This window comes from Sphingomonas fucosidasi (assembly GCF_036663855.1).
Taxonomy (GTDB): domain Bacteria; phylum Pseudomonadota; class Alphaproteobacteria; order Sphingomonadales; family Sphingomonadaceae; genus Sphingomonas; species Sphingomonas faeni_B.
Window position 1 is genome coordinate 57,672 of record NZ_JAXOJR010000013.1, and the last position, 42,976, is coordinate 100,647.

Below are 42,976 nucleotides of genomic sequence, written 5' to 3' on the forward strand. Positions count from 1 at the left end.
TGTCACGATCACGCGCCGGCTTGTTTTGTCAGGCATCGTCAGGTTCGCGGGGGTCTGCGGTATCGTTTGCGCATTGACGAGCGCGCTTTTCACCAGGTCGCAGTTCACGATATTTTTGAAGATGTCGCGCTCGTACACGGATCGGTGCAGCCAATCGTCTTCCAAGCTGCTGGTGAGCGCGAGGAAACTACGATTGACCATGACATAGCGGAGGCTGCGCAAGCTGCAGACGATGGCAGGAGCCGGGTTCGACTCGATGGTGCATTCAATGCGGGTGGTGCGATCAGGCGCGGTCCACACGGTTTCCGTAAGGGCGTGGCGGGGTCGCGTGAAGATATCCAGGCAGTCGTTCGTCATTGTCGTTCCTCGTCGCGACGAAGATACGGTTCATTTGTTCGATAGATGAAATGACAAATTCGTCATTAAAGGACTGACCCATTTTGATACTGGAAGTACGTACAGCTCCCGCACATGTTGGACAGATTACGATGTAGGTCATGGTTGCTTACTCAATGCCAATCCGATTGAGTCAGGTGCATATCTCATTCGAAATGGGCGTGAGCAATGGGTAAGCTTGCTGCTCTGACATCGGATGCAGAAAGAATTTGTTTTTCTGTTGTGCAACACAAACTACTTCAGCAGTTCGGTATGAATGAATGATAATATGTTATGGGTCGGACAGCGGTTGATTGTAAGGCAAATTTAACAAGGAGATTGTGCCGGTATAACACGGTGCGAAAGCCGGTAGTATTTTTGCGATCGAGCTAGTTATTCTGTTCCTGCGCCTGCCGGCTATTTGCCTATGCTGTCGGTTTCGCGCGAGGATGACTCATCGTGACCCGGGTCGTCGCAACGGCGCCGAGGATCATCAACGCACCGCCGAGATACAGGATGTTGCGCGGCTCGCCGGCCAGCAGCGAGTGGTAGAACAACGGCACGGTCAGGCTCTCGATGATCATCGGGATGACGATGAACATGTTGAAGATGCCCATGTAGACGCCGTTGCGCTCGGGCGGGATCATGTCGATCAGCATGATGTACGGGTTGCCCATCATGCTCGCCCAGCCGATGCCGATGCCCAGCATCGCCACGAACAATGCCGCCTCGGTGCGAAGGCCCGGGATCGCCAGCATCGCCACGCCCGAGGCGAGCAGGCACGCGGCGTGTGCGCTCTTGGCTCCCCAGCGGCGTGCCAGCGGGACCAGTGCGATCGCCGCGACGAACGCGACGGCGTTGTAGAACGCGCCGAGCTGGCCGACCGTCAGCACGGTATCGCGGAACGCTTCGCTCTTGGCATCGGTCGCGCCGTGCAGCGACCGCGCGACGGCGAAAGTGATGAACTGCCAATAGGCGAACATCGCATACCATTGGCACAGCATCGCCAGCGCCAGCTGCCGCATCGGCCGCGGCATCTCGACCAGCGCGGTCTTGAGGTCGCGCAGCGTGCCGCCCAGCGTCAGCGGCTCCTTCGCCAGCCGCGCCTGCTCTTCGGCGGGCAGCGGCAGTTCGGGGACGCGGACGACCGACCAGATGATCGTCGCGAGCGACAGCACCGCACCGATCAGGAACGCGATCCGCGTAATGTCTGGGATCCCGTTGCCGTCCACGGCGTCCTTGTTGAAGCCGATCCACACGAGCAGCGACGGCGCCAGATACGAGAGCGTCTGCGCAAGGCCGGTGAACGCCGACTGCGTCAGGAACCCGGCGGCGCGCTGATCGTCGGGCAGGCGGTCGCCGACATAGGCGCGGTACGGCTCCATCGTCACGTTATTGGCCGCGTCGAGAACCCACAACAGGCTGGCGGCGACCCACAGGGTCGGGCTGTACGGCATCGCCAGCAGGCACAGGCTGCACAGCACCGCGCCGATCAGGAAATAGGGGGTGCGGCGGCCGATCCGGGTCGAGGTCCGATCGCTCATCGCACCGATCAGCGGCTGGATCAGCAGGCCGGTCATCGGCCCGGCGAGCCACAGCAGCGGCAGGCTCGCCTCGTCCGCGCCGAGATAGCCGTAGATCGGCGCCATGTTGGCCTGTTGCAGCCCGAACGAGAATTGCAGCCCGAGGAAGCCGAGGTTCATCTCGATGAGGCGCATCAGCGAGAGACGGGGCTTGGTCATGAGGCCGAGGTTCATTGTCATGCCCCTTGTACGCGATGGTCCGGCGCGAACCGATCGATCCTCCCCCGCCAGGGGGAGGTGGCTGGCCCTTGCCAGACGGAGGGGGAGGAAAGAGCAACCGTTGTTGCGCGTCGTCCCCCTCCGTCACCTTCGGCGACGCCTCCCCCTTGCGGGGGAGGATTGCGAAAATGCACGCTCACGCTGCGGGACCTACCCAGACGACACCCCAGGGTTCGACGACAAGCGTGCCCCTGCAAAGCTGTTCGGACAAGCGATCCTGCCAGCCGGCCAAACCTTCGACCGAAACGGGAGCATCCGAGAAGTTCAGGAACACCCGGTCGCTGCCACAGCCGATCCCGAGCAGCGCGGGCGAGCCCGTCGCGATCGCCACCGGCGACCCCGCACCGCCACTCGCGATCCGCGCCGCCCGCAGCGCCTCAAGATCGCCACCGATCCGCCGCGCGGCAGGACCATCGAGCGCCGTCCAATCCATTTCCGGCCTGTGCAGCCAGCGCCCTTCATGCGCGCGCTCCGGATCGCTCAGATAACTCGTATCGTTCAGCAGCCCCGCCTCGTCGCCCATGTAGGTCGTCGCCAGCCCGCCACTCGCGATCGACAGCGCATTGAGCAGCGCGATCCGCCGAAACGCCATCTCGCGCGCATCGTCGTCCGCCGCCGCTTCGAGCCCCGCGAGCGACGCCATCGTCCCGTTCGAGCCATGCAGCACCGAGCCGTCCGACTGGAACGGCGCGCCACGAGCCCAGCTGCCGTCGCCGCCTTCGAGAAACCGCGCCGCGACCTTCAATCGCGCGACCGGGTCCGGGTCGATCCCGGCAAGATCGCCGATCACCGCGCCCCAGCCGATATCGTCGTGACACCGCGCATAGCTCAGCCAGTTGGCGCCGCGCGGCAGGCCGCCGCTCGCCTCTACGATCGCGTGGGGCAGGGTGGCGGACTGCTCGGCCAACGCGACCCAGCCCGCCACCATCAGCGAATTATTGTAGACCAGATGGCATTCGGGCTCGAACCCGCCATCCCAGTCGCTGCCCTCGTCGGCCCCGAAATACGGCGGCACGAGCGCGGTCGGGACGATCGCCTCCGCCTTCAGCAACGTCGCCGGCGCGACGATTTCGAGCGCAGCCCTGAGCGCGCGGACGATGAAATGCGCCTTCGGACGGTTGCGGCAATCGGTGCCGAGCTGTTTCCACAGGAACGCGATCGAATCGAGCCGGAACGCCTCGAAACCGTGGTTCGCCAGCCGCAGCATCGTGTCGACGATCGCCAGCATCACCTCGGGATTCGACCAGTTCAGATCCCATTGGAACGGATAGAAGGTCGTCCAGACCTGCCCGCCCATCGCCGGCACATCGGTGAAGTTGCCCGGCGCCGTGGTCGGGAACACCTCGGGTAATGCGGTCTCGTACGCCTGAGCCTCGTCCTCGCTCAGCACGTGATAGAAAGCGCGATAATGCGGATCGCCGGCGAGCGCCGCCTTAGCCCAGGCGTGATCATCCGCCGTATGGTTGAGCGCAAGATCGACGCACAGGCTGATCCGCCCCTCGCGCAGCCGCGCGGCAAGCCGCTCGACATCGCCCATCGTCCCCAGCCGCGGCTCGATCGCGAGATAATCCGCGACCGCGAAACCGCCGTCGCTGTCGCCCTCGCGCGCCTTCAGCAGCGCGAGCAAATGAAGATAGCGGACCCCGAGCGATTCGAGATGGTCGACCCGGTCGATCAGCCCGCCGACCGTGCCGGCGAACCGGTCGACATAGGTCGAATAGCCCAGCATGTCGGGCGCGACGAACCAGTCGGGGTCGGCCAGCCGCGCTTCGTCCAGCGCGGCCATCGCGTCCGGCCGTTCGCTCGCCCGGTCGCGGAGGATCGTCTCCATCCGCGGCCAGAGCGCCGCCAGCCGATCGCTGCCGTACAGCCGTTCGAGCTGGCGTTTGAGTAGGGGGGCGAGCGCTTCCAGACGGTGCTCGGTGGAGGTCCCAGTCGAAGATTTGGTCACGCTCACCCGCCCGATCAGAAGCCGACGCGGACCGCGGCGGAGATCGTCCGGCCGGTGATCGATCGCGCGCGGACGATGCCGTTGGTCGGGATCGCGCCTTCCTCGGCTTCGGTGATGCCCTTCACGTCGAACAGATTGTTGCCGTTGACCGACAGCGTGACGTTCTCCGCCGGGCGTACCGAGACGAACGCGTTGACCTGCGTATAGCCGGGCATCTTCAGCACATTGTTGTCCTGCGCGAAGCTGTCGGTGGTGCCGATCACGTTCGCGCCGACGGTCAGCCGGCCGACATCGACCTGCGGGGTCGCCTGGAAGATGAACTTGGCCTGGCGGCGCGGGCGATTGCCCTCGATCGCGGGGTTGAGCACATCCTTGGTGATCTCCGCATCGGTGTACGTCCCGCCCGCCGACAGCGAGAACGGTCCGCGTGCGATCCGGCCCTCGAGCTCGACGCCCTTCGCCTCATATTCGCGGTTGAAGAAGCGCTGCGTCGTCGCCTCGAAATTCTGCTCCTCGGTGCGTGCCCAGAAACCGGTGGCGTAGAGCGAGAGGCCGTTCTGGCGGAACTTGAACCCGCCTTCGAGCTGGCGGACGAAATCGACCGCGGCGCCTTCGTCGGTCAGCCCGCCCGTGGTCGTGTTGATCGACGGACCGAACAACAGGCGATCGGCATTGGCGCGTCCGCCGCGGCTGTAGCGGGCGAACACCGCGGTGCTGTCGGTCAGGCGATAGTTCGCGCCGCCCGAATAGGACAGGTAATCGTAATTATAGTTGAGCGGCGACCGGACGTTGGGGATCACCGCGACCTGGCGCTCGGCGGCCGAGATCACGCCGTCGCCGTTGATGTCGAAGCTCGTGATGCCGCTGCCGAAGCCCGCCCCCAGATCGGCGCCGGCGACGCTGCCGCGCGCGCGACCGAAATCGTAGCGCAGCGAGCCGTCGATGTTGAAGCGGCCGATCTCCAGACCGAGCTGCGCGAACGGGGCGTAGGTCGTGTAGTCGAGATCGTACGACCGGCGGCAGCAATTGCCGAAGCCGCTCGCCGAATAGCCGGGGACGCCGTTCTGCGTGACCGGCACGCCCGCTGCGGTGCGGATGTCGACCAGTTCCGAACGGCCGTCATCGGCGACGGTCTGGACGAACGAGTTCCACAGCCAGTCGCTCTTGATGTCCTGGCGCGAGGCATAGAAGCCGCCGGTGATCGCCAGCGTGCCCGATCCTAGCGGGACGGACCCGTTGAGGCGGATATCGTTGGTGATGTTGTTGAGGCTCTTCAGGTCGACGTCGAACAGGACGACGTTCGCGAGCAGGCCGTTGCCGTTGAGCGAGGCCGGGTTGGCGATCCGCTGGCCGTTCTGCGATCCGCTGGCGTAGAACAGCTGTGCGCCGGCGCCGCCGAGGCCGTTGGCGATCGTCTGCGCAGAATCCACGGCGGACGGGAAGGGCGAGGTGAAACCGCCCGAGATATCCGAATAGCGGAACCGCTCGACGATGTTCCAGCCGTCCGCGACGGGGATCTGCGTCTCGAGACCAGCCGAGTACACGACGGGGTGCTGGCCGTCGCGGATCGAGCGCGTGACGAGATTGTTGTTGCCGTCGAGCGTCTGGACGGTGCGGATGTCGGCGCTGTGCAGCGTGCCGTTGTTGATCGAGAAATTGGTGATGTTGCTGTAGGTCGGGTCGCTGTTCGTGCCGCTCACCTGGACCGGGTTCGGCAGATAGCCGATTGCGCGGTCGTCGAGATACTTGCCGTACAGCCGGACATAGCCGCCATTGCCGAACGACTTGGTGATGTTCGCCTTGAACTGGCCGCCCTTCACGCCGTCGTAACCGACCTGCCGCTGGCCGTCGCCGATCCGGTAGAAACCGCCGAAATGATAGGTCAGCGTGTCGGACAGCTTGCCGCCCTGGTCGAAATCGACGCGGAATTCGCGGTAGTCGAGCCCGCTGGTCAGCTGGAACGCGCCGCCTTCCTGCTCGCCGGTCTTCGAGATGAAGTTGATGACGCCGCCGGGCGAGTTCGACGCGAAGGTCGAGGCCGAGCCGCCACGGACCGACTCGATCGTCCGGACGTTGAAATCGGCGCGCAGGAAATTGTCCGCATTGCCGAAGGTGATGTCGCCGAACTCGAGGATCGGCAGGCCGTCTTCCTGCAACTGGAGGAACTTCGAGCCGCCCGATGCGACCGGCAGGCCGCGGACCGAGATGTTCGCGTTGCCGTCGCCGCCCGACGCCTCGACGCGGATGCCGGGGAGGTTGCGGAGGAGCTCGCCCGAGGTGCGGGGTGCGAGTTGGATTAGCGCGTCCGAATTGATCGAGCTGGTGGTGATCGAGGTGTTCAGCCGGTTGGTGCCGCGCGCGACCGCGGTCACGACGATGTCGTCCTGCGGTGCGTCAGCCGGAGCGCCGGCAGGGGCGGCAGCCGGACCGACCTGCGGATCGGCGGTCTGCGCCAAAGCCATGGTTGTGAACGAAGCGGCGGCGATACCAGCCAGCAAAACGTGACGTACTTTCATGCGATCCTCCCTGCGGGCCGGCTTTCTGTGAAGCCGAGAATCGCCTCCTACAATTCCTGCAATCGATTGCAACAAGTTTTCACAATCGATTGCAGGATTTATCCGGACTGTCGCGGAATCAACACAGGTGGCACGATCGCGGACTCGGCCGGCTCCCCGACGATCCGCTTCAGCAGGCGGTCGACCATCAGTTCGGCACCGATCGCCAGGTCCTGGCGGATCGTCGTCAGCGAGGGCGAGGTATGCGCGGCAAGCGTCACGTCGTCATAGCCGACCACCGCGGTCGTGCCGGGAATGTCGATCCCGGCCTCGGCCAGCGCACGCAGCACGCTCATCGCGGCAACGTCCGATGCGGCGAAGATCGCATCGGGAACGGCACCACGCGCGAGATGCTCCGCCACCGCGGCATGAACCGCTTCGGGCATCATCGGCGTCGCCAGCACGTCATGCGGCACGCCTGCGTCGCGCGCCGCTGCGGCGAACCCGGCGAGCCGGTCCGCGAATTCGGGCGGGGCAGGGTCGCCGACGAACAGGAGCCGCTGCCGGCCCTGCGCGATCAGGTGCTCCGCCGCCATCCGACCGCCCGCGACATTGTCCGATCCGATCGTCAGATGATGCTGGCCCGCGCGATGCGCGCCCCACACGACCAGCGGACGATAGCGTTGCGCGACCCGCTCGATCACGCCGAACTGGTCCGACTGCCCGACCAGCAACAGCCCGTCGATCCGCCCACTGTCGACCACGCGCTCCAGCCAGTCGTCGGCATCGGGAATGACCCGCGACAACAGGATGTCATAGCCGCGCTCGACCAGCAGATCGGCGAGGAACCCGAGCAGCGACAGGAAGAACGGGTCGGTCAGGTGCTGCGTCTTCGCGTGGCCGAGCGGCAGGACCAAGCCGATCGCGCCGGTGCTCTTCAGCCGCAGGTTGCGCGCGAGCTGGTTGGGCCGCACGTCATGCTCGCGCGCCAGCGCTCGGATGCGCTCGCGGGTCCCTGTATTGACGGAAGGATGCCCAGCCAAGGCGCGCGAAACCGTCGCAGTCGAAACACCCGCAAGAGCGGCTAGGTCGGCGAGTTTCATTGTTTGGGAATCCACGTCGATACAGTTGATGGGCACCTCGTACGGTCAGCGCCCGAATGCCGCAATTGCGAGAGACATGGCGCGCGTCGTGCCTGACGGTCGATTTGTCACTGAAGGCTGGCGGGCCGTAGAAGATTGCAGAGTAATCGGTGTACCGAGCGTTGCGCGCTGTCGATCGGTCGCGCCGGATCGTGAAGTCGAAGAGAAATTTGCCGTCCGGCGAGCGTTCGGCTGCAAAGTGGCCGCAAGCGACGTTTGTCGACCGCGCCAAGGCGAAAACTTTCGCTATCCGTTCGAGATACCACATGGTTCGCGTATCTCTCAATCGTGGCAGAGATGAATGAGCGCCTGAATTTGGGAGGCGGGCAACAACCGGCCGGCAAACGACGACCGTTTCTTTGATCCGCGGTGTAATGTCGGAAGGACCGATGACGTCGGATGGACGGATGACGTCGAAGGCGCCGTGCTGCTGGCGAACGCGCTGCCGCGGCATAGGACAACCGGCATATTGGGCGTGCTGACGGTCGCAAGTGCCGGAGAAACCCTTCGTTTAAACTTTCGCCGCTAAGCAGGCGTCATGCCGACGTTCTCTTCAGCGCCCACGACGGCACGGTCCGATCACCGCCAGAATGCCTTGGCTGGCGCCGTGCGGGGTTGTCGCCGCCACCTGCTGTTCGCGGCGCTGTCCTCGGGGCTGGTCAACATCCTTTACCTCGCGCCGTCGATTTTCATGCTGCAGGTCTATGACCGCGTCGTGCCGACGCGCGGTGGCGCGACGCTGTTGCTGCTGACGTTGATCCTGGTGCTCGCGCTGGTCGTGTTCGCGATCCTCGATGCGGTCCGAATGCGGTTGCTGTTGCGCGCGAGCATGCGGCTCGAGCGTCGGGCGGCGCCCGGCATATTGCTGCGGATTCTCGGCACTGACGGCGCGACGATCGGGCAGCGCAGCCAGGCTATGCGCGATTTCGATACGGTGCGGGGTACGCTGACCGGGCCCACGATCATCGCGCTGTTCGATGCGCCCTGGGCACCGATCTATATCGGCATCGCGTTTCTGCTTCACCCTTGGATCGGCGTGCTGGCGCTGCTCAGCGCGCTGCTGCTCGGCGGGATCGCGATCCTCAGCGACAAGGTGACCGCCGGTGCTGCCCGCGACACGCACGCGCGCGCCGTGCTGGCGGCGCGCGAACAGGACGTGTCGATTCACGGATCGGAAGTCGCCCGCGTCATGGGGATGCGCAATGCGCTGATCACCCGGCACCTGCTGGAGCGCGCCGAACTCGTCCGCCGCCAGTCCGCACTTGCCGGTACATCGGGGCAGTTTCTCGCGGTCACCAAGTTCCTGCGCCTTTTGCTCCAATCGCTCGCGCTGGCGCTCGGGGCTCTGCTGGCGATTCGGCAGGATATTTCGGGCGGTGCGATCTTCGCTGCCTCGCTGTTGCTCGGGCGTGCGCTGCAGCCTGTCGAACAGATCCTCGGCGCGATGAAGCCGCTCGCCGCTGCGCGCAACGCGTACCGCGATCTCGATGCGTTCTGTGCGATGCCGGGGCCGTCGATCGATGCGACGACGCTCCCCGCGCCGATCGGTCGGATCGACGTCCGCGGCGTTACCGTGCGCGCGGAAGGCAGCGACCGTGCGCTGCTGACGGACATCAGTTTCGCGGTCGCGCCGGGCGAGATCGTCGCGCTGGTCGGTCCAAGCGGTGCGGGCAAGTCGACCTTGCTGCGCGTGCTGTCGGGGGCGCTGTCGCCGGATACGGGCGAGGTCCGGATCGACGGTGCGAACCTGTCGGACTGGAACCGCGAGCAACTTGGCCGCCACGTCGGCTATATGCCGCAATCGCCGTCGCTGTTCCCGACCTCGGTCCACACCAACATCTCGCGGTTCCAGTCGGTATTGGCGGGCGAGAGCGAACAGCTTGACGCGGCGGTGGTCGAGGCGGCGCAGGCGGCGGGCGCACATGAGGTGATCCTCGGCCTGCCGCAGGGCTATGCGACGATGCTCGGCATGGCGGACGGATCGGGGCTGTCGGCCGGGCAGAACCAGTCGGTCGCGTTGGCGCGCGCGTTGTTCGGCACGCCGAGGATCCTGTTCCTCGACGAGCCCAATGCGCATCTCGACAGCGATGGCGAAGCGCGGCTGGTGACGACGCTGGCAGCACTGCGCGCGCGCGGGGCGACCGTGATCGTGTCGACGCATCGGACCGGGCTGCTTCAGGCGGTCGACAAGATCATGGTGCTGCGTGGTGGCACGGTCCAGCTGTTCGACGAACGGGCGAAGGTGGTGCGTCCTGCCAACGTCGCGCCCGCGGCTGCGACCGGAGGCGCACGATGATTCCCGCCGAACTGGCCAGCCCGGGACCCGCCGCGGGCGGCGCAAGCCTTGCCGATCGCCTGCGCCTCGATGATTCTCCGCGTCATGCAATTCTCATCGGTGGGCTGGTCGCGATCCTGTTCTTCGTGGTCGGGCTCGGCTGGGCGGCGTTCGCGCGGCTCGATGCAGCGGCAGCGGGTGAGGGGCAGGTGGTCGTCGCCGGCAATCGCCAGACCGTCCAGCACCGTGAGGGCGGGATCGTCGCGGCGATGGCGGTCCGCGACGGCCAGCACGTCCGCGCCGGGGAAATCCTGTTCCGGCTCGAAGGCGCGGAAGTCACCGCGAGCGAGCGCGCGCTCGCCGCCAGTGTCATCGACCTCCAGGCGCAACGCGCGCGGCTCGAAGCGGACGTCCGCGGCGGCGCGATCGTCTGGCCCGCCGAGTTTGCGTCCGCGCAGGGAGATGATCTGCGCCTCATCGAGCGGGCGAAGTCGCTCCAGATCGCACAACGCACGGCGCGTTCGGCAGCGCTCGCCGCCAACGGTGCGGTGTTCCGCCAGCAGGCGGCGACCGTCGCGCAACAGACGGCCGGCTTCAACGCACAGGCTCAGGCAACCGCCCGCCAGCGCGCATCGCTCCGCCAACAGCTCGAGAGCACACGTGCACTTGCCGACCAGGGCTATGTCTCGCGCAATACCGTGCGGGCGATCGAGCGCTCGATCCAGCAGCTCGAGGGGACCGATGCGGACTATGTCTCGCGCTCGGCGGCGGCACGCGAGCAGATCGGCCAGACGCAGGCGGAGGGTGTCCAGACTCGCCGCAAATATGTCGAGGACAGCGCGACGCTGCTCCGCGACACGCAGTTCCAGTTGAACGAGGTGATACCTAAATTCGCCGCCGCGCGCGAACAGCTGGCGCGCACGATCATCCGTGCGCCGGTGACGGGCCGTGTGGTTGGCCTGCGCGTCTTCTCCGTGGGGGGCGTGATTCAGCCGGGTCAGGCGATCCTCGACATCGTCCCCGACGCCGCGCCTTTGGTGGTCCGCGCGAACTTCTCGCCAGGCGACATCGACGGCGTGTTCGCTGGTCGCGAAGCCGAGGTGAAGTTCCTGTCGCTGCACGAACGCGACCTGCCGATCCTGCTCGGTACGGTCCGGACAGTGTCCGCGGATTCGCTCCGTGACGAGCAGACCGGCCACAGCTATTTCAGCGCCGAGATCACCGTGCCGCGCGACCAGATCGCCAAGATCGAGGCGGTGCGCGGCCGCGATACCGGAATCCGCGCGGGCGTGCCGGTCACCGTCCTCGTCAAGCTGCGCTCGCGTACCGCCCTCGATTATCTCCTCGATCCGTTGACCGAGGCTTTTTCACGGTCTCTTCATGAACGCTGATATTCTTCGCCTCGCTGCTGCGGTGGTGCTGTCGCCGACCGCCGCAGCGGTTGCGCAGACGGCCCCGGAAGCGCAGTCCGCGGCGCCCGAAACGCTGGGTCAGGCGATTGCCGACGCCTATCGCAGCAATCCGTCGCTGGAGGGGCAACGCGCGCAGCTTCGCGCGCTGGACGAGCAGATCGTCCAGGCGGGGGCGGCGTATAGACTGACCGCGGGCGTCACCATGACGCTGCAATACCAGTCGCAGGACCAGCGCGGTGTGCTCGGCGATTTCGATACGGCGCGGGGCCGCACGGTCGGCGCATCGCTGACCGCCTCGCAGATCCTGCTCAACGGCGGGCGCACTGCGGCGCAGGTGTCCGCAGCGGAGGCGACCGTGCTGGCGGGACGCGAACGGCTGCGCGAAGCGGAAAACGCGATCCTGCTCGAAGTCGTCGATGCGTTCGTGTCGGTGCGGCGCGACCAGGCACTGGTGGCGATCCAGCAGCGCTCGCTCGACTCCTACGGACGGCAGGTCACGCAGGCGATCGCGCGTGAACGCGGTGGCGACCTGACCCGTACCGACATCGCGCAGGCACAGGCCCAACGCGAGATCATCCGCGCGCAACTGGCGCAGGCGACCGTTAACCTTCAGGCGAGCCGGGGGCGGTTCGCGGCCGTGGTCGGGCGTAATCCGGGCACGTTGCTCGTGCCGCCGACGCTACCCGGCCTGCCGCACTCGCTCGATGCGGCATTCGCGGTGGTCGAGAAGGAGAGCCCGAGCCTGTGGCAGGCGATCCTGGCGACCAAGGCGGGCGACGCGAGGATCGCTGCACAACGCGCCGAGCGCGCGCCGATCGTCGCGCTGTCGGGCAGCTATGGCTATGCGAGTCCGTATTCCTATCGCCTGCGCGATGCCGGGGCGCAGGCGACCGGCGGGGTCACGCTGACGATGCCGCTGCTGACCGGCGGCGTGATCGGATCGCGCGTCCGCGCCGCAGTCGCCGAACGCCAGCAGCTCGGGTTCGAGGTCGAGACGGCGCGGCGTGCCGCACTTGCCAACGCACAGAACGCCTGGAACCAGGCGGTCGCCGGCGGCGAGCAGATGGCGGCGGGTCGCCTCGCGACCGAGGCGGCGGAGTCGGCGCTAACCGGCGTCCAGCGTGGCTTCGCCGAGGGGTTTCGCTCCAATTTCGAGGTGCTGGATTCGGAGCAGCGGCTGCTGACCGCGCAACTCGTCTTCGTCAACGCGACATACGGCGCCTATGCGGCGGAAGCGCGCCTGCTCGCGACGCTTGGACGCCTTGAAGCGGCAGCGATCGACCACGCTGTGCCGAGCTATGATCCTGCGCAGAACACGCAGCGCGTGCGGGCAAGGACGTTCGGGCCGTTCGATCCGGTCCTCGCACCGATCGACCGCGCGCAGGTTCCGAGTGCCGCGGCCCGACCTGCACCGCAGCTTGCGCCCGCGACCGACGCCAGGATCAGGCCGGCGCTGTTACAGGCGTTGCCCGGACCGGTCGGCACGGCCTTGCCGATCGAAAGCCCGCCGGTGCTGGCCGGACCAGCGGCGAGCGACCTGACCGATATGGTGGTGACCGGCGGGACCTGAGCTGGCGGTCATGTCGCCAAGCCAACGCACCTACCGCGCGATCAACGACTCGTAGAGATCGGCATAGGCGCCGATGATCGTGTCGTGATCATAATCGCGCCGTACGCGCTCGCGCATCGTCTCGCCCATGGCCGATCGCATCGCCGGATCGCCGGCGATCGCCAGGATCCCCGCGGCCGTCGCGGCCGGATTGACCAGCGGCGTGATGATACCGCCATGCCCCGCGTCCGCGCCGCCGCGCCCTTCGATCATCTCGCGGCAGCTGCCGACATCGGGTGCCACCACCGGGATTCCGCACGCGCCGCCCTCCAGGATCACCAGCGGCTGCGCTTCCGACAGGCTGGTGAGCACGAGCAGGTCGATCTTGGCCATCCAGTCCTCGATCCGCACGCGCCCGGCAAAGCGGAAGACCGACGACAATTCCAGGTCCTCGACCAGTCGCGTGCATTCGGCGGCATATTCGGGATCCTCGTCCTCGGGGCCGAGCACGACGAAGCGGATGTCGGGACGTTCGGCATGTGCGATCGCGGCGGCGCGAATGAACGTCTTGACGTCCTTGATAGGGACCACCCGGCCAAGCAGGGCGACCAGCGGATGCGCTATATCGCGCTGGTCCGGCAGGGCCGCGAAACGCTTCGAATCGATGCCGTTCGGAATCACGCGGACGCGGTCGGCGGTTGCCCCCAGCCGGCGCTGGACCGCCGTATTCTCGCCGTACAATGCGACGATCGGATCGCAGCTGTCGTAGCAGGCGGTGGCATAGCTGGTGAACGCGCGCACCCACAGGTCGCGCAGGTCGCGGACGCTGCGTTCCAGTTCCAGCCCGGTGTCGACCTGGTCGCCGATCCAGTCCGCCATCATCACTTCGATCTGACGTTCAAGCAGGTAGATTCCGTGCTCGGTGATGAACGCCGGGCGCCCGGTCTGGCGCGCGGCGCGGGCGGCGAGCAGGCCGGCGAAACCGGTCGAGATCGTGTGGTACGCTTTCGCCCGCGGCAACGGCGTTGTCAGGACTGCGAGCAGCCCGCCGAGCAGCACCCGCATCGCCCAGAAATAATGATGGAACGACGCCTTGGGCAACATCGCCTGGTAATGGCGCTTGAGCCGCGCAAACACTGCGGGATGCGACAGGATATCGCCGGGCGCGAGCGGCCGGGCGTTGCGGCCGATCACGTCGATCAGCGTCGCAAGCCGGTCCGCGCCACCGATCGCGACGAACGCGACGAGTGCGTCGGCGATCGGCACCGCGATCCGGTCGGGAATCGCGCGGGGTATGGCAGGCTCGGGGGCCAAGCCGATCTCGACCACCGCGACGACGTTCGGCGGCGGCGTAAGCTGGAACGGGAGGACTCCGGCGCCCGGCTTGATCGCGGCAATCACGAACCGGACGTCGGGCAGGTGGGTCATCAGATCCTGCAACCAGCCGGATACGCCGCCAATCACATAGGGATAGGCGCCCTCGACGATCAGGCAGATGTCGGCGTCGGGGATGTCCGGCGACACCGGGCGGGACCGTTCGGGCAGTGCCGAAGGCTGGATCATGCCGCCGCTCCCGTCAGCCACCAGGCGGCCAGCGTCGTCGCACCGCGATGTGTCGGTTCCATTGCAGCATCGTTCCGCTGCGACGCAGCCTCGATCGCCGTCGCCATCCGGTCGATCGCCGCGTAATCGCCTGCGGCCCACCGTGCTTCCATCAGCAACGCATCGCGCGTTCCAGAGCGAGGATCGTCCGTCCTGGAGGGGACTGCGGCCACCATCGTCGCAACCGCGTCCTCGCGAAGGTGAAGACGCTGCGAATCGGACAACAGCACATCCGAGCGGGCATGGTCCCCGAGGAGCCTCGCCAGTTCCGTCGCGGCGTCCGGGTCGGTGCCATCGGCAATCCGCGCCGACAGCCGCGCGCGTGCCAGCACCAGGTTCTCCGCGACCCGCGCCGATGCCGCCGCCGCCAGTGCACGGATCGTCTGGTCGCCATCGGTCAATGCCAGCGCGATGAGCGGCGACAGAGCCGGCTCGAACGATCGCACCACGGTTTCCAGCGCACGCCGCCGCTCGGCCACCGCACCGTGACGCATGATCGTGACCAGTGAACTCAGCGTATCCGGCGTCGCATGATGAACCCGCCCGTCGAGCATCCGAGCCACCGCCAGGCGCGCGCCACGCTGCGCGGAACGCCCGGCGACCGGACCGAACATCTCGTCGTCGCTGCGCAGCCGGCTGAGTCGAGACGGGCCTCCGAACAGCACCGCGACGAGCAGCCCCGGCGGCCCCAGCACGCCGAGCATCGCCGCCGCAAAGTTGGTTGCCGCACCGCTGTGAAGCCACAGGGTAAACCCAAGCACGCTGAACACGACATGCGCGGCAAGCCCCCACCCGGCCGCAATGTCGGACATCCAGCATGCCGTCAGCACCAGCGTCTCGAGAACCGAAAGCGCGACGAGACGCCGCGTCATGCGACCAGCCCGGCGGATCTCACCGGTCGCTGCGTCACGTGCGCCCTATCGGCCAGCAGCGGCGTCAACCACGTGACGATCTCGGCGAGTTCGGCGGTACGGCTGGCGTTCAACGTGTCGAACGGCAATGCGTGGAGGACCAGGCAACCAACGACTTCGCCGGTCTTGCGATCGGGCAACGCGATCGCGGCGACGCCGATACCGTCGAGCACCTGACGGTCGCTGCGCCTGGCGACGTGCAATATCCCGGGTTGGCGTTGGGCCCGCTCCATCAGCGCCGCCGGCAGCGTGTCGCGGCGCCCTGCGGTGACTGGCCCGCGGATCCACGCGCGTGCTTCGTTGCCGGTAACCCGGTAGCAGGTGAAGTCTGGAGTCCGCGCGGCGAGGGCGATCAGTTCGCCGATCGCGGCACGTCGTGCGGTCGGGTCCTGCGAACACAGCCGCGTTGCCGTATCGATCGCATGGCCGACGGTATGCGCCTCGGTCGCGATCTGAACCTGCAACTGGCGGTTGGTCTGCGACAATGTGGCGAACGCTTCGGTCAGGCGAGCCAGGTTGCGTGTCGCGACACGACCGCGCTTTTCCAGCCGATCGTGCCGTCCGGTCCGCGCGATCGTCACTTCTCCGATCACGCCGGCAACGACGAACCACATCAGCGGCTGCAGCGACAGGTGAAACAGATGGTCGAGGTAATCGCGCTCGCCCGGGTCGTCGTGAACATGCGTGAGCCACAGTGCCGATGCGATGGCGGCGGCGAGGACACCGGGGCCGGTGCCATAGGCGAGCGACAGGATCAGCACCGGCAGCCAATACGGGTTGGGCTGGACGCGCGCGAAGCCGGTTCCGCCCGTCAGCCACAAGTCGAGCGCGATCAGCGCGGCAAAGGCGATCGCCATCTCCGCGGCAAGGCACGCGGGGCGGCGCCACCGGGTCCGCCACTTGGGCGCCTGGTCGTCGTGCGTCACTGCGTATTCCCAAGGCTGCGCGTCAGCAGCGCCCGTGCGTAAAGCTGGCGGCCGGCAAAACCGGGACGTGCGATCGAGGTGATGCCGCCGCTGCCCTCGACCCGCCACGCGACCGCGATCGGGGCCGCGATGCCAAGGCTGGCGGTTGGGCCGTCGCCGCCGAACCGGTCGACGGTCCAGCCGGCCAGCGCGGTCATCTGCACCGTGCCGAGCGCACCGCTGACCAGCCCCTGGACGGTATGGTTCTCCCGCGTGGCGAGCGGAATGAAGGCGAGGTCGCCAACGCCCATCTGCATCCGCTGGACATATTCCGCCTCGAACCGATAGGTCAGGCCGAGTGCGGGAAACTGGCGTCGGATCAGGTAATCCAGCCCTCCGTTCGCGACGATGGTGTCGCTAGCGCCGCGGCTGCCGGCAAGTCCGTAACGGTTCGCGCCGACATCCGCCTGCGCGGCCAGCCCCGGTGTCAGGCGATAGGTGACGCCGATCAACGCGCGCGAGAGATACCCGCCTGCCAGGACCTGCGCCGGGGTCGAGTAATCCGGCATGTGCCGGGTCAGCGTCACGCGGAACTGTGCGTCGGCGGACCCCGCGACGGCCTTCGCACCGCCCCCGGTAACGCCGTTGTCGAGCGCGGCCGAGGCGAGCAGCTGCACGCGGACCGCGCCGTCGAACGCCGCTGCCAGCGAGGCATCGACCACGGTGTCGCCTGTTCGCACGGTCTGTACGTCCGTGCCGACACGACTGGCGACATGGCGCAGGCCACCACCGACGACGAGGGTGTCGGCGACCGCCGCGTCGATTCGCGCGGCGAACTCGGCCTGCGACAGGTCGCTGCCGTCGCGCGCGGTGAGGCCGATGCTTGCCGTTCCCGGTGCGGCGGCGATCGCACGTCGTGCGGTCAGGTCGTCCGCCGCGAGCGCACGGTAATCGCGTGCCGCCCCGCGCACGTCGCCATCAGCAAGTCGCGTGTCGGCGAGCATCCGGGCGGCACGCCGGTCGGTCGGATAGCGTTTCGCCAAGGCCGTTGCTGCGCGCCGTGCTTGCCCCGAATATCCGGCTGCGGCGTCCGCCTCGATTGCGGTCAGCGCGGCATCGGACGCGATGTCATCCACGTTTTCGGCGAGCGCGTCGTTTGAAGCCGGCGGTGAGAAGGTGAGCGCGACGGCCGGGCCCGCCTGCCGCCACGTCATCGTCCAGCCGGTGGCGGGACGCAGCACGAGGCTGTCGTCGTTCCAGCGCAGATCGCCGATCGCATCGCCCGCGGCGTCACGGAACGCGGCGATGCGGTCGGGCGTCACCGGCCTGTCGAACCGCGCGACCAGTTCTCCGTCGCGCTCGTCGATGCGGACGACGGCATCGTCGGGCCAGGCGAGCACGGCCTCGGGTACGACGATCCTGGTGTCTGCGAAGACGGTGCGGGGAACGGTCAGCGCCGGCGCGTCCGTCAGGCAGAGGAGTAGCGCGATCATTGCGCCAATACCGTTCGCGCACGTCCGGCCTGGCCCTGTGCGATCAGCAGGCGCGCGTGCAGCGCGGCGAGCGACCGATCGCGCGGCGTTTCGGCGCGCAGCGTCTCGACCAGTGCGACGGCTTCGGTCCGGCGACCGAGCTTTTCGAGTATGTCCACACGGATCTTGCTGTCCGCGGGCGTCTGGGCGAGCGCGCGGTCCAGCCATGGGCGTGCCGCACGGTCTCCCCCGATCCGTGCCTGCACGTCGGCCATCAGCCGCAGCGCGGGCAGATCAATCGGTGCCGTCTCCAGATACTCGTCGAGCCATTTGGCGGCGCCCTTCGCATCGCCCGCGTTCCACGCCGTCCAGGCAAGGTCGAGCTGATCGCGTGGCGCGGCGATCCCCGACGCGACGCGACGTTTCGCGATCGCCGCCGCTTGTGCCGGTTCGATCCTGGCGGGGGCCGCAGCGGACAGCGCCCCGACCTGCGCCGGATCGAGCGCGCGACCGTCCAGCATCGATGTCAGCACCGCGCGACCGGCGGCATCATTGCCAGCCGTGCGGGCCAGCGACAGCCGCATCAGCATCACGTCGGTCTGGCTCGCGAGCGGATGCCGCGACAGGAACGCTAGCGCCTCGCCCGGCCGGTCGCGCTCGGCATAACGCGCCAGCCACGCGTGTTGCTGGGTCGCGTTGCCCCGCAGGCTCTGCTGTTTCAGCCAGGCGAGATCGTCGGATTCCGGCCGCGGACCCATCAGGTACAGCGCGCGCTGTGCCACCGGCGCGGTCGGTGGCTGCCCGGCCGCCGCCCGCCGTAGCACTGCCATGGCATCGGCACGGAAACCCGCCGCGAGAAGCCGTTCCGCCGCCCGCTCGGGTTGCGCGCCCGCCGCGGCCGCGCGCGCCAGCAACTCTGTCCGAAGACCCTCGCGGTCGCCTGCCGCAGTAAGGATCGCCTCGCGCGCCGCCGGACGCTGCTCGACAGGCAAATCGTCGACGGCCCTCAAGCCCGCTGCGCTATCCTTCGCGCGTGCCGCGACCCGGATCGCCAGCCAGGGATCCACCGCACGCCAGTTCGCGGTCGTCGCCTTGTCGAGCAGCGCGATCTGGTCATTGCGGCCAGCTTTGTCGGCGCGCCTGGCCAGATCTAGCGCCAGCGCGGCATCGGGCGGCGGCACGACGTGGTTCGCCGCGGCCACGATCACGAGGTCGGGCCGATCGATCGCATAGGCGGCGGCGATGATATCCGCAGCCGGCACCGATCTCCGCGTCTGCACCGCCTGCGCGACGAGCGTCGATGCATCCGCGGTCCGCCCGGTTTGGCGAAGAAGATCGACACGTAACCGCCACGTCGCCGCAGCTTGGCCATCGGGCCGTGCCGCAAGATAGTCGAGAGCCACGGCCGGCCGCTTCGCGGCGACCAGATCATGGGCGACCTGCAACGTCGAGACCGCCTGCCCCTCGGCGATCAGCTGCGTGGTCAGCGCGGCGAGCGTCGCTGCATCGGTGGTCGCGATCTGCGCCGCGATCGCCGGATGCGCGGGTGGCAGCACCGGCGGCGATACCGGCGCCATGGGCATCGAACTGCTCGCCACCGGCACAGGCTGTGCGCGACGCTCGGCGTGAAGGATCTCGCGGTCGTTCGGCAACAGCATCGGCCCGCCCGCGAGCAGACCGAGTCCGGCGAGGGCAGGCAGGACGATCGCGAGCCGTCCGCGTCGACGGTCGATCCTCACCCGGCTGGTTCCGGTCTCAGTCGGTCGAGCGCCAGCGTCGCGACATAGGGGCTGAACCCCGCCGCGCGTTCGCGCGCATACAGCCCGGCAACCTGCTTCGTATCGGCCGGATCCCAGTAATCGAGCGTCGTCAGCGTCAGCGCCGGGTTTCGCGCCTGAGCCGCGCGCAGGCGACCGGCTTGCCACGCCCAGTCCGAATCGCTGAGCAATTCATACCGTTTGGTGGTGAAGTTCCACCGCGACGCCATCGCCTCGCCGAGCAGGTAATCGATCTTCGGCGCGACCTCGGGCAGCAATGCGTATCCACGGTTGAGCATGATGCGGATCTTCGGGAAGCGCGCCCGTACGGCGGCGATCAGCGATACGCCTGCCGCTACCATGCCCGTATTGGCCGCCGGATCCTGCCGTTCCATCGCTTCGGCGTTATCGATCGTATCGATGAAGATTCCGTCATAGCCGAGCGCCAGGATCGCTGGGACGAGCCGGTCGAGCACTGCCGCGCGCCACGCCGGATGACGCAGGTCGGCGAGCCGCGCGTCGGGCCAGTTGGGATTGGCGGCCCTGAGCGCGCCGGCCTTTTCGAGCTCGGCGAAATACGGCCGGCTGCGCTCGACTTCCCCGAAGCTGACATAGCCGAGCAGAATGCTGCCGCGGCCGCGCAGTGGTGCGATCGGGCGGGCGTGATGCGGCTCCAGCACGAGCAGCGCGCACGCCCTCGCCAAGACGGGATCGGTCGTTGCGCCGTAATCGACACCCCAACGCAGCGCCGTGTTCGCGCGCGGCTTGGCGGCGGCATCCGACCGCGACCGGACGCCGAGCGTCAGGGCCGTTGCACCCAGCGCCAGCACCCGCTGGAGGATCGTCCGGCGCCGCATATCCGTCATTCCCGTCACAACAGACGCCCTCCATGCCCCACCACCGAGGGATTGTTGCCGACGAACAGCAGATAGGTGAGGTTGACCGTGGCTTCGGCGACCAGCGCCATGCCGACCGACGCACCGACCACCGCGCCGGCCATATAGCCCCACCCGAACGCGGCAAACCCCGCATTCCATTGCAGCAGCGTCGCGACGCCGCTGCCGATCGCGAAGGCGGTCCAGGTCAGCAGGACCCGCCCGAACAGGTCGTAATAGGCCAGCACGACGGTCGTCGCGATCACCACGAGGTGGAAGACGGTGCCGAGCGAGGTCTGGCGGAACGCGAAGATCGCCCGAGCGTCCGCGCCTATCAGTTCGAACAGCGGTACCGCAAAGACCCAGGCGAGCGCCGCGACGAGCGCCTGCACGAGCAGCATGATCCGCAGCCCGTCGAACAACGTCCGCACGAGGTCGCCGCGCGCTTCCTCGATCCGTTGCAGAGTCGACGTGCCGGTACACCGGACGATCATGTCGCCGAACGCGCGATCGAACCGCGTCTCGGTGACGATCAGCAACAGCGTCAGGCCGGGCACCATCGTCAGCAGCCCGAGAAAGCTGCCCTGGTCGTTGATCGGATTGAGCCGCAACAGGCCGATCGCGCGGATGCTGTCGGGACCGGTCCACAACAGCCATTTGTCGATCCAGATCGCGGCGACCCCGGCAACGCCTGCTGCAGCGACGATCCACGCAAGCCGGGGCGCCATTGCATCACGTGTCGGTAAGACGGGCGGGGCGGAGAAGTGTCGACGGATCACCACCATGATCGCGGCCAGCGTCAGGCCGATACCGCCGGCGATGACCGCGAGCAACGTGACGACGTCGGGCTTCGGCAAGATCCACAATGTCAGCGTCGAACAGCCGATGCCGAGCAGATAGGCGAGGGGGATGGCGCGGTAACGGCGCAGCGCGGTGAGCAGGGGCGCGGCGATCCAGACCTGTGTGAGCCAGGCGAGGATCAGGGTCGCGAGCGCGGCTTCACCAAGCGGAAGCCCGGCGAGGTATCCGAACACGGTGGCGCCGACGGCCAGCGCGATCGCGCCGCCCACGGCGAGTGCGACCAGCATGATCCCCGACACGCCGCCCGCATCGCGTGCGAAGATCCGATCCGCCACCATCCGCGTCGCGAGGACGCCCACCGGCGCGGCCGCCAGTGCGGACAGGCTGAACGCATAGACCAGGATCGTCTGGACGGTCCGCGCGCCGCGCGCACCGAGATGCGCGCCCGACCAGTGGTTGAGCATCGCCATCGCGACCGCGGTGATCAGCCACGGCCCGGCGCTGATCACCGTACCGAACGCAGCGGCGCCGACGATCCCGCCGACGCCGCCCTCACGCGCGGTTTTCGCCAATTGGAAGCCTATGCCCGCCATAACACTGCCGGCCTATGCCGCGGACTACATGAAGAAATCGTTCGCACTCAGGACATGATGGCCGGTCAGTGCGATCGAGAAATCGGCACCCGAACCGCTGTCGGTGTTGCCCTCGACGACCGTGAATTCCTTCCCGCCGATCATCTGGTAGCTGTAGCGTAGCTGCCCCGGTGCGGTGAACTTTCCGGTCGTGCCGATGAAGCTGAACGCCTGATCGCCGCGTGCGAACAGCGAACTGTTCGCATCGATCATCGACAGGTCGATCTTGTCCTGCCCGACGATGAAGTCGGTGATGACGTCGCGCGACGACGACGCCAGGCTGTCGCCCTTCACCTCGAAGCGGAAGATGTCCGCGCCGGCGCCGCCGGTCATAGTGTCCATGTCGTCGCCGCCGACCAGGATGTCGTTGCCGTCCCCGCCATTGAGCACGTCCTTGCCGTTGCCACCGATCAACGTGTCGTTACCCGCACCGCCGTTGAGCGTGTCGTTGCCAAGCCCGCCGGTCAGCTTGTCGTTGCCGCCGAGCCCGTTGAGCACGTCGTTGCCCCAGCCGCCGTCGAGCACGTCCTGCTCGCCCGTGCCGTTGATCGTCTCGGAGAACATCGTGCCCGTCTTGGTGATGCCGATCACGTCGGTGACGCCGATCGTCAGCGTCTGCGTGTCGATCGCGCCGCGCGCGTCGGTCGCGACCACGGTGACGCCGTAGATATTGTCGCGGTTGGCGTCGGTCGGCGTCTCGTAATCGGGTGCGGTGACGAACTTGAACACGCCGGTGGTCGCGTCGATCGAGAAATTGGCGCCGTCGCTGCCCGCACCGATCGAATATTTGATCGAATCGCCCCAGACGATGTTCGCGTCGGTCGCGGTGATCGTGGTCAGCGCGGTCCCGTTCTCGGCGATCGTCAGCGCGCCGGTCGTGCCGCCGCCGAACGAGGTCAGCACCGGATCGACGTTGGCCTGGTGGCCGATCTTGACGTCGTGCACACCGATCGCGCCGAGATCGATCGTCAGGATTTCACCGATCTGGCTGGCGATCGTGCCGCCGCTCAGCGTCGTCCAGTCGGTACCCGGTGCCTTGAGATCGACGGTGACCTTGCCTTCGCCCTCGACCGTGAACGCCAGGTCGCGGCCATCGCCGCTCAGCGTCGTCAGCGTCGCGCGCATCGGTAGCGCGGTGATGTGCGTCACGTCGTCGGCGACCGCGCCCATCGTGATCGCATAGGTGCCGCCCGCCTTGGGCAGGAACACCGTGTCTGCGTCATAGGCGTACCAGTTGGCGACACCCTTGATCACCTGGCCGCTGCTCTGGCCATCGACGTCGAGCGAGAAGGTGCCGGTGGTCGCGCCGACCGTGGCGGTGATCGTGTTGCCGACCACGCTGGACGTGATCGTCGCGTTCTGGAACGCGCTGACCCGGCCCGCCAGATCGGCGAGCGTCACGAACTCGACGCCGGCGGCGGCGGCCTGCGCGATGAAGGTCGTGAACATCTGCTTGGTATACAGGCTGGTCGCGCCGTCGGCGGCCCACATCGTCGGGCCGTAGTCGTGCCACGGCCACACGATCACGGGCGCGTCGGCATTGGCGGTCAGCGCGCCGAATTCCTTCGCCCAGATCGCGCTCGCCTCGGCGACGGTCTTCTTCTGGAACTCGATCAGCGAGAAGTCGAACGACGTGTTCGGCGCGATATACACCTTGTCGTCGGTGGCGTTCTGCGGCGTCATATAGCCGAGTGCGTTGGGATACCCTGCGCCGACGCCCGAATAGCCGCCGCTGAGATACGTCACGTATTTCAGGATTTCCTGGCTCGTCGCGATCTGCTCGGGTGCGCCTGGTACCGCAGCGCCGCCGACCGTCACGGTCTTGCCGAGATACGCGCTCAGCTGCTTTTCGAGTTCCGCCCGCGACTGGCCGAACTCGAACGCGATCTGCGCGTCGGTCAGCAGGTTGGTGTCCTCGGGGTGCGTGTAGCTGTGCGAGCCGACTTCGTTGCCGGCATCGAGCAGCGCCTTGTAGACCGGCAGCGAGACCGCCCAGTCGGTCGCCTGGCCGTTCGCCGCATCGTTGCCGATGTTGACGTAATAGCTGCCGACGAAATTATAGTTGGTCTTCCATTCGGTCAGGATCGGCATCAGCTTGTCGTAGATGCCGGGCGCGGTGCCGGCCGGATTGACCTCGTCGGTCTGCTGGCTCTGGTCCATGTCGACGCGCGACGCGAACAGCCCGGTCTGGCGGGTCATCTGCAACCCGACCGACAGGCCGTTGCCGTGCACTGAATAATCGATCGCCTTCTGCAGCAGATTGTCGTCGGCCATCACCGCTTCGCTCGAGAACAGCACGTTGCGCCCGCCGGTCTGCGTCGCGATCGCGGCGGCATAGGTCTGGCCGTTGACGGTTTCGGTCGCGATCGTCGTGCCGGTGCCGCTGACGCTGGTGAACGCATTCCAGCCGATGCCGGTATATTGCCGGATGACCTGGCCGTCGGTGTAGCCGTCGAGCACGAGGTTCGATGCGTCGCTCGCCTTGACGGTGACGTCGGCGGGGAAGCCGCCGGTCACGCGCGTCGCGTCGAACAACAGCTTCATCCGCGAGTAGGAATCGCCCGCGAGCGCCGCATTGTCGGCACCGTTGGTCATGAACTCGCCGGCTGCGACCAGGCCGATGCCGAACTGCTTGGTCGCCTGCTCCAGCGTCTGTGCGATCAGGTCGGCCTTGCCGGCCTCGACGTTGCGGAACGACGGGAAGACGATCGTGTCGTATTTCGCGAGCGTCGCCAGATTGGTCAGGTCGCCCTCGGTCAGGATATCGAACGGCACGCCGGCCTGCATCGCCTGGCTCTGCGCGGCCATGAACAGCTGCGAATAGGCGGTCTTGCTGAAATAGGCGTTGGCGGTCGAATCGGACCAGACGAGCGCGATCCGCTGCGCGGGGTCGGCGACCACGCCGGTGTCGTTGAAGACGGTGAAGGCGGGGGCCGAGTAATTGCCCGGCAGGAACGCGGTGTCGTTGACGTCGTAGATCGTGTCGATAGCCTGCGGATTGCCGATCGCCGCCTTGGGCACCTTGAACTCGACAATGGTGCGATCCGCCGACCACGCCGCCTGCAGGCCGCTGGCGATCAGCGTCTCCCCCGCCGCACCGCTGTACAGCGAGACGGTACCGTCGGCGGCGAAGTTCACGTTGTATTCCGCGCCCCCCGCAAACCCGAACACCTGGTAGCCGGTGGTCGCGTTGCGATCGGTGTTGAGCCACGCGGTGGTGTTCGCGCCGATCGCGGTGGGGGCGGTCATCGCGAACGCGAAGTCGGCGCCGTCGCTGCGCGCATAGATCGCGTACCCGTCGCCAAGGCCGCGGTCGATCCGGTCACCGGCGGCCCATTCGTTCAGGTTGCCGTCAAGCATTACCGGTGTTGCGTTCGCCATCATTCGTCCCCGTTTCCGCCCTGGGCTTCATGAGGGCGCTAAGGCTGCCCTTTCACGAAGCACGGCCGCTCCGTAGCGAATATAACCGCCCCTTCGAACAGCTTAGATGCCGGGTTTGCAGCCGACTTGTATCAACGCGGCACGGGATGGCTGTGACGATACCGGTAGCCATGGCGGGCTTTTCGCGAAGGCCGAATTGGAGGAACGGTCGTCGTCGGGACGATGCCGGGGGTAAAGCAATGCGAGCGCCATGAACGAGTGACCGAAGCTGACGAGCAGCGAACGCGCTGGGAGCGTCCGCGAGTGGGTCACATCGCACATCACGCTACCGGCTGTGTCTCGATGGCTGCATGTCAGCTCGGCCGATCCGCGCGCGTTCGAGCCACCAGAGCAACCCGGCGACGATGAGCCAGCCGATGAACGACGGCCAGGATGGTCCGCGGCTGTCCGCGGCGTTCCTCACGCGCGCACCACTGTCGTCGCCAGCCAGGCGCAGTGTCGCGTCGCGTCGATCGATCGCGCGGACGCCGGGCACCGCGTCGGCGGGATAGACGTAGAAGGGGCGTGCCGCCGTGCCTGAGACGCGATGCCAGCCCGCAATGGTCGGCCAATAGCCCGCGCATCCGGCCGCGCCGGTCGCGGGATCGACCAGTGCCCGGCCTGCGACGCCCTGGGGATCGGTAACGACGATCGAGCCTGTGCCGCAGATCGTCGTGCGCTGGCCCGCGACCGCGGGCGTTTCGATCTGCGCCACCGGACCGGTCTGGCGACGCGCGACGTTGGAGGCGAGGTCGCTCCAGAGTTCGGCCTGGAGGTCGCCGTGACCGCTCGTGACCAGCGCGAAGCTGTCCTGGAGGCTGATCAGCGCGACCTTTCCGCGTCCGCTCGCGCGCGATGCCGCGACGACCGTGCCGCCGATGTCGCGAAGGACCGGTGTGCCGCCCACGATCGTCACCGCCTGTCGCGTGAGCACCGGCACCGTGTCGCGCGCGCCGGCCATCGAGGCGGGGGCGTCCTGCGTCCCCGGACCGCGGCGGGCGGCGAGCGCTTCGTCATTGGGCGCGCTGGCACGCAACGTCACCGGCGCAACGTCGGCCGTACCGCGTGCGGTCAGCCCGAGAACCTGCCAGCCGCGTGGTACCGGCCCGGTTATCCGCACGATCAGCCCCATGCCGCCCCGTACTGCCGCCGCGACCGCCTGCCGCCCGCCTGCGCCGAGCCCGTCCCAGGCGCGATCGTCGAGGATCATCGCATCGATCTTCGCGAGCGCCGCTATCGACAGGTCGGGCGGCGTGTCGGCGAGCGAGGCGCCACCACCCACGCCAACCCGGACCTGTGGCGCCAGCGCCGCATCGGTCGCCCAGCGGCGGAGATATTTCACTTCCGGGCCCGGCGCGCCGGCCAGGATCAGCACGCGCGATCGCGGCGACGCGGCGATCCAGACCGGGACCGCGGCCTCCTCGACCAGCGTGCGGGACGGGTCGCGCAGACGCAGGGTGAAGAGCGCCGTTCCCGCAGCCCGTACGGTACCGGAAAGCGCGATCTCGCCGCTTGGCCCGATCGGTTGCGTGTCGACGATCCGCGATGCCGGATCGAGCAGCTCGGCCGTCCCGCCGCCTAGCGCTCCGGCGCGGCCCGTCACCGCGAACCGTGCGCCGGCCGCGACCGATGCGGGCGGTCGCAGCGCGATCAGGCCGCGTGGCTCGCCTGTCGGTTCGAAGCGCAGCATGCGTCCCGCGGTCTCTTGCCGATCGCGCGGTTCAAGGCCGGAACCGACGATCCGCAACACGCCGACCTCGGGATATCGCCGGAGCGCGGTCCCGAGATCGGGCAGCTGCTCGGCACCCGCCACGCCAGATGCCTCGGGCAATGCGATCAGCCGATCGTCCGCTCCGGTCGCGATGAGACGGGGCGCCTTGGCCGTCGCTATGACGAGCGTGCCGGTCGTCTTGCCGGCCATCGCGGGGGGGAACAGCGTATAGTAGAGCAACACCCCAGCGATCGGTTGCAGCGCCAGCAACGCAGCCAGTCGCCAGCGTCGTGCGCGTGACGTTGTCGGGGCACGGCGTTGCCACAGAAAAAGTCGTACCCAGCCAAGCACGACCGCGAGCGTCAGGATGGCGGCAACGCACTGTGCGACGGTCATGGCAGCGCCTCCAGATACCGGCGGCCGACCGCGTCGCCGGCCGGGCGACGGGCGAGGCCGGGCGCGGGCCTCGGCAGCGCGCTCCACAACGTGCCGCGCAGTTTCTCGCGACAGGCGGCGCAGGCCGGATCGCGACGCAGCGTATCGATCGCGGCGGCCAGCGCGAGCGGATCGGGCACGCGCGCTTGGTTGGCGCGGAGCCAGCGCGCCAACGCGTCGAGCCCCCCCGCGTCGTTGCGCGCGTCGAGTGCGGCCCAGATCGCGGAGGCCGTCGCGTCGACCGGGGCCGCCGCGGTCGACGCGAGCCCGCGCGCGGCCATGTCGGCGCGGTCTCCCGTCAGCCTGCGCGCGAGATCGACCGGGGGCAGCTGCGATCCGGTGCGTGCGAGGAAGATACGGGTCGCCTGCTGGACCTGCTTGATGAAGCGCAGCGCCTTGTACGCGAACGGCAGCGCACGTCTGGGTTCGCTGAGGCGGAGCGCGGTCTCGGACTGGCGCATGTTGTCGAGCGCTTGTCGCAACGTCGCCCGCGTACCGGGATCGAGCAGCGTCGCAGCTTCGGATTCGTCATGCGTGTGGCCGTAGGTTTCGACGATCGCGCTGTCCTGGCCGAACTGCGGCGCTGCCGTGGGGGGCTCGCCCGCATGCTGGTCTGCGGTCGGGGCAGTGCCGTCTTCCGCGTCGCTGGTGGGCATCGCGGCGGTCGCGCCACCGCCGACCTCCTCGCCCATGAACTGGCCATAGCGCATGCGTAACAGGCGCTGGTCGTCGGCGATCGTGTTCGAGCGCGCGAGGAAGCGGTCGGGCGCTGGGCGTGGACGCTCGGCGAGCAACGCCTCGGCATCGATGATGACTTGTCGTTGGCTGCTGAAATAGGCCGGCATCGTGCGGCGGGTCATCGCTTCGAGCCCACTCTCGGCACCGCTGGCGGGCGGACGGCGGAGGATCACGCCGGGGCCGACGACGCGGTGCGGCGAAGGCATGCGGGCGTCGGCGACGGTGAGCTGTGCAACCAGATCGCCGGGTTCGGTGAAGCCGGCTCCGCCAAGCGCGATGGTCGTGGCGAAGATGCGGCGGCGCGGGTCGCCGGTGGCACGAACCGGCACGATGCGCTCGCTGAAGCGGACATTCTCGCCCTCGCCCTGCGCAACGACGATGCGGAGCGACGCGACCGGTTGCACGCCGTAATCGTCCGATGCCTCGAATGTCAGCGACCAGCTGCGCTGACCTGGCGACATCTGGACGAGCGTCTCGGCGGGCGAGACGAGGCGGATGCGCGGCGGCTGGTCGACGACCATGTCGATGCGGTGGAGCGGCGGTACGGGTTGGCCACCCTGCGCGACCACGCGGTAGAGGAACGCCCGGTCCGCGATGCGGGTGGCTGTCCATGTCGCGCTGGACCGTGTGAGCGGGGTCCGTGTCCCGTCGAGGACGACGAGCGACGCAGCAACCGGATCGGGCGTGAACGCGAGCGTCCATTCGAGCCGCGACCCCGCCGGTACGCGCGCGTCGAGCGTGCCGAGCGCGTGCGCGGGAAGGCCGGTATAGGCGGGCGGGACGATCGTCAGGCGCTGTGCCCTCAGCGCGGGAATGCCGGGTCTCGCCGCGCCCTCATTGGCCGGCGACAGCGGACCGCCGGGCGTGTTTCGGTCGGGCCAGAGCGCGATCGCGGCGATCGCGGCGGCTGCGACGATCCACAGCGCGATCGCCATTCGGTGCGATCGGGCGCGATACAGGTCGGGCGCAGGTTCGGCGGCCAGCCTCGCCGCTACCCGGGCGCGTTGCAGGCGTTGAAACGACGTCAGCGCGGCCGGATCGGCGAAGAGCAGGTCGCTACTGTCCTCGGCGTCGCGTCGCGCGGCATCGATCGCGGCGATCAGCCAGCGGCGGTCGTAGCGGCGCGCGCGGCTACGGGCGATCAGGACGATCGCGATGGCGCCGAGCAACGCCAACCCGACGCTCGTCGCCGGGCCGGCCAGGCGCCAACCCAATGCCGCGATGACGAGCACGATCGGCGTGCCGAGCAGCAGGTCGTCGCGGATCGATCGCGTCCGTGCGGGCTTGGCCCACTCGGTCACCGGCGTCTCGACGCTCATGGTGCGATCGCCCGCCTCGCGCGGGTCGCGAGCCAGCGCTCGACCAGCCACGCGGCGGCGATGGCGAGTGCGAACCAGGGTCGCAGATCGCGCGACTGGCTTGCCGGGGGCATCCCGCCGGGCAGTGGCCGGTACGCACTCGCCGCGACGCGCGCTGGTGGTGGCGCAGGCGCGAGCAAGTGCGCGAGGGTCTTCGGGAAGTCGGGCTCTATCAGCGCGGGCATCGCGATCGGGTCGAGCGATCGCAGCAGTCGCAGGACGTGGCCCTTGCCCTGCGCCCGCGCTTCGACCAGCGGCGCGCCGGTTTCGTCCTGCCATGCGGGGACGGTGGGGGCTGCCGCGATCACCGTATCGCTGCCGACGAGTGCGGTGCCGCCTTGCGCGATCCAGCGCTCGACGGTGGCGGGCAGGGGACCGCGTGCCAGCCAGATCAGCGCCGTTGTCCTCGGCGGAAGCGCGCGCCCAAGATCGCCGACGTCGATGGCGAGATCGAGCGCACCGGTTGCCGCCCGGATGTAGCGGGCGCCTGTCGTATGCGCGGTATCGGTGCGCAGGGCGACGCGAAGCGGTGACGGCACGGGTCTGCTCGCTGCCATCGCGCCGGGCACGACCTGCCAGCGGACCCGATGCGACACGCGCGGACGTTCGGCATCCGCGCCGTCGAGCGTCGTGGGGACGACGACGGTAAGCGGCGCCGCCGCCGCGGTCTGGGTGTCGAGTTGGCGGATCAGGCTGCCGATCGGAGCCGCGCCTTGCGGAGCGGGTGTGTCGATCGCGGGGAAGCCGGGTGCGAGCCATATCGCGCGCGCCTTCGCGTCGCGGGCCACGGTCGCCGGCGCGATGCCCGGGGCGACTGCAACTACGGGCGTCGCATCCTGCGTGTTCAGGAGCGCCGGTCTGGCGAGAAAGACTGCCAGCAGCACGAGCAACAGGATGCGGACCGCCAACAACGGCAGTTCGTCGAACTTCGGCCGGTGGCGCGGCCGTGGTTTCTGACGCAGCCAGCGCAGCGCGGCAAAGTCAGTCGGGCGTTGCTCCGTCCGGCGCGCCAAGTGGAGGACCAGCGGGAGCAGGACCGCACCGAGCGCGGCGAGGCCAAGCGGCAGCAGCAGCGTCGGTGTCATTCCCCGCCCGCCCGGTTGCCGGTGCGGCCGAACAACCGCTGCAACGGCGTGTCGAGCGGCTGGTCCAGGACGAGCTCGGCGTGGCGGACGCCGGCCGCATCGAGCGCGGCGTGGAGTCCCGCCTGGGCTGCGCCGAAGCGGTCGAGATAGTCGGTACGCAGGGCGGCACCGTCGCCGAGCAATTCCTCGCCCGTCTCGGGGTCGCGAAACCGGTAGCCGCCGTCATAGTCGAAATCGCGCTCGCCGACGGTCAGGATCTGGATCCCGATCACTTCGCGCCCCGCCGCCGACAGGCGACGTGCGAGATCGAGGCAGGCAGGATCGAACCAGTCCGACAGGATGACGACCAGATCGCGCTGCCCGATGCGTTCCCACAGCGGCGCCAACGCGGGTTCTTCGGGAAAGCCGCCGCTCGCCGCCAATCCGTGGAGGTCGAGGTGGAGGCGGTCGCGGTGTCGCGTGCCACTCGCCGGGCGGGTCAAGGCGAGACCCGTATCGCGTAACGCGGCGAACGCGAACCGGTCGCCTTGCGCCAACGCCAGTTCGGCCAGCGCTGCGGTCAGGCTCTTGCCCGCATCGAGTCGCGAGAAACTGGCGCGGCGCGTGTCGGATTGCGCCATCGACGCGCTAGCATCGAGCAGGATCCATAGTGCGACGGGGCTTTCCCGCTCGGCCTCGCGGACGAAGAACCGGTCCGACCGCGCGTAGAGTTTCCAGTCGATCTGGCGCGGTTCGTCGCCGAATTCATAGGGTCGGTATTGTGCGAATTCGAGGCCGGTGCCGCGGCTGTGGCTGGCATGCAGACCGATGCCGCGATCCCCCACCGCACGGCGGGCGACCAACGACAGCCCTTTCAACCTGTGCCGGACGTCGGCCGGTATGAGGACGGGCGGTATCAGCGTTTCAGGCACCCGGTCCTCTCACCGCGCCAACGAGCCGGGCAACGACCTGGTCCGGGCTGACACCCTCGGCCTCGGCGGCGAACGACAGGATCAGGCGGTGGCGCAACACCGGTGCGGCGAGCGCCAGGATGTCGTCGCGGGTTGCGGCCAGCCGCCCCTGGAGCAGCGCACGCGCCTTGGCGGCGAGCACCAGCGACTGGCCGGCGCGCGGCCCCGCACCCCAGCGGACATAAGTGCGGATCGCGTCCGGCATGCCCTCGCCCGGCCGGCTCGCACGGACGATCCGCGTGATCCAGTCGAGCAGGTCTTCGCTCAGATGCACGTCGCGCACCCAGCGGCGCAGCACCAGCACGTCCTGCGCGCCGAGCACGCGCGGCACCTTGGCGGTGCGGCTGCCGGTGGTCTGCGCGATGATCGCGCGCTCCTCCGCCTCGGTCGGATAGTCGACGCGGACGTGAAGCAGGAACCGGTCGAGCTGCGCCTCGGGCAGCGGATAGGTGCCGGCCTGCTCGATCGGGTTCTGCGTCGCCAGCACGAAGAACGGATCGGGCAGCGTGTAGGTGGTGCCGCCATAGCTGACGGTGCGCTCCTGCATCGCCTCCAGCAGCGCGGCCTGCGTCTTTGGCGGCGTGCGGTTGAGTTCGTCGGCGAGCAGCAAATTGGTGAAGATCGGCCCCTGCTGGAAGCGAAAATGGCGCTTGCCGGTGCCGTGATCCTCTTCGAGCAATTCGGTGCCGAGAATGTCGCTCGGCATCAGGTCGGGCGTGAACTGGACGCGGCGGAAATCGAGTTCCAGCGCCTCGCCGAGCGACCGCACCAGCAGCGTCTTGCCGAGACCGGGAACGCCTTCCATCAAACAGTGCCCGCCGGCGATCAGCGCGATCAGCAATTGTTCGACCACCGCCTCCTGACCGACAATCGCCTGGCCGATCGCAGCGCGAAGATCGTCGAGCTTGGCCAGTTGCGCGGCGATCTCGGTCTCGGTGATGTCGGTTGGAGCCATGTCGGTGCGGGTCATATCGGTCATCGGGGCATACTCGAGCAGGTCGGTGTCAGACGGTCAGCGCATACATGACGATGTTGACGCCGAACTTGGTGTTGTCCTGCGCGAGAAAGCGCTTGTTGCGCCAGTCGTAATCCCATTCGCACCCGTAATCCTTGTTGCTGTAGAGCAGGCCGAGCCGGCCATCGATGGTGATGCCCTTGAGATAATCATGGACGAGGTCGTCCCCCCAGCCGTTCAGCTCGAACGTCGTCGCCGGCGGGCCGGTGAATTTGAAGAAGCTCGTGTAGATCGGATGCTTCGGCGGCAGCTTCTGCAGCGCGCGGGGACCGAAGATCTTGGTCATCTGGCGTTCGAAGGACTGCGCGAACAGGCCGTCGATATCGTGATTGCAATCGTCGACCAGCACGAAGCCGCCGCTGCGGACATAGCGTTCGAAGTTGCGCCGTTCGTCGGCCGAAAAATCGACCAGCTTGTGTCCGGCCATGTAGCAGAATGGCGCGGTCAGCATTTTCGGGTCCGCGAGCGCGACGACCCGTTCCTTCGGGTCGACGCGCAGGTTTGTGTAATCGATCAGCGAGGTGATGATGTTGGACGGCATCCGCTGGTCGACATCCCAGTCGCCCGATTGATAGCGGAGGCGCGTGAACCAGAAATCATAGGCGCCGGCGGCGGTCGCTGCGCGCGGGAGCACCGCGCTGGCAAGGCCCGCACCCATCAGGCTGAGGAAGTCCTGGCGCGTCATCATGCCGCGCGGTCCGGCCGTATCACGCCACCACCCCGGCCGTTGCCGGAGTGGTGCAGTCGAGGGCCGGGTAGGATCAAACCGCGTCCGACAGCGAGGTGAAGGTGAAGTCGCGTAGTTTCATCGGCGGGATCATCATCACCAGCGAACTCTCGTCGCCCGCCACGCGAACCGGTTTGCCGAGCTCGTCGATGTTGTTGAGCATGATCACCGGGCTCTCGTTGAAGCGGAAGTTCTTCACCGGATATTTGATCTCGCCATTCTCGATGTAGAACGTCCCGTCGCGCGTCAGGCCGGTCAGCAGCACCGTCTGCGGATCGACCATGCGGATATACCAAGTGCGCGACACCAGAATCCCGCGCTCGGTGCCGCGGATCAGATCGGCGGTCGACTTGGTGCCGCCCGCCATCAGCAGATTGCCCGGCGATCCGACTGCGCGCTTGCCCTGCTTCTGTGCCCAGTAGCGCGAATAGTTGAGGTTGACGATCTTGCCGTCCTTGATGATCGGCATCGCCTCGCGCGGGAGACCCTCGTCGTCCCACGGCAGCACCGCGGCGCCGGGTGCCCAGGGGTCGGCGGTGAAGTTGACGCGCGGATCATAGACCTGCTCACCGACCTTGTTGCCGCCGCCCTTCTTCGACAGGAAGCTGCGCCCTTCGTCCGCCTGGCGTGCATCGAAGAAGTTCATCATGAAGCTGATGAGCCCCGCCGCTGCCGCGGGTTCGAGGATGACGGTGTATTTGCCAGGTTCCAGCGCGCGCGCGTCGACTGAAGCCGAGGCCTTGCGGATGCCGGTGCGGATATCGGTGGAGGCGCTGAACGCGGACGAGTCCTGCAGGCTGCGGCCGACCCAGCCCGAGCCGCGACCATCCTCGGAGCGGACCGTGCACGTGTAATCCATCGACGACGCGCGCTGGTAGCCGAAATTGCCCTTGGAATTGGCGAACGCGACATAGCTCTGGCCGTCCTGCAGGAAGCCGGCGGCAATCAGTTTCTCGGCCTTGCACGCGGTGATCGAATCGCCGGCCACCTTCGCGCGATATTCCGGATCGATCGCGGCGGTCGCGGCGCTGAACGTCGGCGACGGCTTGTAGACCTGCTTGGCGACGGCGGGCACGAACTCGGGGTTCTCGGGCGCGAGCCGGGCGAGGTCTTCGGCGCGGCGTACGGCGCGTTCGAGCGAGGCGTCGTCGAACTGGTTGATCGTCGCGGTGCCGACGCGCTTGCCGAACGCGACCTGCACGGCGAGATCCGAATTGGTGATCACGCCGCTGGTCGAGATGTTGTTCAGCGCAAACCGGATGTTGCCGTCGATCGAACCCGTCAGCTGCGCGGTGCATTCGTCGGCCTTCGACAGCGCGACGACCTTGGTGAGGATGGCGCGCGCCTGCTCTTCGGTGAGGATGCTCATGACCTGTATCTCCTATCAGCCGAGCGAGCGGGCGGTGTTGATGACGTTGATGCCGTTGAAGCGCGCGGTCGAGGAGCCGTGGCTCACCGTCGACACCTGGCTCGGCTGGCCCTTGCCGTCGAAGAACGAGCCACCCATCCGGTAGTCGCTGGCGTCGCACACGCCGACGCACGCGTTCCAGAATTCCGGGGTGCGGATCTGGTAGGCGACGTCCTCGATCTGCTGCGTGATCTTGCCGTTCTTGATCTCGTAGAACAGCTGCCCGCCGAACTGCGCGTTGTAGCGCTGCTGGTCGATCGAGAAGCTGCCGTCGCCGATGATGTAGATGCCGTTCTCGACACCGCCGATCATGTCGGCGACGCTTTGCTTCTTCTTGCCGGCTTCAAGGCTGACGTTGGGCATGCGCTGGAACTGCACGCTGGCCCAGTTGTCGGCATAGCAGCACCCGTCCGAGGCGGACTTGCCGAGGATGTGCGCCTGATCGCGGATCGCCTCCAGGTCGACGAGCTTGCCGTCGCGGATCAGATCCCATTTCTTGGTCTTCACGCCCTCGTCGTCGAAACCGACCGCGCCGAGGCTGCCATATTGCGTCTTGTCGGCGACGATCGAGACCTCGGGGCTGCCATATTGGTAGCGCTGTTTGACCTTGTCGAGCGTCACGAACGAGGTGCCCGCATAGTTGGCTTCGTAGCCGAGCACGCGGTCGAGCTCGAGCGGGTGGCCGACCGATTCATGGATCGTCAGCCACGTGTGCGAAGGATCGAGGACCAGGTCGTATTTGCCGGGCTTGACGGTCGGTGCCTTCAGCTTGGCCTGCGCCTGCTTGGCGGCGGCGATCGCGTCTTCCTTCATGTCGTAGGACAGGCCGTAGTTCACGACTCCGTTGGGCGACACGAACTTGCCCGAGGCGGCACCGTCGAGATACTCGAACCCCATCCCCATCGGAGCGGACAGGCCTTCGCGGGTGCGGAACTTGCCGGTCGCCTTGTCGATCGCGGTGACGGTCAGCGGCGCCCAGATGCGATGGACGTCCTGGTCGATGTACGATCCGTCGGTCGAGGCGAAATATTTCTGCTCGTTGACCAGGAACAGGATCGAATTGACGAAGCTCGCGCCTGCGTCCGTTGCAGCGGCATTGACGCCGAGCAGCAGGTCGACCTTCTCCTTCAGCGGCACCGCCATCGCGTTCTTCTTGACGGGGGTGCGCCACGACACCTCGCCGACGCCGGGCGTCGGCGCCAGCTGGACCGGTGCGGTCTGCGACTTGGCGTTGGCCTTGGCGATCGCGGTGGCGAGCTTGGCGGCGTTGGCGACCGCATCGACGGTCATCTCGTTGGTGGCGGAGAAGCCCCAGGCACCGTTGGCGATGACGCGGACGCCGACCCCCGTCGATTCGGTGCTGACGACGTTCTCGACGTTCTTTTCACGGGTGATGACGAACTGGCGAAGGTACCGGCCGACGCGAACGTCGCAATAGCTCGCCCCGGCGCTCTTGGCGGCATTCAGCGCGGCATCGGCGAGGCGCTTCTTCACGGCGACGTCGATAGTGGAGACCAGCTCCTCGGCAGCGATCGCGCGCCCGAGAAAGCCCGGCAGCACGCCGCCGCCCAATGCCAAGCCACTTGCGGCTAGGAAATCCCGTCTATGCAACGCCGTTCCCCCAATATTGCCCGCGAGTGTCCTCTGCGTGGCATTGTCCCTTATCCCGGTGACGACGATCGCGTTTCGATCGTAACCTGTCCGACGAGTGGATCATCGCGCGCGTTTCGCCATCCGTCAACACGGTGTTTTACCGAACTGCTACAGTCGGCGTGGCGATCCTGCTCGGCCGAAAACACCCCGTCCGCGACGGTAGCGCGTTTGCAAAAAGACTGTCCCTTGACGCTTTGTCGGTGCTCCCGATCCTTGATCCAATCAGGCCCGATCCTCGCCCGCTAACCCATCCGCTCGCGCGCGACCTTCTCCAGGACCGTCAGCGGCATCGCGCCCATCGTCAGCACGCGGTGGAACTGCTTCGGGTCCCAATCGGCGCCGGCCTTCGTCTTCGCTTCATCGCGCAGGCGGACCCAGACGGTATGACCGATCTTGTAGCTGCAGGCCTGTCCCGGCCAGACCGTGTAGCGGTCGATCTCGCCCTGGCTGCGCCCCCGGGCGATGCCGGTGGTGGCGATCAAATAGTCCGTCGCCTTCTCCCGGCTCCAGCGCTTGGCGTGCATGCCCGAATCGACCACCAGGCGCGTGGCGCGAAACAGCAGCGACTGGAGATAGCCGACCTGGCCGAGCGGGTTTCCATCGTACACGCCCATCTCGTCGGCAAGCTGTTCGGCGTAGAGCGCCCAGCCTTCGGAATAGCCGGAATAGAAGCCGCGGCGGCGGATGAGCGGGATGTCCTGGCTTTCCAGCGCCGACATGACCTGGAGATGATGGCCCGGAATCGCTTCGTGATAGCTCAGCGTCGCCAAGCCGAACTTGGGTCGGTCGAACGTATCGCGCAGGTTGATGAAGTAGATCGCCGATCGCGACCCGTCGAGCGAGGCGGACTGATAATAGCCACCCGGCGCGCCGGCCTGGATCGCCTCTGGAACGCGGCGAACCTCGACCGGCGCCTTGGGCAGAACCGCGAACTGCTCGGGCAGGCGCTTCGCCATCGCCGCGATCTGCGCACGGAGCTGCTCTAGCAACGCCTCGCGACCCGCATCGGTGTTGGGATAGAGCTGGTCGGGCCGCTTGTTGAGCGCGACCAGACGCTCGCCGACGCTCCCTTGCGTCAGGCCCTGCGTCTTCAGGATGCCGTCGATGCGCGCGCCGATTTCCGCGACCTGCGACAGGCCCAGCTTGTGGATCTCGTCTCCGGTCAGTTCCACCGTGGTCGCGGCACTCGCCGCGGCGGCGTAATACGCGTCGCCGTCCGGCAGGCGCCAGACGCCCGCGTCGTGCGTCGCCTTGCCGCGCAATTCGGTCACCAGCGCGCGCTGCCGATCGAGCGCGGGAAACACCCGTTCGCGCATCAGTGCCGCGACCGCCTGGCCGCGCTCGGGCGGCAAACCGGCTGCCTTCAGCTTGGCGGCCAGGTCGGTCGCCGGGCCGGTCAGGTCGGGCGCCTTGTCTCGCACCGACGCCAGCTGTTTCAACGTGGTGTCGAGGATATAGTCCGGCGCGAACACGCCCTTTCCGGCATCCTCGCGCTGGCGCTCGGTTTCGGCATCGATCGCGCCGGCAAAAGCTGCCACGCGGGCGACATAGGCATCCGCGTCGGCGGCGCTTTTCACGGCATGCTGGTTGGCCAGGAAGTCGGGAACGTCGCGATAGGCGCCGCTCAACTGGGTCAGCACATAGGGCGCGTACCGACCCGCACTGGCACCGTAAGCGAAGCGCTGCCCCGCGATCATGCGGTCCAGGCTATACTGGACGACGTCGTAATCGATCTTTGCCGCGTCGCCCAGCGCTTCGCGCGACACCGTCTTCAGCGCAGCCAGTTCGGTCTTCGCCCGCGCGAACTGGCGCAACTCGCCGGCGCGCGAGGCATCGCCGAGCTTTGATTTAAGTCCGATCCGCGCGCCGGTGTCGAGACCGAGCGAGGTCGCCTGTTCCGGGCTGTCGTCCAGCCGGGCGTAAAAGAACCTGTCGAGCAAAGCGCGCAGTTTCGCGTCGTCGCGACCGATCGCGGCCCGCGCGATCGCTGGCAGGGCCATCAGGGCGGAGGCAAGGCCGGCGGACGTGATAAAGTGGCGACGATGCATGAACGCTCCAGACCGAAAAAATACGCGCGCCAGTGGCGGTACATCCAAGGTTTGAAGGCCTTGAGCGGTTTTGTCGAGCATGCCCGGGGACGAGCCCGTCAAACCAGATGCACCGACCGGTAATCCGACGCGGATAGGGCGAGCGAATTCCCGTCCGCGCAAGCCCTCAGTCCGTTTCGCTACTTCGACCCGTCGCCTGCGGTGATCCGGCTGGTGGTGCAGGATGTCGCAGGACAGGACTCATGGACCGACGTCGATCGCCCCGGCCTCTGCACGCCGCGCCGAGGCTTTGGAGAAGCCGAGCCGTTCCGCGATCGGATCGTTCCACCCATAGGGGTCGGTGCGAAATGCCACCGCGCCGTCGTCGCCCACATAGACGTTGTGATAGAGAAGCCGGACCGGGATGCGCGTCGGCAACGGGACGAAGGTCGTCTCGCCCGTCGCCTGCGCGGTTTGCCAGGCGTCGACGACCCCTTGGTCTTCCGCCAGCATCTGCGCGAAACCCAGTGCGTCCTCGACCCGTACGCAACCATGACTGAGGTGCCGTTGGCTGCGCTCGAACAACGCCGGCGCCGATGTGTCATGCAGGTAGATCGCCTGGTCGTTCGCCATGTCGAACTTGACGAGGCCGAGCGCATTGTCGGTCCCCGGTTGCTGGACGATCCAGCCGTCCTTCAAAACCATGTTGTGCGCCAGCAGATAGTCTTCGCCGACGTTCGCCATCTCGCCGTTCTGGATCGATTTCGGCACGGTCCAGGTTGGATTGGCAACGAGCCTGAAGATCGGGGATGAAAGTGCCGGGGTCTCATGCCCTGGCTCGCCGACCACGACCTTGCGCGAGTCCCTCAACGCGCCATCGCGGTAGTACCGAAGCTGTGCCGCGGCGGTGTTGACGTCGATCCTGGTCGCGGGGGACGTACGTGCCAGCCAGCGGCGCCGTTCGAGCGCGACTGCAAGCGAACGGGCACGATCCCCGGCGCCGAGATTCAGCACTTTCAGCGTTTCCGGACCCACCACACCATCCGCGGCGATACCATAGTCTGTCTGCAAGCCCTTCAGCGCATCGGCGACAGCCTGGGTGTAGAGCAGGGGTGTGGGGTATCGGGATGGCGGCACCTGCACCGTGTCGACGGCCGCGCCGTTTGCCACGAGATATCCGCTCTCCGTCAGTTGATCGACAATGGCCGGTACCCGCTCATCCCTGTCGCCGACCCTGATGACGCCCCCCGATAGCGTCGGGGCAGCCCCTTCGCGTGATGCAGCCTGGCTGAAGTTGCGATACGCGTCGGACAACGCACGATATTCCGCGTCCTGCGGTGCCAGCGACTCAAACCATTCGGTCAAACTTCCCGCCTCAAGTGCGGCCCCGAGACCAGCCGGGACGTCCGTTTTCGGGCGGGGAAGGGTATAAACCTCGTACAGCGACGCGGGATCGACACGGCCATTGGCAAGCGCGTCCGCATAATCGAGCGCGGCCTGCGAAAGCGCGACATCCGCTTTTGCCGCGTCTACATCTTCGGGATTGGCGACCTCGAACGAAAGGCGATCGAGGCCATGGCGGCTTCGATCAGCGAGCGCCGCCTCAAAAGCCGCGATATTATCTGCGGACCATAACGCCCGCCATTTTGCCTTGGCGTACAGCGTCCGAAGCTTGGTGTTGGCGACCTCCTGTTCGGGGATCACGACAGCGGTGTCCGCCGGTTGACCTGCCCGACTTGGAGGGGCCGGACTTGCCGCAGCGGGACTTGCAGGGACGTCTTGAGCGTGAACTGGTGCATTCGCCAGCGTGAGTAGCAAGGGTAGCGTCCGTAAGCTTTTTGTCTTGAACGGCATTTTCTATGAACGAGCGAACACGCAATGTGGCTCAGTGCAAAACGCACCACCTTTGTAATTCACGCGCCAAGGTTTGCATCTGGGTTCGCTGTCGAGCGACGGCGAGATACCGAAACAGCGCGGGCAGCACCGATGCTTACGTCGACGAAGCCGTATGTGCATAGGAACCTGCTCCACCTCGATGCCACCATGGCGGCGCTCGTCCGCAACGGATTGTCGTACCGAGTGAACCGTTCATCGGATCGTCATCGTTTGGCGTCCATCTCGACACACCTCGGTCCAGCCGAAGTCGGCGGGTCGGCCAGCTGGCCGTCCGTGTTTGTGGGAGTAACGTGTGCGTTCGATATCGGGAAAAGTGCTCGCCTTGGGCCTGTTGCTGCCAGCGTGCAGCGTGAACGTCGTGCCGGACCAGAACGCGACGTCCGCCGTCGACACAACGGCCATGCCCGCTCAGTGGAACGACACGACTAAGGGGCAATTGCGCAAGGCCATCGACGCACGCGCGGCGCATGGTCTCGATCATATCGATTTTGGTGCAGCCTCCGGACCGACCGTCGATTTCACCCGGCAGGCGCTGCGTTTTGCAACTGCTCTCGCTCGCGGCGCGACGGATCCGACCAAGCTTTATGAAGTCTATACCGTGCCGCGACCGGAACCCGATCTCAAGGCAGGATTGGCGGGCGCGCTGCGGGCAGGCGACCTGACCGGGTGGTTGGACAGCCTTGCTCCACGCGATGCCAACTACAGCAAGTTGTCGGAGGCCTACCTCAAGCTGAGACAACAGCCGGGGGCACCGACCGCAGACATTTTGGGCACTGGCAAGGCGATCGAACCTGGCGCCACGGACCCGCGCCTGCCGGCAATCGCGCGTGAATTAGCCATCCTGGAATATCTCGATATCGATGCCGTGCGGGGCGATCGATACGAGCCGGCGATAGTCGCGGCGGTGCGTCGGATGCAGGCGGATTACGCGATGAAGCCCGACGGCATCATCGGCAGCGAGGCGCTCGCCATCCTCAACATGTCGGATGTCGATCGATCGCGGGCGATCGCAGTCGCGATGGAGCGATTGCGGTGGCTGGAACGCACGCCTCCGGCAACGCGCATCGACGTCAACCTGGCTGCGGCGCAGCTCACCTATTGGAAAGACGGCAATATCTTCGACAGGCGCAAGGTCATCGTCGGCGAGCCGGATACGGAGACTCCCCAACTGGGCTCGCCGATCTTCAGACTGGTGGCCAACCCGACCTGGACGATACCCCGTTCGATCCAGAAAAAGGAGATCGCCAAGAAGGGGGCAGGGTATCTCAAGGCGAATAATATGGTCTGGAAAGATGGCTGGATCGTGCAGCAACCCGGTCCGAAAAATTCGCTCGGCCTGGTGAAGTTCGACATGCAGAACGACCATGCGATCTACCTGCACGACACGCCCGCCAAATCGGTGTTCGGCATGGTGCAGCGTCAGCGTAGCCACGGCTGTGTCCGTGTCGACGACGCGCTCGGCTTCGCCGAAATGCTGGCGAAGGACGGGGACGTGCTGGAGCAATGGCATCAGGCGCGGGCGACGGGCAAGGAGACGTTCGTCAAGCTGCCGCGGCAGATTCCCGTTCGTATGTTGTACCAGACGGTGTTGTTCGACGACGCGGGCGAACCGATCATACGAAACGACCCCTATGGATGGGACGACCGCGTTGGATCGGCTCTGGGGTTCAAGGCAGGCAAGGCGCTCCGCGTCCAAAGCGGCGCTGCCGACGTCGGTCCTTAAGGGTCGCATGCGTAAAAGTGCGAAACCCGATTAGCGCCGACTATCGCGCATCGTGAACGAGGTGACGAGAAAATCAGCGATCGGACCGCTGGCGGATCCGCTGGCGAGATGCTGCATCTGCGCGTGCCTCCCGCCAGCATGATTTCAGCTACCCGCGGTTATGCGACCGCGACCTTCGTACGGGTCGCGCTGTGGCCGCCCGAGCGGTACAGGATGTCCGCTGCGGCATCGGGGCTGACGCTTGCCGCGCCGGTATCGACCGACACGAATACGCCACCCTCGTTGATGCGGCCTTCGTAATAGCTGGCATCGACGCGGCTGACGCCGTGGTCGGTCATCACCTTTTCCAGGCCACCGATAGCGCCGCCAAGCGCTGCGCCGGTGACCGCCGCGGCCGGGATCGCCGCCGATGCGATTGCCCCGGCGGCCACCAAGGGCCCGACGCCGGGAATTGCGAGCGCAGCGATACCGAGCAGCGTGCCGATACCCGCGCCGGCTGCAACCTTGCCGACGAACTCCTGCGTGTCGCCGTTGCCGTCGGTCGTGGTGTTCTTGCCGTCGTGTTGGGCGACGATGGAGATGGCGCTGTCGGAAACGCCTGCGCTGCGAAGCTCGGACACGGCACGCTCTGCGTCGGCGTGGTTATCGAATACGGCGGATACCAGGTTCGTGCTCATCATCAATCCAGTCGAGGACAGGGGTTGCAGATGAACCTATAAGATGCGGCGCAATGCTATCGTTCCGGATAATCTAGGTTACTGAACCGCCCCGGGTCTGCCGGAGGCCTTGGGTTGTGAGTCACGCCGCCATATCGATGTTGTCTGCGGCAGCATAATATTGGTGTTCGGCTTCGGCAGGCGGGATGTTGCCGATA

General features: G+C 67.1%; 28 protein-coding genes (1 of these 28 running past the window's edge). 4 read left to right on the top strand and 24 right to left on the bottom strand.

Annotated features, from left to right (window positions below; genetic code table 11):
* The 5 genes from U1737_RS18905 to U1737_RS18925 form a co-directional block, all read right to left on the bottom strand.
* A protein-coding gene (locus U1737_RS18905; protein ID WP_332797851.1) for a LuxR C-terminal-related transcriptional regulator crosses the window boundary here: on the bottom strand, nt 1–357 show its 5' end (the start). It extends 741 nt beyond the left edge of the window; only the first 357 of its 1,098 coding nucleotides appear in the window; the start codon lies at nt 355–357; the stop codon falls past the left edge of the window.
* 443 nt (nt 358–800) lie between these two features.
* Entirely contained in the window at nt 801–2,132 is a 1,332-nt protein-coding gene (locus U1737_RS18910; RefSeq protein WP_332797852.1) for an MFS transporter, read from the bottom strand.
* Between the two features lie 181 nt (nt 2,133–2,313).
* Complete coding sequence (locus U1737_RS18915) at nt 2,314–4,128, bottom strand: alpha-amylase family glycosyl hydrolase (protein WP_332797853.1); 1,815 nt, start codon at nt 4,126–4,128, stop codon at nt 2,314–2,316.
* A 14-nt stretch (nt 4,129–4,142) separates the two neighbouring features.
* The gene (locus U1737_RS18920) at nt 4,143–6,644 is read right to left on the bottom strand and encodes a TonB-dependent receptor domain-containing protein (protein WP_332797854.1); all 2,502 of its coding nucleotides are present in this window, start codon (nt 6,642–6,644) and stop codon (nt 4,143–4,145) included.
* A 98-nt stretch (nt 6,645–6,742) separates the two neighbouring features.
* Nucleotides 6,743–7,726, bottom strand: coding sequence for a LacI family DNA-binding transcriptional regulator (locus U1737_RS18925; RefSeq protein ID WP_332797855.1), 984 nt, complete (start codon nt 7,724–7,726; stop codon nt 6,743–6,745).
* Nucleotides 7,727–8,303: 577 nt separating this feature from the next.
* Between U1737_RS18925 and U1737_RS18930 the strand changes: the two genes are divergently transcribed.
* Genes U1737_RS18930 through U1737_RS18940 form a run of 3 tightly spaced genes read left to right on the top strand, consistent with a single transcriptional unit; the run spans nt 8,304 to nt 13,022 of the window.
* The gene (locus U1737_RS18930) at nt 8,304–10,061 is read left to right on the top strand and encodes a type I secretion system permease/ATPase (protein ID WP_332797856.1); all 1,758 of its coding nucleotides are present in this window, start codon (nt 8,304–8,306) and stop codon (nt 10,059–10,061) included.
* Entirely contained in the window at nt 10,058–11,431 is a 1,374-nt protein-coding gene (locus U1737_RS18935; protein WP_332797857.1) for an HlyD family type I secretion periplasmic adaptor subunit, read from the top strand. Before U1737_RS18930 ends, U1737_RS18935 begins: the two co-directional genes overlap by 4 nt.
* Entirely contained in the window at nt 11,421–13,022 is a 1,602-nt protein-coding gene (locus U1737_RS18940; protein ID WP_248523649.1) for a TolC family outer membrane protein, read from the top strand. Before U1737_RS18935 ends, U1737_RS18940 begins: the two co-directional genes overlap by 11 nt.
* 30 nt (nt 13,023–13,052) lie before the next feature.
* Here the strand turns inward: U1737_RS18940 and pelF are convergent, their stop codons facing one another.
* The 18 genes from pelF to U1737_RS19030 all read right to left on the bottom strand — a co-directional run bounded on the left by pelF (nt 13,053) and on the right by U1737_RS19030 (nt 40,187).
* Nucleotides 13,053–14,564, bottom strand: coding sequence for a GT4 family glycosyltransferase PelF (pelF, locus tag U1737_RS18945; protein ID WP_332797858.1), 1,512 nt, complete (start codon nt 14,562–14,564; stop codon nt 13,053–13,055).
* Complete coding sequence (locus tag U1737_RS18950) at nt 14,561–15,475, bottom strand: hypothetical protein (RefSeq protein WP_332797859.1); 915 nt, start codon at nt 15,473–15,475, stop codon at nt 14,561–14,563. Before U1737_RS18950 ends, pelF begins: the two co-directional genes overlap by 4 nt.
* Nucleotides 15,472–16,440 carry a hypothetical protein gene (locus tag U1737_RS18955; RefSeq protein ID WP_332797860.1) on the bottom strand — a complete coding sequence of 323 codons (969 nt, stop codon included), beginning with the start codon at nt 16,438–16,440 and terminating at the stop codon, nt 15,472–15,474. Before U1737_RS18955 ends, U1737_RS18950 begins: the two co-directional genes overlap by 4 nt.
* Entirely contained in the window at nt 16,437–17,912 is a 1,476-nt protein-coding gene (locus U1737_RS18960) for a hypothetical protein (protein WP_332797861.1), read from the bottom strand. The genes U1737_RS18955 and U1737_RS18960 overlap by 4 nt, the downstream gene beginning before the upstream one ends.
* The gene (locus U1737_RS18965; protein ID WP_332797862.1) at nt 17,909–19,630 is read right to left on the bottom strand and encodes a tetratricopeptide repeat protein; all 1,722 of its coding nucleotides are present in this window, start codon (nt 19,628–19,630) and stop codon (nt 17,909–17,911) included. Before U1737_RS18965 ends, U1737_RS18960 begins: the two co-directional genes overlap by 4 nt.
* Nucleotides 19,627–20,505, bottom strand: a complete 879-nt coding sequence (locus U1737_RS18970; RefSeq protein WP_248523638.1) for a glycoside hydrolase family 191 protein — start codon at nt 20,503–20,505, stop codon at nt 19,627–19,629. The genes U1737_RS18965 and U1737_RS18970 overlap by 4 nt, the downstream gene beginning before the upstream one ends.
* Nucleotides 20,506–20,519: 14 nt before the next feature.
* Nucleotides 20,520–21,917 carry an exopolysaccharide Pel transporter PelG gene (gene pelG / locus U1737_RS18975; protein WP_332797863.1) on the bottom strand — a complete coding sequence of 466 codons (1,398 nt, stop codon included), beginning with the start codon at nt 21,915–21,917 and terminating at the stop codon, nt 20,520–20,522.
* Between the two features lie 24 nt (nt 21,918–21,941).
* On the bottom strand, nt 21,942–25,337 hold the full coding sequence (locus U1737_RS18980; RefSeq protein ID WP_332797864.1) for a M10 family metallopeptidase C-terminal domain-containing protein: 3,396 nt from the start codon (nt 25,335–25,337) through the stop codon (nt 21,942–21,944).
* A gap of 325 nt (nt 25,338–25,662) precedes the next feature.
* Entirely contained in the window at nt 25,663–27,483 is a 1,821-nt protein-coding gene (locus U1737_RS18985) for a carboxypeptidase regulatory-like domain-containing protein (RefSeq protein ID WP_332797865.1), read from the bottom strand.
* Nucleotides 27,480–29,579, bottom strand: a complete 2,100-nt coding sequence (locus U1737_RS18990) for a DUF4175 domain-containing protein (protein ID WP_332797866.1) — start codon at nt 29,577–29,579, stop codon at nt 27,480–27,482. The genes U1737_RS18985 and U1737_RS18990 overlap by 4 nt, the downstream gene beginning before the upstream one ends.
* The gene (locus tag U1737_RS18995; RefSeq protein WP_248523629.1) at nt 29,576–30,703 is read right to left on the bottom strand and encodes a BatA domain-containing protein; all 1,128 of its coding nucleotides are present in this window, start codon (nt 30,701–30,703) and stop codon (nt 29,576–29,578) included. Before U1737_RS18995 ends, U1737_RS18990 begins: the two co-directional genes overlap by 4 nt.
* Nucleotides 30,700–31,614, bottom strand: a complete 915-nt coding sequence (locus U1737_RS19000; RefSeq protein WP_332797867.1) for a DUF58 domain-containing protein — start codon at nt 31,612–31,614, stop codon at nt 30,700–30,702. Before U1737_RS19000 ends, U1737_RS18995 begins: the two co-directional genes overlap by 4 nt.
* Nucleotides 31,607–32,623 carry an AAA family ATPase gene (locus U1737_RS19005; RefSeq protein ID WP_432715087.1) on the bottom strand — a complete coding sequence of 339 codons (1,017 nt, stop codon included), beginning with the start codon at nt 32,621–32,623 and terminating at the stop codon, nt 31,607–31,609. The genes U1737_RS19000 and U1737_RS19005 overlap by 8 nt, the downstream gene beginning before the upstream one ends.
* 34 nt (nt 32,624–32,657) lie before the next feature.
* Nucleotides 32,658–33,356: a DUF4159 domain-containing protein gene (locus tag U1737_RS19010; protein ID WP_332797868.1), complete on the bottom strand. Its 699-nt coding sequence runs from the start codon at nt 33,354–33,356 to the stop codon at nt 32,658–32,660.
* 73 nt (nt 33,357–33,429) lie between these two features.
* Nucleotides 33,430–34,764 (bottom strand): TldD/PmbA family protein, encoded by a 1,335-nt coding sequence (locus U1737_RS19015; protein WP_332797869.1) that lies wholly within the window; start codon nt 34,762–34,764, stop codon nt 33,430–33,432.
* A gap of 15 nt (nt 34,765–34,779) precedes the next feature.
* Nucleotides 34,780–36,414, bottom strand: coding sequence for a TldD/PmbA family protein (locus U1737_RS19020; RefSeq protein WP_248523619.1), 1,635 nt, complete (start codon nt 36,412–36,414; stop codon nt 34,780–34,782).
* Nucleotides 36,415–36,698: 284 nt separating this feature from the next.
* On the bottom strand, nt 36,699–38,504 hold the full coding sequence (locus U1737_RS19025) for a DUF885 domain-containing protein (RefSeq protein WP_248523618.1): 1,806 nt from the start codon (nt 38,502–38,504) through the stop codon (nt 36,699–36,701).
* Between the two features lie 240 nt (nt 38,505–38,744).
* The gene (locus U1737_RS19030; protein ID WP_332797870.1) at nt 38,745–40,187 is read right to left on the bottom strand and encodes a L,D-transpeptidase family protein; all 1,443 of its coding nucleotides are present in this window, start codon (nt 40,185–40,187) and stop codon (nt 38,745–38,747) included.
* A gap of 484 nt (nt 40,188–40,671) precedes the next feature.
* Here U1737_RS19030 and U1737_RS19035 point away from each other — a divergent pair, with 484 nt between their 5' ends.
* Complete coding sequence (locus U1737_RS19035; protein ID WP_332797871.1) at nt 40,672–42,102, top strand: L,D-transpeptidase family protein; 1,431 nt, start codon at nt 40,672–40,674, stop codon at nt 42,100–42,102.
* Between the two features lie 158 nt (nt 42,103–42,260).
* Here the strand turns inward: U1737_RS19035 and U1737_RS19040 are convergent, their stop codons facing one another.
* The gene (locus U1737_RS19040) at nt 42,261–42,779 is read right to left on the bottom strand and encodes a general stress protein (RefSeq protein WP_332797872.1); all 519 of its coding nucleotides are present in this window, start codon (nt 42,777–42,779) and stop codon (nt 42,261–42,263) included.
* Between the last annotated feature and the right edge of the window lie 197 nt (nt 42,780–42,976).

Bases quoted from the DNA above. Each gene is read 5' to 3' on its own strand.
- U1737_RS18925 (WP_332797855.1), bottom strand. From the start codon at position 7,726: ATGAAACTCGCCGACCTAGCCGCTCTTGCGGGTGTTTCGACTGCGACG.
- U1737_RS18910 (WP_332797852.1), bottom strand. From the start codon at position 2,132: ATGAACCTCGGCCTCATGACCAAGCCCCGTCTCTCGCTGATGCGCCTC.
- pelF (WP_332797858.1), bottom strand. From the start codon at position 14,564: ATGATCCAGCCTTCGGCACTGCCCGAACGGTCCCGCCCGGTGTCGCCG.
- U1737_RS19015 (WP_332797869.1), bottom strand. From the start codon at position 34,764: ATGAGCATCCTCACCGAAGAGCAGGCGCGCGCCATCCTCACCAAGGTC.
- U1737_RS19025 (WP_248523618.1), bottom strand. From the start codon at position 38,504: ATGCATCGTCGCCACTTTATCACGTCCGCCGGCCTTGCCTCCGCCCTG.
- U1737_RS18935 (WP_332797857.1), top strand. From the start codon at position 10,058: ATGATTCCCGCCGAACTGGCCAGCCCGGGACCCGCCGCGGGCGGCGCA.
- U1737_RS19005 (WP_432715087.1), bottom strand. From the start codon at position 32,623: ATGACCCGCACCGACATGGCTCCAACCGACATCACCGAGACCGAGATC.
- U1737_RS19040 (WP_332797872.1), bottom strand. From the start codon at position 42,779: ATGAGCACGAACCTGGTATCCGCCGTATTCGATAACCACGCCGACGCA.
- U1737_RS18970 (WP_248523638.1), bottom strand. From the start codon at position 20,505: ATGCGGCGCCGGACGATCCTCCAGCGGGTGCTGGCGCTGGGTGCAACG.
- U1737_RS18920 (WP_332797854.1), bottom strand. From the start codon at position 6,644: ATGAAAGTACGTCACGTTTTGCTGGCTGGTATCGCCGCCGCTTCGTTC.
- U1737_RS18960 (WP_332797861.1), bottom strand. From the start codon at position 17,912: ATGATCGCGCTACTCCTCTGCCTGACGGACGCGCCGGCGCTGACCGTT.
- pelG (WP_332797863.1), bottom strand. From the start codon at position 21,917: ATGGCGGGCATAGGCTTCCAATTGGCGAAAACCGCGCGTGAGGGCGGC.
- U1737_RS18940 (WP_248523649.1), top strand. From the start codon at position 11,421: ATGAACGCTGATATTCTTCGCCTCGCTGCTGCGGTGGTGCTGTCGCCG.
- U1737_RS18985 (WP_332797865.1), bottom strand. From the start codon at position 27,483: ATGACCGTCGCACAGTGCGTTGCCGCCATCCTGACGCTCGCGGTCGTG.
- U1737_RS18990 (WP_332797866.1), bottom strand. From the start codon at position 29,579: ATGAGCGTCGAGACGCCGGTGACCGAGTGGGCCAAGCCCGCACGGACG.
- U1737_RS19010 (WP_332797868.1), bottom strand. From the start codon at position 33,356: ATGATGACGCGCCAGGACTTCCTCAGCCTGATGGGTGCGGGCCTTGCC.
- U1737_RS18995 (WP_248523629.1), bottom strand. From the start codon at position 30,703: ATGACACCGACGCTGCTGCTGCCGCTTGGCCTCGCCGCGCTCGGTGCG.
- U1737_RS18950 (WP_332797859.1), bottom strand. From the start codon at position 15,475: ATGACGCGGCGTCTCGTCGCGCTTTCGGTTCTCGAGACGCTGGTGCTG.
- U1737_RS18980 (WP_332797864.1), bottom strand. From the start codon at position 25,337: ATGGCGAACGCAACACCGGTAATGCTTGACGGCAACCTGAACGAATGG.
- U1737_RS18930 (WP_332797856.1), top strand. From the start codon at position 8,304: ATGCCGACGTTCTCTTCAGCGCCCACGACGGCACGGTCCGATCACCGC.